Source organism: Actinoplanes sp. G11-F43, assembly GCF_050589265.1.
Classification (GTDB): Bacteria; Actinomycetota; Actinomycetes; order Mycobacteriales; family Micromonosporaceae; genus Actinoplanes.
Genome location: NZ_JBNZCE010000006.1, coordinates 57,672 through 113,873 on the forward strand (window position 1 = coordinate 57,672; position 56,202 = coordinate 113,873).

At 69.9% G+C, this 56,202-nt stretch carries 55 protein-coding genes, 2 tRNA genes and 1 pseudogene (1 of these 58 cut by a window edge); 35 read left to right on the top strand and 23 right to left on the bottom strand.

All coding sequences use genetic code 11. The annotated features are described in order from the left end of the window. Positions 1 to 394, top strand: the 3' portion of a protein-coding gene (locus ACQ0O7_RS07585) for an oxidoreductase (protein WP_430781050.1). 338 nt of this gene lie to the left of the window's left edge; 394 of the gene's 732 nt are visible here — the last part of the coding sequence; its start codon lies beyond the left edge, outside the window; it ends in the stop codon at positions 392 to 394. 20 nt (positions 395 to 414) lie between these two features. Further along, positions 415 to 891 carry a PH domain-containing protein gene (locus ACQ0O7_RS07590; RefSeq protein WP_430781051.1) on the top strand — a complete coding sequence of 159 codons (477 nt, stop codon included), beginning with the start codon at positions 415 to 417 and terminating at the stop codon, positions 889 to 891. 385 nt (positions 892 to 1,276) lie between these two features. Here the strand turns inward: ACQ0O7_RS07590 and ACQ0O7_RS07595 are convergent, their stop codons facing one another. Continuing rightward, a complete protein-coding gene (locus ACQ0O7_RS07595) occupies positions 1,277 to 2,077 on the bottom strand; it encodes an HAD family hydrolase (protein WP_430781052.1) in 801 nt (266 codons plus the stop codon). A 309-nt stretch (positions 2,078 to 2,386) separates the two neighbouring features. Continuing rightward, complete coding sequence (locus tag ACQ0O7_RS07600; protein ID WP_430781054.1) at positions 2,387 to 2,749, bottom strand: STAS domain-containing protein; 363 nt, start codon at positions 2,747 to 2,749, stop codon at positions 2,387 to 2,389. Positions 2,750 to 2,973: 224 nt separating this feature from the next. On the opposite strand from ACQ0O7_RS07600, the gene ssd reads away from it, so the two are divergent. The 8 genes and pseudogenes from ssd to ACQ0O7_RS07640 all read left to right on the top strand — a co-directional run bounded on the left by ssd (position 2,974) and on the right by ACQ0O7_RS07640 (position 8,595). Beyond that, a complete protein-coding gene (ssd, locus tag ACQ0O7_RS07605; protein ID WP_430781218.1) occupies positions 2,974 to 4,023 on the top strand; it encodes a septum site-determining protein Ssd in 1,050 nt (349 codons plus the stop codon). Continuing rightward, positions 4,020 to 5,189 (top strand): annotated as a pseudogene (locus ACQ0O7_RS07610) (TadA family conjugal transfer-associated ATPase); the annotation flags it as partial. The gene ssd and the pseudogene ACQ0O7_RS07610, both read left to right, overlap by 4 nt. Before the next feature lie 137 nt (positions 5,190 to 5,326). Further along, positions 5,327 to 6,256, top strand: coding sequence for a hypothetical protein (locus ACQ0O7_RS07615; protein WP_430781055.1), 930 nt, complete (start codon positions 5,327 to 5,329; stop codon positions 6,254 to 6,256). After that, the gene (locus ACQ0O7_RS07620) at positions 6,253 to 6,492 is read left to right on the top strand and encodes a hypothetical protein (protein ID WP_430781056.1); all 240 of its coding nucleotides are present in this window, start codon (positions 6,253 to 6,255) and stop codon (positions 6,490 to 6,492) included. Before ACQ0O7_RS07615 ends, ACQ0O7_RS07620 begins: the two co-directional genes overlap by 4 nt. Then, positions 6,489 to 7,250, top strand: a complete 762-nt coding sequence (locus ACQ0O7_RS07625) for a type II secretion system F family protein (protein ID WP_430781057.1) — start codon at positions 6,489 to 6,491, stop codon at positions 7,248 to 7,250. Before ACQ0O7_RS07620 ends, ACQ0O7_RS07625 begins: the two co-directional genes overlap by 4 nt. 195 nt (positions 7,251 to 7,445) lie before the next feature. Continuing rightward, entirely contained in the window at positions 7,446 to 7,616 is a 171-nt protein-coding gene (locus ACQ0O7_RS07630) for a DUF4244 domain-containing protein (RefSeq protein ID WP_430781219.1), read from the top strand. Positions 7,617 to 7,654: 38 nt separating this feature from the next. Continuing rightward, positions 7,655 to 8,113, top strand: coding sequence for a TadE family type IV pilus minor pilin (locus ACQ0O7_RS07635; RefSeq protein ID WP_430781058.1), 459 nt, complete (start codon positions 7,655 to 7,657; stop codon positions 8,111 to 8,113). An 86-nt stretch (positions 8,114 to 8,199) separates the two neighbouring features. Continuing rightward, a complete protein-coding gene (locus ACQ0O7_RS07640; RefSeq protein ID WP_430781059.1) occupies positions 8,200 to 8,595 on the top strand; it encodes an Rv3654c family TadE-like protein in 396 nt (131 codons plus the stop codon). On the opposite strand, the gene ACQ0O7_RS07645 is transcribed toward ACQ0O7_RS07640, so the two are convergent. Both ACQ0O7_RS07645 and ACQ0O7_RS07650 read right to left on the bottom strand, forming a co-directional pair. Beyond that, positions 8,557 to 9,861: an acyltransferase family protein gene (locus ACQ0O7_RS07645; RefSeq protein WP_430781061.1), complete on the bottom strand. Its 1,305-nt coding sequence runs from the start codon at positions 9,859 to 9,861 to the stop codon at positions 8,557 to 8,559. The genes ACQ0O7_RS07640 and ACQ0O7_RS07645 overlap by 39 nt on opposite strands. Positions 9,862 to 9,966: 105 nt before the next feature. Further along, positions 9,967 to 12,300 (bottom strand): DEAD/DEAH box helicase, encoded by a 2,334-nt coding sequence (locus ACQ0O7_RS07650; protein WP_430781062.1) that lies wholly within the window; start codon positions 12,298 to 12,300, stop codon positions 9,967 to 9,969. 113 nt (positions 12,301 to 12,413) lie between these two features. On the opposite strand from ACQ0O7_RS07650, the gene ACQ0O7_RS07655 reads away from it, so the two are divergent. The 6 genes from ACQ0O7_RS07655 (at position 12,414) to topA (ending at position 20,350) form a co-directional block, all read left to right on the top strand. Further along, positions 12,414 to 12,770 (top strand): STAS domain-containing protein, encoded by a 357-nt coding sequence (locus tag ACQ0O7_RS07655; RefSeq protein WP_430781063.1) that lies wholly within the window; start codon positions 12,414 to 12,416, stop codon positions 12,768 to 12,770. Continuing rightward, complete coding sequence (locus ACQ0O7_RS07660; RefSeq protein WP_430781064.1) at positions 12,767 to 13,207, top strand: ATP-binding protein; 441 nt, start codon at positions 12,767 to 12,769, stop codon at positions 13,205 to 13,207. Before ACQ0O7_RS07655 ends, ACQ0O7_RS07660 begins: the two co-directional genes overlap by 4 nt. A gap of 354 nt (positions 13,208 to 13,561) precedes the next feature. After that, positions 13,562 to 15,973 (top strand): sodium-translocating pyrophosphatase, encoded by a 2,412-nt coding sequence (locus tag ACQ0O7_RS07665; protein WP_430781065.1) that lies wholly within the window; start codon positions 13,562 to 13,564, stop codon positions 15,971 to 15,973. 96 nt (positions 15,974 to 16,069) lie between these two features. After that, positions 16,070 to 16,600, top strand: a complete 531-nt coding sequence (locus ACQ0O7_RS07670; protein ID WP_430781067.1) for a hypothetical protein — start codon at positions 16,070 to 16,072, stop codon at positions 16,598 to 16,600. After that, complete coding sequence (locus ACQ0O7_RS07675; protein WP_430781068.1) at positions 16,597 to 17,316, top strand: hypothetical protein; 720 nt, start codon at positions 16,597 to 16,599, stop codon at positions 17,314 to 17,316. Before ACQ0O7_RS07670 ends, ACQ0O7_RS07675 begins: the two co-directional genes overlap by 4 nt. A 208-nt stretch (positions 17,317 to 17,524) precedes the next feature. Continuing rightward, complete coding sequence (topA, locus tag ACQ0O7_RS07680) at positions 17,525 to 20,350, top strand: type I DNA topoisomerase (protein WP_430781069.1); 2,826 nt, start codon at positions 17,525 to 17,527, stop codon at positions 20,348 to 20,350. On the opposite strand, the gene ACQ0O7_RS07685 is transcribed toward topA, so the two are convergent. After that, positions 20,351 to 21,649, bottom strand: a complete 1,299-nt coding sequence (locus ACQ0O7_RS07685) for a D-arabinono-1,4-lactone oxidase (RefSeq protein ID WP_430781070.1) — start codon at positions 21,647 to 21,649, stop codon at positions 20,351 to 20,353. Between the two features lie 166 nt (positions 21,650 to 21,815). On the opposite strand from ACQ0O7_RS07685, the gene ACQ0O7_RS07690 reads away from it, so the two are divergent. Next, positions 21,816 to 22,445 (top strand): TetR family transcriptional regulator, encoded by a 630-nt coding sequence (locus tag ACQ0O7_RS07690; RefSeq protein WP_430781072.1) that lies wholly within the window; start codon positions 21,816 to 21,818, stop codon positions 22,443 to 22,445. Positions 22,446 to 22,452: 7 nt separating this feature from the next. Here the strand turns inward: ACQ0O7_RS07690 and ACQ0O7_RS07695 are convergent, their stop codons facing one another. Then, a complete protein-coding gene (locus ACQ0O7_RS07695; protein ID WP_430781073.1) occupies positions 22,453 to 23,658 on the bottom strand; it encodes an amino acid deaminase/aldolase in 1,206 nt (401 codons plus the stop codon). 110 nt (positions 23,659 to 23,768) lie between these two features. Here ACQ0O7_RS07695 and tmk point away from each other — a divergent pair, with 110 nt between their 5' ends. Then, positions 23,769 to 25,862 carry a dTMP kinase gene (gene tmk, locus ACQ0O7_RS07700; RefSeq protein ID WP_430781074.1) on the top strand — a complete coding sequence of 698 codons (2,094 nt, stop codon included), beginning with the start codon at positions 23,769 to 23,771 and terminating at the stop codon, positions 25,860 to 25,862. Here tmk and ACQ0O7_RS07705 read toward each other — a convergent pair. Beyond that, positions 25,849 to 27,123 (bottom strand): SGNH/GDSL hydrolase family protein, encoded by a 1,275-nt coding sequence (locus tag ACQ0O7_RS07705; protein WP_430781075.1) that lies wholly within the window; start codon positions 27,121 to 27,123, stop codon positions 25,849 to 25,851. The genes tmk and ACQ0O7_RS07705 overlap by 14 nt on opposite strands. Positions 27,124 to 27,174: 51 nt before the next feature. Next, on the bottom strand, positions 27,175 to 28,374 hold the full coding sequence (locus ACQ0O7_RS07710; RefSeq protein ID WP_430781076.1) for a DNA polymerase III subunit delta': 1,200 nt from the start codon (positions 28,372 to 28,374) through the stop codon (positions 27,175 to 27,177). 187 nt (positions 28,375 to 28,561) lie between these two features. Between ACQ0O7_RS07710 and ACQ0O7_RS07715 the strand changes: the two genes are divergently transcribed. The 3 genes from ACQ0O7_RS07715 to ACQ0O7_RS07725 all read left to right on the top strand — a co-directional run bounded on the left by ACQ0O7_RS07715 (position 28,562) and on the right by ACQ0O7_RS07725 (position 30,324). Then, a complete protein-coding gene (locus ACQ0O7_RS07715) occupies positions 28,562 to 28,888 on the top strand; it encodes a YbaB/EbfC family DNA-binding protein (protein ID WP_430781078.1) in 327 nt (108 codons plus the stop codon). 1 nt (position 28,889) lies between these two features. After that, complete coding sequence (locus ACQ0O7_RS07720; protein ID WP_430781079.1) at positions 28,890 to 29,186, top strand: hypothetical protein; 297 nt, start codon at positions 28,890 to 28,892, stop codon at positions 29,184 to 29,186. A 427-nt stretch (positions 29,187 to 29,613) separates the two neighbouring features. Beyond that, positions 29,614 to 30,324, top strand: coding sequence for a hypothetical protein (locus ACQ0O7_RS07725; protein ID WP_430781080.1), 711 nt, complete (start codon positions 29,614 to 29,616; stop codon positions 30,322 to 30,324). 56 nt (positions 30,325 to 30,380) lie between these two features. Here ACQ0O7_RS07725 and ACQ0O7_RS07730 read toward each other — a convergent pair whose 3' ends face one another. Further along, positions 30,381 to 31,454, bottom strand: coding sequence for a hypothetical protein (locus ACQ0O7_RS07730; RefSeq protein WP_430781081.1), 1,074 nt, complete (start codon positions 31,452 to 31,454; stop codon positions 30,381 to 30,383). A 748-nt stretch (positions 31,455 to 32,202) separates the two neighbouring features. Here ACQ0O7_RS07730 and ACQ0O7_RS07735 point away from each other — a divergent pair. Then, complete coding sequence (locus tag ACQ0O7_RS07735; protein ID WP_430781082.1) at positions 32,203 to 33,042, top strand: PSP1 domain-containing protein; 840 nt, start codon at positions 32,203 to 32,205, stop codon at positions 33,040 to 33,042. Between the two features lie 142 nt (positions 33,043 to 33,184). Here the strand turns inward: ACQ0O7_RS07735 and ACQ0O7_RS07740 are convergent, their stop codons facing one another. Continuing rightward, positions 33,185 to 34,924, bottom strand: a complete 1,740-nt coding sequence (locus tag ACQ0O7_RS07740) for a metallophosphoesterase family protein (RefSeq protein ID WP_430781083.1) — start codon at positions 34,922 to 34,924, stop codon at positions 33,185 to 33,187. 101 nt (positions 34,925 to 35,025) lie between these two features. Here ACQ0O7_RS07740 and ACQ0O7_RS07745 point away from each other — a divergent pair. Both ACQ0O7_RS07745 and ACQ0O7_RS07750 read left to right on the top strand, forming a co-directional pair. After that, positions 35,026 to 35,099: transfer RNA gene (locus ACQ0O7_RS07745), tRNA-Thr, on the top strand. Positions 35,100 to 35,698: 599 nt separating this feature from the next. Further along, positions 35,699 to 36,091, top strand: a complete 393-nt coding sequence (locus ACQ0O7_RS07750; RefSeq protein ID WP_430781084.1) for a hypothetical protein — start codon at positions 35,699 to 35,701, stop codon at positions 36,089 to 36,091. 503 nt (positions 36,092 to 36,594) lie between these two features. Here ACQ0O7_RS07750 and ACQ0O7_RS07755 read toward each other — a convergent pair. The 3 genes from ACQ0O7_RS07755 to ACQ0O7_RS07765 all read right to left on the bottom strand — a co-directional run bounded on the left by ACQ0O7_RS07755 (position 36,595) and on the right by ACQ0O7_RS07765 (position 38,530). Next, entirely contained in the window at positions 36,595 to 37,356 is a 762-nt protein-coding gene (locus ACQ0O7_RS07755; protein ID WP_430781085.1) for a hypothetical protein, read from the bottom strand. A gap of 140 nt (positions 37,357 to 37,496) precedes the next feature. Next, positions 37,497 to 38,033: a type 1 glutamine amidotransferase domain-containing protein gene (locus tag ACQ0O7_RS07760; protein WP_430781086.1), complete on the bottom strand. Its 537-nt coding sequence runs from the start codon at positions 38,031 to 38,033 to the stop codon at positions 37,497 to 37,499. Between the two features lie 38 nt (positions 38,034 to 38,071). Next, the gene (locus ACQ0O7_RS07765) at positions 38,072 to 38,530 is read right to left on the bottom strand and encodes a DUF2231 domain-containing protein (RefSeq protein WP_430781087.1); all 459 of its coding nucleotides are present in this window, start codon (positions 38,528 to 38,530) and stop codon (positions 38,072 to 38,074) included. Positions 38,531 to 38,908: 378 nt separating this feature from the next. Between ACQ0O7_RS07765 and ACQ0O7_RS07770 the strand changes: the two genes are divergently transcribed. The 6 genes from ACQ0O7_RS07770 (at position 38,909) to ACQ0O7_RS07795 (ending at position 42,956) form a co-directional block, all read left to right on the top strand. Next, on the top strand, positions 38,909 to 39,346 hold the full coding sequence (locus tag ACQ0O7_RS07770; protein ID WP_430781088.1) for a DUF6232 family protein: 438 nt from the start codon (positions 38,909 to 38,911) through the stop codon (positions 39,344 to 39,346). A gap of 221 nt (positions 39,347 to 39,567) precedes the next feature. Next, complete coding sequence (locus tag ACQ0O7_RS07775) at positions 39,568 to 40,428, top strand: helix-turn-helix domain-containing protein (RefSeq protein ID WP_430781089.1); 861 nt, start codon at positions 39,568 to 39,570, stop codon at positions 40,426 to 40,428. A 33-nt stretch (positions 40,429 to 40,461) separates the two neighbouring features. After that, the gene (locus tag ACQ0O7_RS07780) at positions 40,462 to 40,656 is read left to right on the top strand and encodes a DUF397 domain-containing protein (RefSeq protein ID WP_430781090.1); all 195 of its coding nucleotides are present in this window, start codon (positions 40,462 to 40,464) and stop codon (positions 40,654 to 40,656) included. Between the two features lie 212 nt (positions 40,657 to 40,868). Continuing rightward, positions 40,869 to 41,069 (top strand): DUF397 domain-containing protein, encoded by a 201-nt coding sequence (locus tag ACQ0O7_RS07785; RefSeq protein ID WP_430781091.1) that lies wholly within the window; start codon positions 40,869 to 40,871, stop codon positions 41,067 to 41,069. Between the two features lie 56 nt (positions 41,070 to 41,125). Continuing rightward, positions 41,126 to 41,647 (top strand): DUF6226 family protein, encoded by a 522-nt coding sequence (locus ACQ0O7_RS07790; protein WP_430781092.1) that lies wholly within the window; start codon positions 41,126 to 41,128, stop codon positions 41,645 to 41,647. 124 nt (positions 41,648 to 41,771) lie between these two features. Next, entirely contained in the window at positions 41,772 to 42,956 is a 1,185-nt protein-coding gene (locus tag ACQ0O7_RS07795; RefSeq protein WP_430781093.1) for an MFS transporter, read from the top strand. Here the strand turns inward: ACQ0O7_RS07795 and ACQ0O7_RS07800 are convergent. Genes ACQ0O7_RS07800 through ACQ0O7_RS07810 form a run of 3 tightly spaced genes read right to left on the bottom strand, consistent with a single transcriptional unit; the run spans position 42,949 to position 45,690 of the window. Beyond that, entirely contained in the window at positions 42,949 to 44,238 is a 1,290-nt protein-coding gene (locus ACQ0O7_RS07800; protein WP_430781094.1) for an MFS transporter, read from the bottom strand. The genes ACQ0O7_RS07795 and ACQ0O7_RS07800 overlap by 8 nt on opposite strands. A 54-nt stretch (positions 44,239 to 44,292) precedes the next feature. After that, a complete protein-coding gene (locus tag ACQ0O7_RS07805) occupies positions 44,293 to 44,778 on the bottom strand; it encodes an NUDIX domain-containing protein (protein WP_430781095.1) in 486 nt (161 codons plus the stop codon). Between the two features lie 39 nt (positions 44,779 to 44,817). Continuing rightward, positions 44,818 to 45,690 (bottom strand): Ku protein, encoded by an 873-nt coding sequence (locus ACQ0O7_RS07810; RefSeq protein WP_430781096.1) that lies wholly within the window; start codon positions 45,688 to 45,690, stop codon positions 44,818 to 44,820. A gap of 75 nt (positions 45,691 to 45,765) precedes the next feature. Here ACQ0O7_RS07810 and ligD (ACQ0O7_RS07815) point away from each other — a divergent pair, with 75 nt between their 5' ends. Together ligD (ACQ0O7_RS07815) and ligD (ACQ0O7_RS07820) are read left to right on the top strand one after the other, a co-directional pair. Beyond that, entirely contained in the window at positions 45,766 to 46,683 is a 918-nt protein-coding gene (gene ligD, locus ACQ0O7_RS07815) for a non-homologous end-joining DNA ligase (protein ID WP_430781220.1), read from the top strand. After that, positions 46,673 to 47,611 (top strand): non-homologous end-joining DNA ligase, encoded by a 939-nt coding sequence (ligD, locus tag ACQ0O7_RS07820; RefSeq protein ID WP_430781097.1) that lies wholly within the window; start codon positions 46,673 to 46,675, stop codon positions 47,609 to 47,611. The genes ligD (ACQ0O7_RS07815) and ligD (ACQ0O7_RS07820) overlap by 11 nt, the downstream gene beginning before the upstream one ends. Positions 47,612 to 47,641: 30 nt before the next feature. On the opposite strand, the gene ACQ0O7_RS07825 is transcribed toward ligD (ACQ0O7_RS07820), so the two are convergent. From ACQ0O7_RS07825 to ACQ0O7_RS07845, 5 genes are all read right to left on the bottom strand, one after another. Beyond that, a complete protein-coding gene (locus ACQ0O7_RS07825; RefSeq protein ID WP_430781098.1) occupies positions 47,642 to 48,094 on the bottom strand; it encodes a hypothetical protein in 453 nt (150 codons plus the stop codon). A 102-nt stretch (positions 48,095 to 48,196) separates the two neighbouring features. Further along, positions 48,197 to 48,556 carry a hypothetical protein gene (locus tag ACQ0O7_RS07830; RefSeq protein WP_430781099.1) on the bottom strand — a complete coding sequence of 120 codons (360 nt, stop codon included), beginning with the start codon at positions 48,554 to 48,556 and terminating at the stop codon, positions 48,197 to 48,199. Positions 48,557 to 49,320: 764 nt separating this feature from the next. Continuing rightward, positions 49,321 to 49,405: transfer RNA gene (locus tag ACQ0O7_RS07835), tRNA-Thr, on the bottom strand. Further along, positions 49,388 to 50,413, bottom strand: a complete 1,026-nt coding sequence (locus ACQ0O7_RS07840) for a serine hydrolase domain-containing protein (protein WP_430781100.1) — start codon at positions 50,411 to 50,413, stop codon at positions 49,388 to 49,390. The genes ACQ0O7_RS07835 and ACQ0O7_RS07840 overlap by 18 nt, the downstream gene beginning before the upstream one ends. Positions 50,414 to 50,423: 10 nt before the next feature. Beyond that, complete coding sequence (locus tag ACQ0O7_RS07845) at positions 50,424 to 51,095, bottom strand: DUF4097 family beta strand repeat-containing protein (RefSeq protein WP_430781101.1); 672 nt, start codon at positions 51,093 to 51,095, stop codon at positions 50,424 to 50,426. A 228-nt stretch (positions 51,096 to 51,323) separates the two neighbouring features. Here ACQ0O7_RS07845 and trpB point away from each other — a divergent pair, with 228 nt between their 5' ends. Genes trpB through ACQ0O7_RS07860 form a run of 3 tightly spaced genes read left to right on the top strand, consistent with a single transcriptional unit; the run spans position 51,324 to position 53,984 of the window. Continuing rightward, positions 51,324 to 52,478 (top strand): tryptophan synthase subunit beta, encoded by a 1,155-nt coding sequence (gene trpB, locus ACQ0O7_RS07850; protein WP_430781102.1) that lies wholly within the window; start codon positions 51,324 to 51,326, stop codon positions 52,476 to 52,478. Beyond that, entirely contained in the window at positions 52,475 to 53,281 is an 807-nt protein-coding gene (trpA, locus tag ACQ0O7_RS07855) for a tryptophan synthase subunit alpha (RefSeq protein WP_430781103.1), read from the top strand. Before trpB ends, trpA begins: the two co-directional genes overlap by 4 nt. Next, entirely contained in the window at positions 53,244 to 53,984 is a 741-nt protein-coding gene (locus ACQ0O7_RS07860; RefSeq protein ID WP_430781104.1) for a GntR family transcriptional regulator, read from the top strand. Before trpA ends, ACQ0O7_RS07860 begins: the two co-directional genes overlap by 38 nt. Here ACQ0O7_RS07860 and ACQ0O7_RS07865 read toward each other — a convergent pair. Then, entirely contained in the window at positions 53,974 to 54,438 is a 465-nt protein-coding gene (locus ACQ0O7_RS07865; RefSeq protein WP_430781105.1) for a YcxB family protein, read from the bottom strand. The genes ACQ0O7_RS07860 and ACQ0O7_RS07865 overlap by 11 nt on opposite strands. A 17-nt stretch (positions 54,439 to 54,455) precedes the next feature. Beyond that, complete coding sequence (locus tag ACQ0O7_RS07870; RefSeq protein WP_430781106.1) at positions 54,456 to 56,117, bottom strand: DNA repair helicase XPB; 1,662 nt, start codon at positions 56,115 to 56,117, stop codon at positions 54,456 to 54,458. Positions 56,118 to 56,202 lie beyond the last annotated feature (85 nt).

Consider the following 56,202-nt stretch of genomic DNA (forward strand, 5'->3'; position numbering starts at 1 on the left):
CGATCACGATCTGGGCCGGCTCACCTCCGGAGCCGACCGGATCGACGCCCTCGCCGGACTGGTCGCCGGCAACGACAGCACCCCGCCGATGCTGCTCGCCGCGATCGTGCACGCCGAGCTGATCACGCTGCGGCCGTTCGCCGGCCCGGCCGGGGTGGTCGCCCGCGCCGCCGCCCGGATCACCCTGATCGGCCGCGGCTTCGACCCCCGTGGCCTGGTCGGCGTCGAGGCCGGGCATCTCGCCCGGGAACCGGAGTACGTCGGGTCGGCCGGCGCCTATGCCACCGGCACTCCCGACGGGGTGCGATCCTGGCTGCGCCACTACGCCGCCGCGATCACCGCGGGCGCCGAGGAAATCACCGTCATCGGGGACGGGGTGCTGGCCGCCGTGTGACCGGCGGCATACTTCATCTCGTGGCTTCGCACTGGATCCGCCCCTACCCGCCCGGAACCGGCCGCTGGCTCGTGATCGCCTGGGAGGCGGCCGCGCTCGGCTTCCTCACCTGGGCCTCGATCCGCCAGTTCGACCTGATCGGGCACGGCGTACGGGCGATCACCGTGCTGCTCGCGGCGGTCTGGGCGATCGGCGCCTGGCGGATCCTCCAGCACGGCGTCTACGTCAGCAACCACGGTGTGCTGATCCGCGGCCTGATGCGCTCCCGGACCATGCGCTGGCACGACATCGCCGGGGTCCACCTGCACCACTCCACCCACAAGCTGGGCCCCTGGGAGCTGCAGAACGACATGACGGTGGTGATCGAGCGGCACGACGGCGCCACGGTCAACACCGAACTCTGGGCGCAGGGCGTCGACTTCCACGCCCGCCCGAAATTGTTCCGTGCCGTCTACCAGGAGATCCGCGGCCGGCATCAGACCGCTGTCGGCTCCTGACCCGAGAGAAAGAGCCGGCGTCCCTCGCGGGGGCGCCGGCTTTGCGCGTCCGGACCGGGTTATCAGGCGTGCACCTGGGTCGTTGTCGACGGTCCTGGGCCTGCGAGAGGCGGAGGTCCCGTCGCAACGTGCCTGCCGTGGCTGATCGCGCGTGGGTTCCCGGTGGCCGTGCACGGTTCCCGAATCAACGGGCCCCGCGACTTCTTTTCTACGCCGCCCGCCGCATGATCACCAGATTTCCGGCGGAAACGGGGCCGATCGGCGAATACTCAGACCGGAATCGGTGACCGACGCATTCGCCCGGACGCCCGCCGGACGGTCCGCGGAATCGCCCACCCCGCGCGGATGCCACGGGACCGTTGTGCTGCTCGTACCGGCGGATGTTCTAAACGACGGTGGCCCGGGACCGGCGGTGACGTCCGTAGAGAGCGAAACCGATCGCCACGCCCACACCCACGCTCAACGCCGCCGCGACCGGAACCGCCGGTCGCTCCCGCAACCGCCGCCCCAACGGCACCGGATGACGGAACTCCAGCACCGGCCAGCCGCGCTGACCGGCCACCTTGCGCAGCGTGCGATCCGGGTTCACCGCACTGGGATGGCCCACCGCCTCCAGCAGGGGAAGATCACTGCTGGAATCCGAGTACGCGTAACACTCGGCCAGGTCGTAACCGCGCTCCTCGGTCAGCGCCCGCACCCCGACCACCTTCGCCGGGCCGGCCGCGTAGAACTCCACCGCCCCGCTGTACCGCCCGTCGGCGATCGACATCCGGGTCGCGATGACATCGGTGATGCCGAGCAGCGCGCCGATCGGGCGCACCATCTCGTCACCGGACGCCGACACCAGCACCACATCCCGGCCGGCCGCCTGATGCTCGGCGATCAGCGCGGCGGCCTCGGCGTAGACATAGGGGTTGATGAGATCGTTGAGCGTCTCGGCGACGATCTGCTGCACCTGCTCGACCCGCCAGCCCTTGCACAGAGCCGCCATGTAGTCACGGGTGCGGGCCATCGACTGCTCGTCGGTGCCGCCACCCAGCCGGAACATCAACTGTGCATAGGCGGTCTTCACCACGTCACGTCGGCTGATCAGGCCATCACGGTAGAAAGGCCGTCCGAAGGCCAATGCGCTGGACTTGGCGATGACGGTCTTGTCGAGGTCGAAAAACGCGGCGCTCAGGCCCACGGGCCGAAAGTGTAGCCGCAACACGCCTGTCACGAACGCCCCCGCACGCATGACGTGTTCTCCAGTGACGCGCAGTGAAAACGGTCAGACCGGAAGGGAGTGCCCGGGTGGGCGATTTTCGGTACTCGACGAGGAGCCCGATACTGAGGCAGACTTGTGTTTACTACCGACTTCGTGCTGTCTTAACTGCGTTGAGTCATATGGGTTTCCGGTGATTGCGCCCCCCGTGATCACCGGGCGATTCGGCTCGACCCCCCCGGAGCCGAATCCAAGGACGACCCCCGTCTCCCCCGACGGGGGTCGTTCTCTTTAGGAGCCGGTGGCCTGCGTGGGCGCCCGCTCCATGTCGGTCGCGCCCTCGATCAGGCCGAAGAAGTCGGAGAGCCCGGTCACCGTCAGCACCCGGCGGAACGTGTCACTCGGATTGACCACCTGGAAGCCGGTGCCGCGCGCCAACGCCGTGCGATAGCCCTCGATCAGGGCGCCGAGCCCCGTCGAGTCGATGAACGTGGCATCGGCCAGATCGACGACCAGCAGCGGCGGCGACCACTCCACGACCGCGTCGTGCAGTCCCTGGGTCACCTCGTCGGAGTTCGAGAAGTCGACCTCGCCGCTCACGGTGACAGTGACCACGCCGTCGTCGGCGAGGGTCGTCCGGATCGAAGTCTCCACGTCCACTCCAACACTGCGTCTGGGCTACCCAACATACCCAACCAGCACCCCGGCACACCCGCGGTGTAGCAGATCACCGGCTCCGGAGGCGGGCCGTCCACAGCCGCGGGTTGTCCACACCGGGCGGTTGCCGGGCCGATCCGGGCTCGGCGAAGGTGGGCGCCCATCCCGCTCCGCCCCCCGCTGGAGGTCAGCGAATGCCCGCTCCCCGCCGCCCTCTGATCGTGACCGCCGACCCCGGCCTGCTCGACGAACTGCTCCGGCTCGCCGCCGTCGGCAGCGCCGAGACCACGGTGGCGCCCGACCCGGCCGCCGCCCGCGGCCACTGGACTCGGGCCCCGTTCGTGCTGGTCGGCATCGACCAGGCCGCCGCCTGCCTGCGCGCCCAACTGCCCCGCCGCAACCGGATCATCCTGATCGGCTGGGCCGGCACCATCGACCCGGCGTGGAACATCGCCGAGCTGCTCGCCGCCGACAGCGTGGCCGTCCTGCCCGAGGCCGCGCCCTGGATCGTCGACCAGTTCCACCAGCGGTCCGGCCGGCCGATCACCGCCCGGACACTCGCGGTCATCGGTGGCCGGGGCGGCGCCGGCGCCAGCACCCTCGCCGCCGGGCTCGCCACCACCGCCGTCCGGCACGGGTTCCGCACCCTGCTGATCGACGCCGACCCGCTCGGCGGCGGCCTCGACCTGGTCCTCGGCTGGGAGGACGTCGGCGGCCTGCGCTGGCCCTCCCTCACCGAGGCGGACGGGCGGGTCGACCCGCCGGCCCTGCTGCGCGCGCTACCGCACCGGGGCGACCTGGTGCTGCTCTCCTTCGACCGGGCCGAACTACCCGGCGTCCCCGCCGAGGCGATGGCCGCGACACTCGACGCCGCCCGCCGCGGCCGGGACGTCATCGTCGCCGACCTGCCCCGGCAACTCGACGACGCGGCCCTGCTCGCCCTGCGGGCCGCCGACCGGACCCTGCTGGTCGTGCCCGCCGAACTACGCGCCACCGCCTCCGCCCGCCGCACCGCCGACACCATCCGCGAACACTGCGACGACCTGGCCGTCGTGGTGCGCGGCCCGGCACCCGGCCGGCTACGGCCCCGGGACATCTCCACCGCCCTGCACCTGCCCCTGGCCGGCACCATCCGGCCGGAGAAGACGGTGTGCGAGGGCGTCGAGGAAGGCCTGCCGCCCACCGCCACCGGGCGCGGTTCGCTGGCCGCCCTCTGCCTGCGCCTGATCGGCGACCTCACCGGCACCGAGTTGAAAGCGGACGCGGCATGACCATCGCCGACGAGGTGCGGCGGCGATTCGCCTACGACGGGACCGAAGCCACCCCGGCCGCCGTGGTCGACGCCGTCCACCGGGACAACGCCGTGCTCGGCGACACCGCCGTCCTGCGGATCGCCGGCCAGGTCCGGGACGAACTCGTCGGCGCCGGCCCGCTGGCCCCACTCCTCGGCGACCCGGACGTGACCGACGTGCTGGTCAACGGCCACGAGGTCTGGATCGACAGGGGCGCCGGGCTGGAACGCTCCGACGTCACCCTCGGCGACGTGCGCCGCCTCGCCCAGCGCCTGGTCGCCGCATGCGGGCGCCGGCTCGACGACGGGCAGCCCTACGCCGACGCCCGCCTCCCTGACGGGACCCGACTGCACGCCGTCCTGCCACCGATCGCCACCGGCGGGCCCTACCTGTCGCTGCGAACCTTCCGGCAGCGCCCCTTCCACCTAGCCGACCTGGTCCGGTACGACACGGTCGCCCCCGAAGCGGCGGCCGTGCTCGCGGCGGTGGTCGAGGGCCGGTTGGCGTACCTGGTGACCGGCGGTACCGGCAGCGGTAAGACCACCCTGCTGGCCACCCTGCTCGGCCTGGTGCCCCCGACCGAACGGATCGTGCTCGTCGAGGACGCCGCCGAACTCCGGCCCGTCCACCCGCACGTGGTCACCCTCCAGGCCCGCACCGCCAACGTGGAGGGCGCGGGCGCCATCGGCCTCACCGACCTGGTGCGGCAGGCACTACGGATGCGCCCCGACCGCGTCGTCATCGGGGAGTGCCGAGGCCCGGAGATCGTCGACCTGCTGGGCGCGCTCAACACCGGCCACGAGGGCGGCGCCGGAACCCTGCACGCCAACGCGCCCGGGGACGTGCCGGCCCGGCTGGAGGCGCTGGGTCTGCTCGGTGGCCTGCCCCGGGCCGCCCTGCACGCCCAGGTGGTGGCGGCGCTCCAGGTGGTGCTGCACGTCCGGCGTACCGGGGCGGGCCGCCGGCTGGACTCCATCGGCGTCTTCCAGGCGTCCGGGGCGGACCGGCTGGCGACCGTGATCCCGGCCTGGCGGTGGGGGCGAGGTGCCGGGCCCGGGGCCGAGATCCTGGCCCGCCTCCTCCGGGACCGCGACGTCCCGGTCCCGGCCGTGCTCTCCGGGTTCGCGGCCGTCCCTGGTACCGCGGCTGCCCCAGACGCCGGTGCTCCTCCCGGCACAGGGGCTCTTCCTGACACCGGTGCCCCTCCTGGCGCCGGGGCTCTTCCTGACAGCGGTGCTTCTCCCGGCACCGGGGCCTTTTCTGACTTCGAGGGCTGGTCCGCATGAACTGGGTTCTCGCGTTTCTGTTGATCGCCGCGGCGGTCGTCGTCGCCCGGCCCGGATCGACCGCCCGGGAGCGGCTTCTCGGGCCCCGGCCCTGGATCGACGTGCCCCGGATCCGCCGGGCCGTCGTGCGTGGCGGTCCCCGCCTGATCGCGGCCGCGGTGGTCGCCGCGACGGTGGCAGCCGGAGTCGCCGGTGGGCCGGTCGGCGCGATCATCGCGGCCGCCTATGCCGGACTCGGCGCGCACGAGTGGGACCGCCGGCTGAAACGCCGCCGGATCGCCGCCCGTCGCGCGGCCGACCTGGACGACATCTCCCACCTGGTGGCCGAGCTACGTGCCGGAGTCCCGCCGGTCATCGTCGCCGCGTCCCGGCCCGCAGCCGGCGACCACATCAGGCCCGGTGCTCTCACCGGCTCCTCTGCCGGGCACGGCGCACCCACCGGCTCCTCTGCCGGGCACGGCGCACCCACCGGATCCTCCGTGGGGCTGGACGCCCGCGGTGGATCGCCCGCTGAGCCCGGCACTTCCGGCGGTTTCACCGCTTCTGCCGGTTTCATCGGAAGTCCGGATCTCGCGAGTGCTGAACCCGGTGCCCGGCTCCGGCGGCTCACCGACGCTGTCTGGCACCTCGCCGAGCGGACCGGGGCACCCGCCGCTGACCTGCTCGAACGGATCGAACGGGACGCGCGGGCCGCGGACCGCTCGGCCAAGGCGGCCGCCGCGCAGTCGGCCGGTGCCCAGATGACGGCACTGCTGCTCGCGGGGTTACCGCTGGCCGGACTCGCGATGGGCTACACGATCGGCGGCGACCCGGTCGACGTGCTGCTCCACACGCCGTGGGGTGCCGCCTGCGCGATCGGAGCGCTGCTGCTGCAGATCGCCGGGCTGAAATGGTCCCAGCGGCTCACCGCGAAGGTGACGGCATGACCTGCGGGGTGGCGGCGCTGCTGCGTCCCGGCGGTCCGGTCCGGGTCCCGCTGCGGGAGTGCTGCGTGGCGGCCCTGGTCGGCGCGGACGGCGTGACCACGACATCCACCTGCCTCGCGGCACCGCCCGACCCGGCGATGGCGGCCGGCGGCGGCGCGGACCGTGCCGACTCGGTGGCCGACGTGCTGGCCGCTGTCGTGGGCGTGGCCGCCCGGCACGGCGAGGACCCGTGGTGAGCGGTCCCGGCCCGGGCGATCTCAGTGTGAGCGGGCTCAGTGTGAGCGGGCTCAGTGTGGCCGGGTGCACGGTGCTGGCCGCGGTGCTCCTGATCTGGCCCCCGCGGAGGTCACCGGCGCCGTCCCCGAAAGGGCCGGCACGGTCCGCGGGGAAGGCCGAGCGGCCGGAGCGGACCAGGCTGCTGCTCGCCCTGATGGTGGGGCTCGCGGTGGCCGGCCTGATCGGGACCCTCTGGGGGGTGCCGGCCGGGATGGCGGCGGGCATCGGGACGGACCGCTTCCTGCGGACCCGGGAACCGGCCGCGGCCCGCCGGGAACGTGACGAGGCCGCCGCCGACCTGCCCCTCGGTGCGGATCTGCTGGCCGCCGCGCTCAAGGGCGGTACCTCGGTGGACACCTCGATCGCCGCGGTCGCCGAGGCCATCGGCGGGGCGCTCGGTGCCCGGCTGCAGCGGACCGCCCGGTCGCTGCGGCTCGGTGCGGCGCCGGGGGAGGCCTGGGCGCACCTGGCCGGGGTGCCCCAGGCGGACCGGCTGATCGCGGCGGCGGTCCGGTCCAGCGCGAGCGGCGGAGCCCTGTCCGGCGCTCTCGAACGGATCGCCGGCGACCTCCGCTCCGACCGCACGGTGGCGGTCGAAGCGGCCGCCCAGCGGGCCGGTGTGCTGGTCGTGCTGCCGCTCGGGCTGTGTTTCCTGCCGGCGTTCCTGCTGGCCGGTCTCACCCCGGTCCTGGTCGCGATCTTCCGCGAGGTGATGTGAGCCCCGCCCCGGGCAGCCCCGCCCCGGGCAGCCCCGCTCCGGGCAGGCCCGCCCCGGGCAGCCCCGCCCCGGGCTGAGCCTGCCCGGGGCGTCAAGACACGCGGCGCCGGAACGGTGCCGTGGCTGTGGAAACACCCGGTGCGGCGTGATGGGCGCCGCACCACGTTACGAGGAGGTCCTGTGCACAAGTTCGTCATCCGGTACCGGCGGCTTCAGGCGGATGCCGCGGATGCCGGGATGGTCACCATCGAGTACGCCGTCGCCATGCTGGCGGCGGTGGCCCTGGCCGGCGTCATGCTCAAGGTGGTGACGAGCGCACCCGTGCAGTCGGCCCTCACCGCGCTGGTCGGGCGGGCGCTGAAGTGAGACGGCGCCGGCGGCCCGGCCGCGAACACAGACGTGCGGTGACGACCCGTCCCGGCCGTCCAGGCGGTGACCGGCGGGGTGTGACGGCCCCGGAGACGGTGGCATCGTCCGGCCGTCCCCGGCTGTCCGGGCCGCGCCTGTTCGCCGGCTGGGGCGACGACCGGGATCGGGGCGCCTTCACCGCCGAGTTCGCGGCCGGGTTGCCGGCGCTCATGGCCCTGCTCGGCATCGGGCTCACCGCGGTGCTGGCGATCCTGACCAAACTGCAGTGTGTGGACGCGGCACGGGAGGTGGCCCTGGCCGAGTCCCGTGGCGAGTCGCTGGAGGTGGCGTCCCGGCTGGTTCCGGACGGCGCGTCGATCCGGGTGGGCGGGGACGGCGACAGCGTCACGGTCCGGATCGAGGCCCCGATCCGGATGTTCGGCATCGACCTTCCGGGCGCTGTCATCCAGGGCGGGGCGGTCGCGGCCCGCGAACCGGAGCAGGTGACCTTCTGAAACGGGCTGGGAGCGAACGAGATCGGGCTGGGAGCGAACGAGATCGGGCCGAGGGCGACCAGAAATGGGCTGAAAGCATCCAGAAAATGCCTGAGGACGACCTGGAAAGGGCCGAGGGCGATCGTGGGGCGGCGTCGGTGCTCGTACTGGCGATCGGGTTGGTTCTGGTTCTTCTCGGGGTTGCCGGTGCGACTGTCGGGTCCGCCCGGGTGGCCCGGCATCAGGCCCGGAACGCGGCGGACTTCGGGGCGCTCGCCGGGGCCGCGCACGCCATCGAGGGGCAGATGGCGGCGTGTGCGGTGGCCGGCCGCTATGTCCGGGCCAACGACGCCCGGATGACCGGCTGCGTGGTCACCGGGCTGGAGATCGTGGTTCGGGCCTCGGTCGGATTCCCGGGATTCCCGGCCGGCGCGGAGGAGGCGGCGCGGGCCGGACCGGTCGGCTCAGTGGCTGGAGGCGTCCTGGAAGAGGTCGTCCGGTGACGACCGTCGCCCGGCCTCGCCGCCGCCGGCACCCGGCGACGTGCCCGGCGACGCGGCCGAGCCCGCGGTGGGTGGCGGGCTCGCGGTGGGTGGCGGGGCCGCGGTGGGTGGCGGGGCCGCGGTGGGTGGCGGGGCCGCGGCCTCGGTAGCGGAGATCTGACGGACCTCGGCGATGGCCTGGCGCATGGTTCGGCGCAGCCAGCGGGTCAGCGGCTGTTCGGCGTAGCGGTGGACCAGCCAGGCCAGGCCGAGGACGAGCAGGATCGCGCCGGCGATCAGGGTCCAGGCGGGCAGGCCGGTGTGCTCGTGGGTGTAGCGGACGAAGCTGTACCCGATGCGCTGGTGGAGCAGATAGAACGGGTAGGTCAGCACCCCGGCGGTGGTCAGCCAGCCCCACCGGATCCGGTCGGTCCAGCCCAGGGCGATCACCAGAACCACCGCGAAGGACAGGGTGACGATCACGACACCGGGCCAGGTGGGCACCTCGAAGCCGGGGTTGACGTCGGCGACCCGGTCCTCCACCCGTTTGACACTGACCAGCCAGGCGAAGCCGATGATCGCGAAGAGCAGGGGGGAGCGGCCGAACTTGTAGATCAGGAAGGCGGCGATGCCGGCGATGAAATAGGGCGCGTATTCCGGGATGCCGACGATGTCGACGATCCGGCTGTCCAGGGTCGGCCCGATCACCGAGACGACCATCCAGACGGCGCAGAAGATCACCGTCCGGCGATAGGTGAGACCGAATGCGACGAGTGCGGCGAACAACAGATAAAAGCGAAGTTCGACGAAGAGTGTCCAGTAAACGGTGTCGACCATGGCGACCCCGAGCGGCTCCTGGAGCATGGTCAGGTTGACCGCGATCTCGCGCAGATCGGGGGTGCCCGACACCGGGACCCCGCCGACCACCGGAAACAGCGTGACCACCAGCGCGGTGATCAGGATGCAGACCCAGTAGGCCGGGTAGAGCCGGCTGACCCGGGAGACGAAGAAGTCGCCGAGGCCGCGCCGCCAGCTGCTCATGCAGATGACGAAGCCGCTGATCAGGAAGAACAGCTCCACCCCGAGGAAGCCGTAGATGGCCAGATGGGCGAAGTTCGGCAGGAAGTGCTGCGGTGGGTTCTGGCCGTCGATGCGCCACGAGACGCTGAGGTGGTACACCGCGACCGCCAGGGCGGCGATCAGGCGCAGGCCGTCGAGGGCGGCGAGGCGTGGCCCCGCGGCCTTCGGCCGGCTGGTGGTGTCGGCGTGTGCCGCGTCTCGTTTCATCGGGGAGGCAGGCTACCTGTTCCGGTCAAATAAATCGGTGGAGCGGGAGCAAGATGTGATTCTTCCCGGTCGGCTCCGTGGATAAACCGGAGTGAATGCCTGTGATCACATCAATGCTGTCAGCACGGTGTCGAGTACCTTAACCGCGTCCGGCTTGTTGAGCGGGTTGTTGCCGTTCCCGCACTTGGGTGACTGCACGCATGAGGGGCATCCGGAGTCGCAGGCGCACGAGGCGATCGCTTCCCGGGTGGCCCGCAGCCATTCCCGTGCGGTGTCGTAGGCCCGTTCGGCGAATCCGGCGCCGCCGGGATGCCCGTCGTAGACGAACACGGTCGGCGCCTCGGTGTCGGCGTGGTTGGCGGTGGACAGTCCGCCGATGTCCCACCGGTCGCAGGTGGCGATCAGTGGCAGCAGGCCGATTCCGGCGTGTTCGGCCGCGTGCAGCGCGCCGGGGAACTCGCTGGGTTCGATCCCGGCCGCGACCAGGGCCGGTGGGGAGACGGTGAACCAGACCGCGACGGTTCGCAGTTCCCGGACCGGGAGGTCCAGCGGCCGGGTGTCGATCACCTCGCCGCCGCGCAGCCGTCGCCGCTGGTAGGAGACGACCTGGTTGGTCACGTCGACCTCGCCGAGGAAGAGCCCGACCGGGCCGGCGTCCACGTACGACCGGACGTTCACCACGGACAGGTTGGTGACGTCGCGGGCGTGGGTGGTCCAGTCCGGTTCCTCCTGGTGGACGAGGGCGATGGCGTCCTCCAGATCGAGGTCGTCGACCACGTACGACACGCCCTGGTGCAGGTGCACCGCCCCGGGGTGCAGCATCGCGTGGGACGACCCGTGGTCGACGGTGCCGAGGAGCCGCCCGGTGGCCGCTTCGACGACGGCGACGGGCGCCCCGCCGGTGCCGCGCAGGTCGACTTCGGGCCGGCCGCGGTGGGTCCAGTACCAGCCGGACGGCCGTTTCCGCAGCACTCCCTCGGCGACGAGCTGGGCGGCGATCGCGGCGGCGGGTTCGCCGAACAGGGCGAGGTCGGCCTCGGTGAGGGGCGCCTCGGAGGCGGCACAGCACAGCTGCGGGCCGAGTACGTACGGGTTCCCCGGGTCGAGCACGGTGGCCTCGACCGGACTGCCGAAGACCGCTTCGGGGTGGTGCACGAGATAGGTGTCGAGCGGGTCGTCCCGGGCGACGAGGACGGCGAGCGCCTCGCGGCCTGATCGTCCGGCCCGGCCGGCCTGCTGCCAGAGGGACGCCCGGGTGCCGGGGTATCCGCAGATCAGCACGGCGTCGAGCCCGGACAGGTCGACGCCGAGTTCGAGCGCGTTGGTGGAGGCGAGCCCGAGGAGTTCGCCGGAGAGCAGGGCGCGTTCGATGGCCCGCCGGTCTTCGCGCAGGTAGCCGCCCCGGTAGGCGGCGACCCGGTCTCCGAGTCCGGGCACCGCCTCGTTCAGTGACTGGCGGGCGAGGGAGGCGACCACTTCGGCGCCGCGCCGGGAGCGGATGAAGGCGAGGGTGCGGGTGCCGGCCACCACGGAATCGGTGAGCAGGTCGGCGGTTTCGCGCAGGGCTGACCGCCGGATCGGCGGAGCTTCCGAGGTGTCGGAGGAATCGGAGACGTCGGGAGGGGGCAGCAGCGGCGGCTCCCACAGGGCGAACGTCACCGCCCCGCTCGGCGACGAATCCTCAGTGACAGCTGTCACAGGAAGCCCGGTCAGGCGGGAGGCGGATCCGGCCGGATCGCCCGACGTGGCCGAGGCGAGGACGAAGGTGGGCGAGGATCCGTACCGTGCGGTCGCTCGCCGGAGCCGCCGGAGGACGTGGGCGACATGTGACCCGAAAACGCCCCGGTAGGTGTGGCACTCGTCGATCACCACATAGCGCAGACGCCGCAGGAACACCCCCCAGCGACCGTGTCCGGGCAGCAGGCTGTGGTGCAGCATGTCCGGGTTGGTGAGCACGAACCGGGAGTGCTGCCGGATCCACTCGCGTTCCTCGCGAGGGGTGTCCCCGTCGAAGGTGGCCGGCCGGATCCCGTCCAGCCCGAGCCGCCGCAGGGCACGTAACTGGTCGGCGGCGAGCGCCTTGGTGGGTGACAGATACAGCACGGTCGCCTTAGGGTCCTCGGCGAGCGCATTGAGTGCGGGCAGCTGGTAGGCGAGGGATTTCCCGGAAGCCGTCCCGGTGGCCAGCACGACGTGTGTGCCCTCCCGGGCGAGGGTGGCCGCGGCCGCCTGATGCTCCCACGGGGTGGTGACCCCCTGTGCCGTGAAGGCGTCGCGAACCGCCGGATCGGTCCAGTCGGGCCACGGCGCCGTGCGGCCCTCGCGGGCGGGCACTCGCTCGATGTGTGTGACCGGCGACACTGCCGAAACGGTCGTCCGGGCCCGCAGCCGATGCAGCAGTTCGGCGGGACCGAAGGCGGTGGAGGTCACGCATTGCACTGTGGCATCCGTATGGCCCGAACCCCAAACGGGTAGGACGGTGGGTGCCACGCGTCGCCCGCGAACGGTCGGTGGTTAGATTTCGCGGGGGGAGAGATCAGGGAGGAGGACCGATGGAGCTGTCACTCACGACCCGGACCGTCGCCGAGCACACCGTGCTCGAGGTCGGCGGAGAGGTGGATGTCTACACCGCCCCCCGTCTGCGCGAGCGTCTCATCGAGCTGGTGGACGCGGGTGCGCGTGACGTGGTGGTGGATCTGGAACGAGTCGACTTCCTCGACTCGACCGGGCTCGGCGTGCTGGTCGGCGCCCTGAAACGGCTGCGGACGGCGCACGGGACCTTCGGTCTGGTGTGTGCCAAGGAGCCGCTGCTCAAGATTTTCCGGATCACCGCGCTGGATCAGGTCTTCCCGATCTTCCCGACGGTCGAGGCGGCTACCGAACGCGACGGCAGCGGTCCCGCTTCGTGATGGCCACCGTTCGGCTCTCCTTCTCGCCGGCCCCGGTGCATGTGCGCACCGCCCGTCTCGTCGGTGTCGCCGTCGCGCGCCGTGCCGGGGTCGCTGAGGAGTTGCTCGACGAGGTGCGGCTGGCCATCGGCGAGGCCTGCACCCGAGCGGTCGCCCTGCACCGGCAGTATGGTCTCGCCGAGCTCGTCACGGTCGAGATGTCCGACTCGGACTCGTACATGGTGCGGGTCATCGACCACGCCCCGATCGAGGCGAGTGTGGGTCTGACGAAGCTGCCGCCGGACGAGCTGGCCGCGGAGTCGCTGACCGACGAGGCGCTGACCACCGGCGTCGGTTTCGCGCTGCTCGCCGGCTTTGTCGACGATCTGCAGGTGCGCCCGGTGGACGACGGCCCGGGCACCGAGGTCCGGATGGTCTGGCCGGTCACCCGCCGCTGAGCGGGCGAAAGACCAGGAGCAGAAACCAATTGGGGGGTACGCCATTAGGCGGCCCCCTTTTTGAGTGATCTTTCCGGAAATATCCGTTCAATTCGGACTAGTCCCGTCAGGCTGAGCCGGGCCTCCGAAGTGTCCTGAGATCCAAAAACCGTCTAACACAACGGTGATCATCGTCGCGACACGGCTGGTGCCACATGTGACGACCGACACGTAAGCCCTATACAGTACGCGAGTTGTCAGCTACTCACCGGCCTCGCGTCCGCAGGTCTGGTCGGTTGTTCCCCGCTCCCCGGGGAATGCGCCCGGTGGTCTCGTCCGCCGTCCGGGCGCCATCGGTGTACTAGGAGGACATTGATGTCCGATAGCTCGATATACCTCGCCGCCGAGGGCGGCGGAGCGTCCCTGAGCGGTTCAAACATCACTTTCGTCGTCGTCGCGCTGGTGTTCGCCCTGGTCGCGCTGGGCTTCGCCGCCGCGTTCGTCCAATCGGTGCTGCGGACCGCCCGCGGCACACCGAAGATGCAGGAGATCGCGGGCGCCGTGCAGGAGGGCGCCTCGGCGTACCTGTTCCGGCAGTTCAAGACCCTCGGCATCTTCGTCGTCATCGCCGTCGTACTGCTCTTCCTCCTACCGGTACACGAGACCGACAACGAGACCTGGGTCAAGATCGGCCGCTCGTTGTTCTTCATCGTCGGCGCGGTCTTCAGCTCGTTCATCGGCGGCGCCGGCATGGCGCTGGCGACCCGTGCCAACCTGCGGGTCGCCGCGGCCGCCGGGGAGCAGGGCGGCCGGGAGAAGGCGATGGGCATCGCCTTCCGCACCGGTGGTGTGGTCGGCTTCCTCACCGTGGGCCTGGGCCTGTTCGGCGGCGCGCTGGTCGTGCTGATCTTCCGGGGTGACGCGCCCACCGTGCTGGAGGGCTTCGGCTTCGGCGCCGCGCTGCTGGCCATGTTCATGCGGGTCGGCGGTGGCATCTTCACCAAGGCCGCGGACGTCGGCGCGGACCTGGTCGGCAAGGTCGAGCAGGGCATTCCGGAGGACGACCCGCGTAACGCGGCGACCATCGCCGACAACGTGGGCGACAACGTCGGCGACTGTGCCGGGATGGCCGCCGACCTGTTCGAGTCGTACGCGGTCACCCTGGTCGCGGCCCTGATCCTGGGTTCGGCGGCGTTCGGCCAGGACGGCCTGATCTTCCCGCTGATCGTCTCCACGATCGGTGTGCTGATCGCGATCGTCGGTGTCTTCATCACCCGGCTGCGGGCCAGTGACCGCAACGGCCTGACCGCGATCAACCGGGCCTTCTACATCTCCGCGGCGCTGTCCGCGATCGCGGTGGCGGCGGTCAGCTTCACCTACCTGCCGAGCAGCTTCGCCGGGTTCGGGGACGCGGGCATCGCCGAGGACATCCTGAACAGCGGCCAGAACCCGCAGCTGGTGGCGGTCGGCGCGGTCGTGATCGGCATCGTGCTGGCCGCCGCGATCCAGGCGCTGACCGGCTACTTCACCGAGACCAACCGGCGCCCGGTGCAGGACATCGGCAAGTCGTCGCAGACCGGTGCGGCCACCGTGGTGCTGGCCGGCATCAGTGTCGGCCTGGAGTCGGCGGTCTACTCGGCGCTGCTGCTCGGCGCCGGTGTCTTCGGTGCCTTCCTGCTCGGCGGTTCGTCGCTGACCCTGTCGCTGTTCGCGGTGGCGCTGGCCGGCACCGGTCTGCTCACCACGGTCGGTGTCATCGTCGCGATGGACACGTTCGGCCCGATCTCGGACAACGCGCAGGGCATCGCCGAGATGTCCGGTGACGTCGACGAGCGGGGCGCGCAGATCCTGACCGAGCTGGACGCGGTCGGCAACACCACCAAGGCGATCACCAAGGGCATCGCGATCGCGACCGCGGTGCTGGCCGCCACGGCGCTGTTCGGGTCGTACACCAACAGCCTGGCCAGCTCGCTGGCCACCGCCGGGGTGACCGACGTGGGCGCGGAGATCCTGGCCCAGCTGAACATCTCCAACCCGCGTGCCCTGGTCGGCCTGCTGATCGGCTCGGCGGTGGTGTTCCTCTTCTCCGGCCTGGCGATCAACGCGGTGTCCCGGTCGGCCGGCGCGGTGGTGATGGAGGTCCGGCGTCAGTTCCGCGAGTTCCCCGGGATCATGGACTACACCCAGCGCCCGGAGTACGGCCGGGTCGTCGACATCTGCACCCGGGACGCGCAGCGTGAGCTGCTCACCCCCGGACTGCTGGCGATCATGGCCCCGATCGCGGTGGGCTTCGGCCTGGGACCGGGCGCGCTGGCCGCGTACCTGGCCGGCGCGATCGGCACCGGCACCCTGATGGCGGTCTTCCTGTCCAACTCCGGCGGCGCGTGGGACAACGCGAAGAAGCTGGTCGAGGACGGGGCGTTCGGTGGCAAGGGGTCCGAGGCGCACGCCGCCACGGTCATCGGCGACACCGTCGGCGACCCGTTCAAGGACACCGCCGGCCCGGCGATCAACCCGCTGCTCAAGGTGATGAACCTGGTCTCGCTGCTGATCGCCCCGGCCGTGGTGACCTGGAGCTACGGCGCCGACGCCAACCCGGCCCTGCGGATCGGGGTGGCGGTGCTCGCGGTGGCGATCGTGACCGCCGCGGTGGTGTGGAGCAAGCGCAAGCCGATCGCGATCGGTGACGACAGCTCGGCGGCGGCCGCCGCGGGCGCCGTCGACACGGCTCGGGCGGTGCAGGACGCCCGGACCACCGAATCGGCCCGGATCAAGGACAACGCCTGACAAAGAGGCGCGAAGGGCACCCGGTACGCCCGGGTGCCCTTCGTTATCCGCCATCGAGACGTGTGAAGAGTCCGACCATAGTCGTACCCTGCTTGCATGCGTGCGGCCCGACCGATCTCTCTCGCCCTCGTTCTCGCGCTCGCCGCACCCCTGGCGGCCTGTGCCGGTCAGCCCGGCGCGCAGGCATGGGCCGCTCTGGTGTGCACCACATTGAGTCCCTGGCGGGCCGAGATCGACTCGCTGACCACCCGGACCCAGCAGCAGATGACCGCGGGGACCACTCCCGGTCAGGCGAAGGAGAACCTGGCGCGGCTCTTCGCCGGCGCCGCCACCGCGAGCGAGAAGGCGCGGGCCGGCGTGGAGAAGGCGGGGGTGCCGGACGTGACCAACGGTGAGGCCATCGCCGACGGGTTCCTCACCTCGCTGGCCGGCATCCGGGACGCCTACGGCCACGCGCGCTCCGGCATCGAGGCGCTGGCCACCAGCCCGGCCGACGGCTTCTACGGCGAGGTCGGCAAGGTCGTCCAGCAGCTCACCGCGGACTACCAGCAGAGCAGCCTGGACACGACGAGCCTGGAGTCGGTCGAGCTGAGACAGGCCTTCGACTCGCTGCCCGAGTGCCGATGACCGAGCCCGGCCGTCCACTGATCCCGCGGGAGGTGCTGCCTCCGCCGGTCGCGGCGACGAAGCGTGCCGGGCGGCGGGCCGCCGGGCGGGGTGACACGCGGCCCGGCCGGCAGCTGACGATGTTCGGCGCGGAGACGATCGAGCCGTCGCCGGCCGACGTCGCCGGGCTGCTCGCCGGTTCGGGGCGGCTGGACCGGATGGGTGGCACGGCCCGGGTCTCGATCCGGGTGGACGCCGCCTGGCGGGTGCACGTGCTGGTCGGCGAGCTGGCCGCGCGGGGCCTGACGGCCGGCTGGGAGCCGGTCCCGGTGGAGAGTGAGGCGAATGACACGCCCGCCGATCCCGAGGACGAACCCGAGGAGATCCGGACCGTTTTCGAGGTCCGTACGGCGTACTCCCGAAGGTTGAATGGTCTTGCTCTCGCCTGGCCGGGGGCGTCCGGGCGGCTCTTCCTGTCCGGTCCCCGGATGCGTCTGTGGGTGGCCGCGACCGGTGAGCCGCGACCGGGTGGTTACCGGCTCGGCCTGGACCCGGGCGACGACCGTGCCGGAGTGGTGGCCGCGCTGGTCCGGGCGGGTCTGGCCGGCAGGGTGTCGGATGACGGACGGCACTATGTGATCTCCGGCCGGCGGCGGTTGCGCCGGCTCGCCGAACTGGTCGGGGAACGCCCCTCAGCGGCGCCGGAGGAGTTCTGGCCCGGCGGCGTGATCGCGTGATCTTCCGCGATTGTGTCCGACATAACAGTGTCTTCCCGGTGTACGGTGTCGCGGTCAGACGCACGCGGTGGCCGGACCGTTACCATCCGACTGCGAGGTTCCCCGGGAATGGGGGCTTGTCCGGCGCGTTACGTTGAACGTCTGTGCCCCCACCGGACGCCAAGCCCGGACGGAAGCGGGGAGCGCTGAGGGTGAAATAAGGAGTGCCGTGCCGAGTGACACCAGGACGACCCGTCTGGTCATCGTCGAGTCCCCGTCGAAGGCCAAGACGATCGCCGGTTACCTGGGCCCCGACTATCTGGTCGAGGCCTCCGTCGGCCATATCCGCGACCTGCCGCGTAACGCCGACGAGGTTCCGGAGGAGTTCAAGGGCCAACCCTGGGCCCGGCTCGGCGTCGACGTCGACAACGGCTTCCACGCCCTCTATGTGATCTCCGAGAGCCGCAAGCAGCAGGTGGCCAAGCTGAAGCGGCTGGCCCGGGAGGTCGACGAGATCTTCCTCGCCACCGATGAGGACCGCGAGGGCGAGGCCATCGCCTGGCACCTGATCGAGACGATCAAGCCGAAGGTCCCGTTCAAGCGGATGGTCTTCCACGAGATCACCAAGCCGGCCATCCAGGCGGCCGTGGCCAACCCGCGTGACATCGACCGGTCGCTGGTCGACGCGCAGGAGGCCCGCCGCATCCTGGACCGGCTGTACGGCTACGAGGTCAGCCCGGTCCTGTGGAAGAAGGTGATGCGCGGCCTCTCGGCGGGCCGTGTGCAGTCCGTCGCCACCCGCATCGTGGTCGAGCGTGAGCGGCAGCGGATGGCGTTCCGCTCCGCGGAGTACTGGGACATCCTCGCCCACCTGGTCGTCCAGGGGCAGGTGGAGGGCCCGCGCGCGTTCAACGCCACGCTGATCGCGCTGGACGGCGACCGGGTCGCCACCGGCAAGGACTTCGAGCCCACCACCGGGCGGCTCAAGGCCGGTTCCACGGCGGTGCAGCTGGACGGGGACGGCGCCCGCGGGCTGGCCGCCCGTCTGGAGGGCCGCCCGTTCACGGTCACCCGGGTCGAGGAGAAGCCGTACCGCCGCCGGCCGTACGCGCCGTTCATCACCTCCACGCTCCAGCAGGAGGCGGCCCGCAAGATGCGGTACTCCTCGCAGCAGACGATGCGCACCGCGCAGAGCCTGTACGAGAAGGGCTACATCACCTACATGCGTACGGACTCGGTGAACCTGTCCGAGACCGCGGTGGCCGCCGCCCGCCGGCAGATCGCCGAACTGTACGGGGCGAACAACGTGCCGCCGCAGCCCCGGAAGTACACCACCAAGGCCAAGGGCGCGCAGGAGGCGCACGAGGCGATCCGCCCGGCCGGGGACAACTTCCGCACCCCCGGCGAGGTGGCCAACGAGCTGAGCAGCGACGAGTTCCGGCTCTACGAGCTGATCTGGCGCCGCACCATCGCCTCGCAGATGACCGACGCGGTCGGCAACTCGGTCAGTGTCCGGATCCGGGCCACCACCGCCGCCGGTGAGGAGGCCGACTTCGCCGCCTCCGGCAAGACGATCACCGACCCGGGCTTCCTGCGGGCCTACGTGGAGTCCTCGGACGACGAGAACGCCGAGTCCGACGACGCCGAGCGCCGCCTGCCGAACCTGGTGAAGGACCAGCCGCTGGGCGCCGACGCGCTGAACGCGACCGGCCACCACACCACCCCGCCGGCCCGCTACACCGAGGCCTCGCTGGTCAAGGCGCTGGAGGAGCTGGGTATCGGCCGCCCCTCGACGTACTCCTCGATCATGCAGACCATCCAGGACCGCGGGTACGTGGAGAAGCGCGGTCAGGCGATGATCCCGTCGTTCCTGGCGTTCGCGGTGATCGGCCTGCTGGAGGGGCACTACCCCCGGCTGGTCGACTACAACTTCACCGCCGCCATGGAGGGGCAGCTCGACGACATCGCGGCCGGTGACGGCACCCAGCTGAACTTCCTGTCGTCGTTCTACTTCGGCAGCCAGGAGTCCGGGGCGGACGACGACATCGCCAAGGCCGGCGGCCTGAAGAAGATGGTCACCGAGAACCTCAGCGCGATCGACGCCCGCGAGGTCAACTCGATTCCGCTCTTCGTCGACGAGGAGAACCGCCGGGTCGTCGTCCGGGTCGGCAAGTTCGGGCCGTACCTGCAGCGCAAGGCGGTCGACGGCGGCGAGGACGCGCCCGAGGACAAGGCCTCGCTGCCGGAGGGCCTGGCCCCCGACGAGCTGACCCCGGAGAAGGTCGAGGAGCTCTTCCTGGCCGGCAACGGCGACCGGGTGCTCGGCGCGGATCCGGCGACCGGCGACGAGGTCACCGTGAAGTCGGGGCGGTTCGGGCCGTACGTGTCGGCCGGTGAGCGCAAGTCGTCGCTGTTCAAGTCCCAGTCGCCGCAGACGCTGACCCTGGAGCAGGCGCTCGACCTGCTCAAGCTGCCCCGGGTGGTCGGCAAGGACGCCGACGGCAACGAGATCGTGGCCCGTAACGGCAAGTTCGGGCCGTACATCTCCCGGGAGAAGGACTCGCGCTCGCTGGGCAGCGAGGACCAGCTGCTCACCATCACCCTGGACGAGGCGCTGGCGCTGCTGGCACAGCCGAAGACCCGCCAGGCGCGGACCGCCAAGCCGCCGCTGCGGGAGCTGGGCCCGGACCCGGTCAGCGAGAAGCCGTTGGTGATCAAGGAGGGCCGATTCGGCGCCTACGTGACCGACGGGGAGTTCAACGCGACGCTGCGGCGGGACCAGACGCCCGAGGAGATCACGCTGGAGCAGGCCTCCCAGATGATCGCCGAGAAGCGGGCGAAGGGCCCGGCGCCGAAGAAGCGGGCCCCGGCGAAGAAGGCCGCCGCGGCCAAGGCCACCGAGACGGCGGAGAAGAAGACCCCGGCCAAGAAGGCCGCGGTGAAGAAGACGGCCGCCGCCAAGAAGACGACGGCCGCCAAGACCACCACGGTGGCGGCCAAGAAGGCACCGGCCAAGAAGGCCGCACCGCGCAAGGCGGCCACCGCGGCCGAGTGATCAGCTGCCCAGGACCCTCGTCAGGTATTCGTTGGTGAACACCCGGCGGGGGTCCAGCTCGTTCCGCACGGCCAGGAAGTCGTCGAAGCGGGGGTAGGCGGGCCGCAGCGACTCCGCGTCCCGGTAGTGCAGCTTCCCCCAGTGCGGACGGCCGCCGAGCGGGGTGCAGACCGCCTCCAGCGCCCGGAAGTACGGCTCGTACGGCGCACCGAGGTACTGGTGTGCCGCGATGTAGGCGGACTCCCGACCGTGCCCGTGGGACAGCCACACGTCGTCCGGGCCGGTGAACCGCACTTCCACCGGGAACTGCACCCGGAACGGCAGCTCCTCGAATATCCTGGTGATCGCGGCGAGGACTTCCGGCAGGGCGGCCCGCGGTACCTCGTACTCCATCTCGGTGAATTTGACCCTGCGGGACGTGCAGAAGACCTCGTGTGATCGGCCGGTGTAGGACCGCGCGCTGAGCGCCCGCGCCGCGATCCCGTTGAGCGCCGGGACGGTCCCGGGCACCCGCCGGCCCAGCGAGCAGACGCCCTGCCAGACGGTGTTGGACAGGAATTCGTCGTCGAGCCATCCACGGAATCTCGACAGCGGCCGGTCGTCCAGCTCCACCCGCCGGTTGCGTTTGAGCTGACCCCGATCGGTGTACGGGTACCAGAAGAACTCGACGTGATCGTCCTGCGGAATCCACTCGTCCAGCCCGGCCAGCATGTCCGGCAGTGTCATCGGCCGCTCCTCGGCGAGCAGCGTGAACGCGGGCACACAGCGCAACGTCACCTCGACGATCACGCCGAGCGCCCCGAGCCCGAGCCGGACCGCGGGGAACTCCGGTGAGGCGGCCGTGTAGCGCCGGATCGTCCCGTCCGCGGTCACCATGGTCAGCGACTCGACACAGGAGGCCAGGGTGGCGTGGCCGATGCCGGTGCCGTGGGTGCCGGTGGAGACGGCCCCGGCCACGGTCTGCGCGTCGATGTCGCCGAGGTTGGGCATGGCCAGGTCGTTCTCGGCGAGCACCCGGTTGAGGGCGGACAGCGTCATTCCGGCCTGGACGGTCACCAGCGGCCCGTCGACGCTGATCAGGTGGTTGAGGCGGTGGACGTACATCCGCTGGTCGTCGGCGACCGCGATGGAGGTGAAGGAGTGGCCGCTACCGACCACTTTGACCCGGCGGCCGCTGTCCCCGGCCTGCTTCACTTGGGTCGCGACCTCGTCGACGGATCCGGGGGTCAGGACGTCGGCGACGGACTCCTGATTGAGGCCCCAGTTGGTCCAGCGACGGGAGTTAACGGGTGTAGTCATTCCGGCCTTTGTCCTCCGTCCGAGCGGACACCGTCACCCGGCGTCCCGTCGATGCGCCTGAATCGTTGATCCGAGTAACGTTCTTTTTAATGATGAGATCTATTCACGACGATCACGATGATGATGGTGGTGAACAGGTCTCACTGCTGAGAGGGAGTGGCGACGCGTGTCGACACCAACCGTCAGCACCGGCCCGCTGAGGCGGGTTCCGGTGCAGGGCAGAAGCGTTGCCCGGGTGCAGCGAATGCTCGACGCATGCGCTGAGCTGGTCGACGAGGTCGGGTACGAAGGGCTGACCACGACGCTGCTCGCCGAGCGCGCCGAGGTCGCTATCGGCTCGGTCTACCAGTTCTTCCCGGACAAGCGGGCCATCGTCCAGGCGCTCGCACTGCGCAACATGGACGCGTACCTGCAGAGTCTCTCCGACCGGTTCGCCAACGAGACGTTCACCCATTGGTGGGACGCCGTCGACGCGGCCATCGACGCCTACATCAACATGCACCGCAGCGTGCCGGGCTTCCGGACGTTGCACTTCGGTGACGTGGTGGACCTGCACCTGCTCGACTCGGACCGGGACAACAACGCGGTCATCGCCGAGCGTCTGGCCGAGCTGCTGATCGAGCAGTTCAAACTGGCCGACCGGGGCCGGCTGCGGTTCGCGCTGCAGATCTCGGTCGAGGCGGCGGACGCGCTGATCAAGCTGGCGTTCCGGCGCGACCCGACCGGGGACGAGTCGGTCCTCACCGAGGCGAAAGCCCTGATAAGGGAATACCTGCACCGCCACGTGTCGGCCTGAGGTCACCTTACCCCAGAAAGGCACGGCCTTCTCCGCGGTACGTGGGGGCCGGCGCGGCTGACTCGCCGTCGACCAACTGCAACTCGTTGACGTGCTCACACAGCTCGCCGGCCTTGGCATGCCGGAACCACACCCGGTCGCCCGGGCGCAGCTGCTCGGCGGCCGTGCCCACCAGCGGCGTCTGCACCTCGCCGGCGCCCTCGTCCCCCTTGAACCGCAGGCCCTCGGGCAGCCACGGCGCCGGCAGCCGGGACTCCTCGGCGGTGCCCGACGCGATCCAGCCGCCACCCAGCACGGTGGCGATCCGCGGGGCCGGCCGGCGCACCACCGACAGCGCGAAGAACGCCGCCGGGGTGGGCCGCCAACGTCGATACGAGTCGAACAGTGTCGGGCCGTACAGTCCGGAGCCCGCGGTGACCTCGGTGACCGCCGGGTCGGCGCTGGTCGCGGCCACACTGCCGGTCCCGCCGCCGTTGACGAATTCCAGGTCGGCGTGCTCCCGGACGGCGCGAACCGCGGCGGCCCGGCGTGCCAGCAGCTCGGGCAGGGCCCGGCTCTGCATCAGCCGGATCGCCCGGGCCCGCAGCGCCTGACCGGGCGGCGCGTCCCCGACCCCGGCGATGTGCGCCTCGTAACACATCACGCCGACCAGGCGGAACCCGTCGCGGGCGGCGATCGTCCGGGCCAGCGCGCCGGCCTGGGCGGCCGAGTGCACCGGGGAGCGGCGGACGCCGATGTGCAGCGGGCCGGCCGGACGCCAGGAGGCGTCGAGGTCGATGCACAGCCGTACGGCCGGGCGGGACGACGGATCCGTCACCCGGTCGATCAGGTCGAGTTGCGACGGATGGTCCACCATCACGGTGATCGCGGCGGCCAGCGTGTCGTCGGCGGTCAGTTCACGGAGCCCGGCCCGGTCCACCGTCGGGTACGCCACCAGCACGTCATCGGTCACACCGGTGCGCACCAGCCAGATCGCCTCGGGCAGCGTGTAGGCCATCACCCCGTGCCAGCCCGGCCGGCTCAGCACCCGCTCCAGCAGCGTCCGGCAGCGCACCGACTTGGTCGCCACCCGGATCGGCTTGCCGTTGGCGCGCCCGGTCAGGCGCTCCGCGTTGTCGTCGAAAGCGGCCAGGTCGACCACCGCGACGGGGGTCTCCAGATGGCCGGTGGCCTGGTCGAGTCGCCGACGCAGGGAGGTGCGGTCAGTGAGCACGCGAGCACGGTATCCCGTGATCTGGGTAACGCGAAAGACATTCATCTCTGCGCCACCCGATCGTGGCTACCCCGCACCTCCGTGGGCGGCCGGTTACAGTGCTCCGAGCAGTGACCACGGGAGGTAGGGCCATCAGTACGGACAAGCAGCAGGATCAGGGGCCCGTCGACCTCAACGGTGTGGCGGCGCTCCGATCGGTTCTGCGCCTTCGCGGCTTCCGCCGGCTCTGGCTGGTGCTGGCCGCCGCCTCCTTCGGTGACTGGATCGGCATCCTGGCCACCGCGCTCTTCGCGTCCGCCCAGTTCGACAACACCGCGGCACAGGGCGCGGCGTTCGGCGGCACCATCGCCGTCCGGCTGCTGCCCGCCCTGGTCCTCGGGCCGATCGCCGGAGTCCTCGCCGACCGATTCGACCGCCGCTACACCATGGTGATCGTCGACCTGCTGCGGTTCGTCATCTACGGCTCGATCCCGCTCGCCCCGGTCTTCGGCGCGACCCCGGGCCAGACCGTCGCCTGGGCCACCATCGCCACCCTGATCGGCGAGGCGATCACGCTGATCTGGATCCCGGCCAAGGAGGCCGCGGTCCCCAACCTGATCCCCAAGTCGCAGATCGAGATCTCCAACCAGCTCACCCTGGTCACCACGTACGGGATCACGCCGATCCTGGCCGCCCTGCTGCTCTCCGGCATGACCGCCGGCCTCCAGCAGTCCGGTGTCGCGCTGCCCGACTGGGCGCAGCCGGTGCAGATCGCCCTCTACATCAACGCGCTGTCCCGGCTGGCCACCGCACTCGTCGTCTTCTTCGGCATCAAGGAGATCGGCGGCAAGAGCGCGGAGCGGGAGAAGGCCGCCGCCGAGCAGAGCATGACCCGCCAGTTCCTCGACGGCTGGAAATACCTGGGCAGCACCCCGCTGGTCCGCGGCCTGGTGCTGGGCATCTTCGGCGCGTTCGCGGCCGGCGGTGTGGTGATCGGCGCGGCCCGCACCTTCGCCTACTCACTCGGTGCCGGTGAGGCCGCGTTCTCGCTGCTGTTCGGCTTCATCTTCATGGGCCTGGCCCTCGGCATCGGCCTCGGCCCGATGATCGTCAAGGAGCTGTCCCGGCGGCGCTGGTTCGGCATGAGCATCGTGCTGGCCAGCGGCTCGGTGATGTTCCTCGGCTTCGCCTTCCACCTGTCGATGGCCCTGGTCGGCGCGCTGCTGGTGGGCGCGGGCGCGGGCATGGCGTTCCTGGCCGGCACCACCCTGCTGTACGGCGAGATCGAGGACGCCGTCCGCGGCCGGGTCTTCGCCGTCGTGCAGATCGGCGTCCGGACCGTGCTGCTGCTGGCCATCACCCTGGCCGGGGTGCTTGTCGGCCTGGGCAGCTCGCGCCGGGTCCAGCTCGGCCCGATCGGCTTCGACGTCTCCTCCACCCGGGTGCTGCTGCTGGTCGCCGGTGCGATCGGCATCTGGGTCGGCATCGGCGCCTTCCGCCAGATGGACGACAAGAAGGGCGTGCCGGTCCTCGCCGACCTGCTCGGCTCACTGCGCGGGCGCCCGCTCTCGCCACCCGAGGAGTTCGTCCGCTCCGGCGTCTTCGTGGTCTTCGAAGGCGGTGAGGGAGCCGGCAAGTCCACCCAGGTCACCCGGCTCGCCGAAGCGCTCAAAGCGGAGGGCCGCGACGTGGTGGTCACCCGGGAACCGGGAGCCACCGACGTCGGCGCCAAGATCCGCGCGCTGGTGCTGGACAAGTCCGAGACCCCGTCGGCCCGCGCCGAGGCACTGCTCTACGCCGCCGACCGGGCCCACCACGTCGCCACCGTGGTCCGGCCCGCACTGAGCCGGGGAGCGGTCGTCATCAGCGACCGGTATGTCGACTCCTCCCTCGCCTACCAGGGCGCCGGGCGGACCCTGCCGGTGCAGGAGATCTCCTGGCTGTCCGCCTGGGCGACCGGCGGCCTCAAACCCGACCTGGTCGTGCTGCTCGACGTCGACCCCGGCGTCGGCCTGACCCGGGTGGACTCCCGGGGTGAAGGCGCCGACCGGCTGGAGAGCGAGTCCCGGGCATTCCACGAACGGGTCCGCTACGCCTTCCTCGACCTGGCCGCCGCCGAACCCAAGCGCTACCTGGTGCTTGACGCGTCCCGGCCGGTGGAGGAGATCGAGGAGGCGGTCAGCGGCCGGCTGTCCGCCCTGCTCGACCCGGTCACGGTGTCCTGAAGACCCGCAGCGGTACGGCGGCGGCCATCGCGGCCATCCCGGCATCGTTCGGGTGCAGATGGTCACCGCTGTCATAGGCGGTGGCCAGCCGTTCCGGATCAGCCGGATCACGCACCGCCCGATCGAAGTCGAACACCGCGTCGTACTCCCCGGACGTCCGGATCCAGTGGTTCAGCGCGGCCCGCTTCGCCGCGTTCTCCGGGGTGTGGAAGCCCAGCGTGTCGCCCTTGAACGGGAGCACGGTGGCCCCGTACACCCGAATCCGGTGTTGTCGTGCCCTGGCGATCAGCTGACGGTGACCCCCGATCAGATCCTCGGCCGAGACCACCTCGCCGGGCGGCGCGACAGTGCCCGGATGACCGAGATCGTTCACTCCGAGCAGCACCGCCAGGTGAGCGGCGCCGGGCTGGGCCAGCACGTCCCGGTCGAAACGGCGCAGGGCACTCTGCCCGAACCACGCCGCGAAGGACTCCGCCGCACTGCCGGCCGGAGGATCGGGGTCATGCAGCAGCCGGTTGCCGGAGATGCCGACGTTGGCCACCCCCACGCTGATCCGGGCGGCCCGGAACCGGGCGGCCAGCAGATCCGGCCAGCGGTGATTGGCGTTCGTCTCGGTGTCGGCACCGTTGGTGATCGAGTCGCCGAGCGTGACCACCGTGCCGCCACCGCCGGTGCGGACGCTGATCCCGCTCAGGAACAGGTACTGCGTGATCGTCGACGTCGGCGTGACCCGCCGGGCCGCCGTCACGTCACCTGCCGCGATCACGTTCTCCTGGAAGGCGAAGCCGGCCACCGTGGTCACCGGCGTGCGACCCGGCAGATGAATGCTGACCACCAGGTCGGTCCCGCCGGGCACCGGCAGTGCGATCGGGTCACTGACAAAAGCCGACCCGGCCGGTACGCGCACCGACCCCCGCCCGCCGAAGGTGACCCGCCGATCGGTGCCCGCACGGGTGTCGGTACTCGCGCCGGCGCCCTCCCGGATCGCCACCCGAACCGCGCCCAGCCGCAGGGGAGTCGTGCCGAACTCGTTGGTCAGCCGGAGCCGCAGCTGATCACCACCCAGGCTCAGGTGCGCCACCTGGCGGACGGTCTGGTCGGTGAGCGTGAGTGGTGGGGTGACGGACGGGATCGTGGTCGGGGCGGCGGCCCACGTACCGAACCAGCCTGGTCTGCCGGTCCTTCCCGCCGCGGCTGCGGGGGTGGCGCCGGCGACGGCCGCGCCGGATGCCAGGGCCAGGATCTCGCGTCGAGTCGACATGCGTCCTCCGACGTAGCGTCAGGTATCGACGCTCATCATTCGCCTCGACGGTCAGCCGCGCCAGAGGGTGACCATCATCGCCTCCAGGGCCACCTGTGGCTTCACGTTCCGGTCGATCGAGTCGCGGCAGGCCAGCACCGCCTCCAGCCGGCGCAACGTGCTCTCCGGCGCCCACTTCTCGGCCGCCGCCGAGGTCACCGCAGCCAGATCGCCGTGCACCATCGCGACCGGCGCCCGCATCGTGGTGACCAGCACGTCCCGGTAGAACCCGACCAGATCCTGCAACGCCCGGTCGATCGCGTCCCGCTGCGCCCGGGTGGCCCGCGCCTTCTGGCTGCGCTCCAGCTCCTTCAGCTGGCCGGCCGCACCGCGCATCGCCGACGTCGCGCCCTTGCCGGTCCCGCCCGCGCCCAGCGCCCGCTCCAGCGCCGCCCGCTCGGCCTGGTCCAGCTCGGCCACCGCGGCCGCCGCCTCCTGCTTGGTGGCCGCCTCCAGTTTCGTCGCGGCCTCGAAACACGCGCCGATGTTGGTCAGCCGGCGTGGCACGCCGAGCACCTCGTCCCGGCGGCTCCGCGACTCCGGATCCGCGGTCAGCCGCTGAGCCCGCTCCACGTCGCCCTGTGCCGCGGCCGCCGCCCAGCTCGCCTGCTCCGGCGCCATGCCGTGCCGGCGCACCAGGAACTCGCCCAGCGCCGCCGCCGACGGCTGGATCAGCGACACCAGGCGGCAGCGGGACCGGATCGTCACCATGATGTCGTCCGGGTGCACCGACGGCGTGCAGAGCAGGAACACCGTCCGCGGTGACGGCTCCTCGATCGCCTTGAGCAGTGCGTTGCTGGCCCGCTCGCCGAGGCGGTCGGCGTCCTCCACGATGACCACCTGCCAGCGACTGCCGGACGGCGCGCTGGCCGCCCGCAGCACCAGCATCCGGGTCTCCTTGACCCCGATGCTCAGCCCCTCGGTCGCCACCACGTGCACGTCGGCGTGTGTGCCGACCAGCGCGGTGTGGCAGCCGTGACACTCGCCGCAGCCGGTGCCGTCCCGCTCGCACTGCAGCGCGGCCGCGAACGCGCGGGCCGCCACTGTGCGCCGGGCCCCCGGCGGGCCGGTGAAGATCCACGCGTGGGTCATCCCGCCGCCCGGATCCGGATCGCCGGCCATCACACGGGCGGCCGCCGCGGCGGCCCGGCGCAGGATCCGCACCGGCTCGTCCTGGCCCACCAGATCCGAGAAGACGTCTTGGGGACTCACCCGATGATGGTAGCGGTCGGCCGATTATGTTACGGGCAGTTATCTTCTGATGTCGTCTATGTGACGCTGGGTTCGTAGTTTTCAAGTTATCCACAGGGGACTCGGGGCCGTAGCGGGAGGGTCGCCGAAGCGGGTACGGTCTCAACCCGGAACGCGACGGCGGCATGACGCGCGGTGAGGAGCCTGGATGGCCCGCGAGATCGACGAGACGTGGATCGACGAGGCGATCGACAGGTACCGGCGCGTTGAAGAGCTGCACGCCGACTTCGGCAAGGCGGTGGCCGCCCAGACCGTGTCGGTGCACTCACCGGACCAGTCGATCGAGGTGGTGGTGACCGCCGCGGGAGACATCGTGGACGTCAAGTTGCACGGCGGCCTGCGCCATCGCGAGCCGGCCGAGTTCGCACGCGAGATGCGTGCCGTGGTGACCAGCGCGGCCGAGGCCGCCCGCTGGGCCAGGGAGAAATTGCACGGTGAGGTGTTCGGATCATTCCGCACCCTGGAGGGGCACTGACGTGGATCGACTCGCCGACCGGATAGACCATGCCGCCCAGGCACTGGCCATGGTGGACCGTCGCGTCCCAGAGCTGATCCCGCTCGCCGCCGACTTCGGCGCCGACGACGCCGGCCGCCCCGGGCGGATCGGCCGGGCGCTCTACGCCGGCTGGTCCGCGGTGCTGGCGGCCCGGGCGCGGGAGGCCGCCGACGCCTCGGCCCACCTGACCGAGATGGCCCACGCGGTCCGGGCCAGCGCGGCCGCCTACACCGAGACCGACGACCTGGTCCGGCAGCGCTTCCACCGGACCCTCTGATGCCCACACCCGCGCCGGGCCCCGGCGCGGCGCCTCACTCCCGCCCGATCCGCCGCCCCGCACCCGGCGGTGTGGCGTCTCATTCGCGCGGGGTCCGCTGTGTCGGCCCCGGTGGGGCGTCTCATTCGCGCGGGGTCCGCTGTGTCGGCCCCGGTGGGGCGTCTCATTCGCGCGGGGTCCGCCGTGCCGGCCCCGGTGGGGCGTCTCATTCGCGCGGGGTCCGCCGTGCCGGCCCCGGTGGGGCGTCTCACTCGTGCCGGGTCCGCCGTGCCGGCCTCGGTGCGGTCCGTGGCCCGGGGTCCTTCGCCGGCGGTGTGTGGATTCCCGTGGCTGCCGACGGTCCGGATCTTGGCGGCGTGTGGTTTCCTGCGAGGCGGCCGGCCGCCGAGTCCGCGCGTGGCCGGGGCTGTCGTCTGCGAGGGTTGTGATGGATCGGCTCGATCAACTGCTGGCTGTGGCGGATCCGCTGCTCGGCCGGGTCGACGAGGTGCTCTCCACCGCGGGGGCGCCCGGTGGTCACGAGGTCTGGACCGAGCTGCGGCGGGTGCGCCTGCTGCCCGGTGACGCCGCACGGGCGGTCGCCGCGTTGCGCCCGGCGGCCATTCAGGAGTCGGTCGCCGAGCTGCGGGCCGATGCTCGCCTCTATGCGGATCTGGCCGACGCCCTGCCCTCGCCGGGCGAGTGGTCCGGTCCGGCCGCCGACGCCTACGAGCAGGCCCGTCGCGACACGGCGGTCCGGCTGAACGGCGGTCCCGGCAGCCTCGGCGGCCGGATGGAGGCGACCGCCGATCTGGCCGGCGCTCTCTCCGACTGGATGCTCCGCACCCGCGCCGACCTGGCCGAAGCCTTGGCCGAGGTCTGCATGACCGCCGAGGCGGTGGCCCTCACCGGCCGCGCCGAGACCACCGGCCCTCACGAAACCACGGGCCCTCACCAGACCACCGGCCACCACGCGAGTCCCGGAGGCCCCGGGCCGCATCCGGCCGAGGCCGCCCCGCTGCCCTGTCCGGAGGTGGCCGGAGCGGCGGCGGCCATCGGCGCGGTCCTGCTGCGCACGGTGGCCGACAGTTACGACCGGGCGGACAGTCTGCTGGACGAGTACACCAGCCTGCAGAACCCGCTGACCGTTAAGTCCTAATTGAACAATTGTGCAATCACGGCGAGGTCCCGGACGGGTGAATCCGGGAGCGATCGTCAGGGTTCGTTGCGACGGCGGCGTGAGGTCATCACCACCGCGCCGGCGCCGCCGAGGACGAGTGCCGCGCCGGCGAACAGCAGCGAGACCACCCGCGGCCCGGTGATCGGCAGGCCGGGGCTCGCGGTGCCGCCGGTTCCGGGCTGTGTGCCCAGAGTGGACCGGTTGCCGCCGGGGGCGACGGCGGCCGCCTCCAGCATCCCGATCGCCAGGTCGGCGACCACACCGGACGGTTTGCCCGCCGTCCGTGCGTCGTTGCGCACCACCGTCACCCGGATCGCGGTGGCCGCGGCGGCGATCGCCGCACCGTCGGTGGCCTGCCGGACGTCACCCAGCGAGATCCGCAGGGTGGACCCGGGGGTGTCGGCCGGTGCTGGGCTGCTCTCCGGCGTACCGGGGGAGGGCAGCCCGGGAACCGTCGGCAACGGCAGCTTCCCGGCCGGTTCCAGCCGGGCCGGCGTCGACTCCAACGGCCGGAGATCCTCACTCAGGGTGATCTCGACGTGCTTACCCGCCGTGTCGAGACGGGCCCTTTTGCCGCCCTTGCTGGTGACCTCGACGACCGCCGGCTGGTAGTCGACAGCACCCGCCCCACCGGCGGTCATGCTCACCCGCAGTTGCGGGGCGCGCAGCACCCGAATCCGTACCTCGTTGTCGACCAGGCTGATCCGCCCCGCGGTGACGGTCGCCGACGCCACGGTCTGCGGGACCCCGGCACGCTGACGCAGGGCGGTCCCGCTGCGGCTGGAGATCTTCTCTGGTACGCGCACCAGCGCCCCACTCCCACCCCCGGTGACGGTGATCCGGCTGATCTCGGCCGACGCCGACGACGCCTCACCGGAGGTGGCCCCGCATCCCATGCCGTCCGCCCACACCGCGCGGGCGTTCAGGACCCCCGCCCCGACCTGGACCGGCCCGTACTTCCGGGCTCCGGTCCGCCGCGCCTCGGCCTTCGGCTTCACCGGGGGCGCCTGCTGCACGACCATCTCGGTGCGGTTGGCTGACCCGGCGACCTTGCCGTCCAGGATGCGCGCGGCGCCGGCCGAGTTGACCGGCGCTTCGGCGAGCAGCACGCTGCGCGAGTCCCCGAGCCCGACGTCACCGATGGCCCGGGGCGCACCCTCACCGCGGATCGCGCCCGCTCCGGCCTCACCGCGGATCGCGCCGGGCTGGCCCGCACCACGAATCGCCCGCGATCCACCCGATCCGCCGCCCTGCCCGCCGTCGCCGGCACCGTCGTCCCCGGAGACGGCACCTCCCGAACCCGACCCGCCATCATCGGAACCCGGCGCACCATCGCCCGAACCCCGAGCGCCACCGCCTGAACCCCGTGCGCCATCGCTCGGAACCGGCGCGGGCAGGGTCCGCGCCCGGTGCGCCCCGTCGTCCCCGGCCGAGTCCCCCGACGCGGAGCTTCCCGGCGAACGGGACCGGTCGGAGTGGGTCGGGGCAGCGCCTTCGTCACCCGTACCCGAATCGGCTCCGCGGTTGGCGATTCGTGCCATCGGGCCGAGGTCGAGTCGGTCGATGCGCAGGAGTTCCGCCCCGGACTGCGCGGCGTAGTGCTCGGGCCGCACGCATCCGGGTGCGGCGTGGGCGGGCGGCGGCGCGGTCAGTGAGCCCGCGAATCCGAGCGCTACGACACTGGCGGCCATGGACCGGGCGGGAGTCATGGCGAGTCCTCTCGAAGCCGGGGGGTGCTTTCGGGACTGGCCAACGAGGGTCGATGAGGAGGGTTTCGCGGCATCTATGCGACAACCCGCGCGGGTAGGTCAAATCCGGCATTTGGTGCGGCTTGCCTGCCGTCGTAGTGTTGGTCGCATGGGTATGTTGTGCGCGGTCAGTTTCAACCGGTACGGCCGCCTCTACTACCTCGATCCGGCCGGTTTCACCCCGGCCGTCGGTGACCGGGTGCTGGTGCCGACCGACGACGGTCCCGAGGTCGCGGAGTGCGTGTGGGCGCCGCAGTGGGTCGACGAGGACACCTCCGGTTTCCCGAAGGTGGTCGGGCTCGCCGACGACACCGACCTGCGCCGGGACGAGACGCTGCGCAAGCGCAAGGCCGAGGCCAAGGTCGCCGCGAAGAAACTGATCAAGGCGCATGAGCTGCCGATGAAGGTCGTCGCGGTCGATCACGTGCTCGATCCGACCGGCGGCAGCGGCGCGCGCACCACGATCTACTTCACCGCCCCGCACCGGGTCGACTTCCGCTCGCTGGTCCGCGACCTGGGCGCCACCCTGCACTGCCGGGTCGAGCTGCGCCAGCTCTCGGCCCGCGACTCGGCCCGCGTCCAGGGCGGCATCGGCTCGTGTGGGCGGGACCTGTGCTGCGCCACCTTCCTGACCGATTTCGAGCCGGTCACCATCCGGATGGCGAAGGACCAGGACCTACCGCTGAACCCGCTGCGCATCTCCGGTGCGTGCGGCCGCCTGATGTGCTGCCTGAAGTATGAGCACCCGCTCTACCAGGCGTTCCAGGCGTCGGCTCCGGCCATCGGCTCCCGCGTGACGACCCCGGAGGGTGACGGTCGCGTGGTCGGGCACAGCGTTCCGAAGGACTCGGTGGTGGTCCGGATGGACGCCGACGGCTCCCGGTGTTCCTGCAGCCGGGCCTCGGTCTGCGCACCGCGCCAGGCCCACGACAACCACTACAACCCCTGATTTTGTACGTTCCACCCAACGGTCCCGCCTCGTCCCCGCAAGCGATGCGCGACTCCGGACCGTAACGCGGCCGCCGGGCCGAATGCGGTGGTCACTGGGACACCCGCGCGGTCTGCTCGTCGACCCCGACCCGGCGATCCCCTCAGACGATCTCGACGGGCGGCTCCACCCGGTGCGGGGTCAGCGCGGTGACCGGGCGCAGCCACGATGAGTGCGGATCGCCGTCCGGGTCGGGCGCCCACTCGTGACACACCCGATCCACTCCGATCGGGTGAACGGTGAGCGTGCCGTCCGCGGCGATGTGCATCCGGAGGAAACTCTTCGCCTCCTCGATGCCCTGGCCGGCGAACAGCTCGTTCAGGTTCACGTCGAACCGGGCGGCGATCAGCAGATACACCGCGAGCAGCTGGGTGGCCACCAGGGCGACCAGCGGACCGTAGAGGACGGCAGCCACCGCGAGTGGCCCCGGCCACGGCCAGTCCCGAAAGGGCAGTTGCAGCCACACCCAGGTGCCCGCGGCGGCCAGCGCGATCTGCGCCGCGCCGTGGGCGAACCCGAAGACCAGATGTCGTACGTTCCCCTCCGGCTTGGCGAACAGGACCGTACCCGCCATGATCAGCACCAACATCAGCACCAGCGGGATACTGAACAGCCGCTGGATGTTGCCGCCCTGACTGGCCGCGCCGGCCATCGCCAGCATGGTCAGCGTATGGATGATGCCGAGCAGTGTGGCGAACCCCTTGTTCCGCCGCGGCACCCGGTGGAAGACCCCCCACCCCATCCGGTTCGACTCGGCCGCGTCCGGATAGGTGGCCTTCTGCTCGTACCGCCGGCTCCGGCTGGAACTACGGCTCAACGTCTTCGGCGGCGGCACCATCAGGTGGTCCGGCATGTTCTGGGTGCCCAGCGTGTACGCCCCACCACCCCCGCAGGTGATCAACTCCCGATCGTCGCCGGAGAACCGCGCGTAGTGGTGCAGGTCCCCGGACACCAGCACCCGCACCCGAGCCTGGGTGGGCCCGAGAATCGTCCGGATGAAGTAGTCCACCGCGTCGTACGCGTTCGGATCCTCCCGGGCCTTCACCCACGTCGGTGACGGCGTCATCAGGATCACCCGGTCATCCGGCCCGACCTGCTCGGCCGCCTGCTCGAAATACAGCAGCTGCGGGTCGTCGATATACGCCCCGAACTGCTCGTCCACCGCGAACACCCACCAGTTCTGCGGCAACTTGATCGCGAAATACGACCGCCGCTGCCCGGTCCGCCACCCGCCGATGTGGCCGTCCTTCCGCCTGGCGAACAGCCGCAGAAACGCGGTCAGCCCGTCATACCAGTCATGGTTGCCCGGAAGCGCGTAGAGCGTCGGCCGCGGCACCCCCGCCGGAGCCTCCGGCAGGGCGGCCCGGTACGGCCCTTTCATCCGGTTCTCGTAGTCGTCGCCGCTGGCCACCGGATAGACCTGGTCACCGCCCATCAACAGCAGCCGCCCCCGGGGCAGCACCTCCCCGTCGATCTCCAACTGGTCCTGCGACAACAGATAGGCCACCGAGTAGGTGGCGTCGAACCCGTCCCCCAGATCCGCCACATAGTCGATCCAGATGTCCCCGGTGGCAGTGGTCGAGTGATCGAAGACGTCCCCGTCCAGAGCGTTCTGCAGCTCCCGTTTGTCCAGGTAGGCCCCGAACAGGATGTGCAACAGAGTCCGCAGTCCGGTACTGAGCAGCAGCAGCGGCGCCAGCCATCCGATCGGCCCTTTCCGCTCGAACCCCAGCTCCTGCGGATCAAGACTCCGTGGCCGGCTTCGCCCACTCCGCCCCGACTCGGCAGGCTTGGGCGGGGCAGTCTCCGGGGGCGCAGATCGCTGCGGCGGAACGATGGCCATCAACCCATCCTCCGCCACACCCGGCACAGTGGCCACGGGGTACGACATCAGACATACCCCAATGCCACCCGCCCACCCGATGTCGTAGACTGGGCGACGTTGCCGCCTTAGCTCAGTCGGCTAGAGCGACGCACTCGTAATGCGTAGGTCGACGGTTCGATTCCGTCAGGCGGCTCAGCGAGAAACCCCAGGTCATCGACCTGGGGTTCTTCTTTTGAAGAGGTCGACGACGTTGCTCGGGGCGGCCTCAGTCCGCAAGTAGTCCGCATGGCCCGTGGCTGCCCGGTCGAGCCGGTCCGCAGCCTGATCAAGGCACCGCGCAAGCGCGGCGCCGGCCGGCCGCACTCGACCTGCTGGCGGGTTCCGCCCGGCATCGGTCGGCGCGCCGGCCCGGCATCGATGCAGCCATCGCGACAGTTCGGCCGAGCGACGTCACCCCCAGCCAGGTAACTGTCGGGATCGGGCCGCAGCGTCTGGTACGGAAAGCCTTCGTCATCATCCGGGATGTCGTCGGGACTGGATGGCTCGACACCAGGCTGGGCCTCGTGATCGCCCTCTGCAGGGTTGGCTTCGATGCCGCACAGCCAGCGGCCGGAGCCGATCCTGATCAAGCCGCCTGACCTCGTACGACGCTTGATCAAACCGCGTTGCGAGCTATCCATGGGTCCAGGCGTCAATGGCGACTCCGTGGTCGATTTCGGTACGAGGTGACACGCTATGTGTGTGGCAGAGCGAAGGGGCACCTTGGGGCCGACGGACAGCACCGGCCGAAGGTTGCTGATCGTTCCTGGCGGGGTCGTGAAGGCGGTGTCGGCGGATGCCACTGATGACGAGATCAAGGCGGAGTTCGCCCTCGATCACTTGGTGCACAGCCCTCGCGTCGTGCACAGCCCCACCGGGGGTGTGTGCCTTGACGGTCCGGCCGCTGGCACGAAGCTCGACTACGTGACCAACGAGCTGGATGCTGTGGCGGTCGATTTCGATGGCTCAATCCGCTACCGAGTTACTGCGTTGGGCGATGAGTACCGGCCTGCTGAACTGCGACACATTCCGTACGGTGAGGAGCCCGCGGGGCGAGTCGCCATGCACGTCCGGTTCACGCGAGTCTCGACCACCGATGACGAGTCCAGTGCCGTCCCGCCTCAGGGGCCGGCCGCGGCTTCGTGAACGCCGAACCGGCGAGGCCGAGGATCGTCGCGTAAGGGGCGCTGCACCTTCTTGCAAGATCAAGTAGTCCGCACGAAGTCCGCAGAGGTAGCGAAACGCTGTCAGCTCTTGGCAAGCTTTCTCGCAGCTCACGGTCCATCCCTCGCCGGGCGAGCGTCCGCCTCCCGCCCTCGGACCTGACAGACCTTGGAGGATTCACCCACCGTTTCGAGCCGTGTTTCTCGGCCGCCTGATCATTCGCGGTCAGTCCCTCGCGCGGACGGCCAGCCCAGCTGAGATGTTGGCGGATTTACCACCGGAAACGGTGGTAAATCCGCCAATATCGGGCCAAGACAGGGCGGAAATCGGACACCCGCACGGGGAATGGACCGCAAGCGGGCCGGCCTCCGCGAGCAGGACACTTTCCGGCGGTGGATCCGTCAAGATCGGCAACGGGGACATCCGCGGGTGGGGCCCTCAAAAGCCCCGTGGTTCCGGCGGCACGCTGATCGACCGGGTGGCCGCTACTTCACCTTGACGGCGTCGTACTTCGTCTGGGGCTGGCGGGTGCCGCTGCCCGCGTAGACGACCTTCCACATGCCGGACTTGGTGGCCTTGATCTTCTTGCTGTACTTGCCGCCCGTACCGGTGGTGGTCTGGCCTTTGTAGACGTACGTCTTGGTGCCGTTGGCCTTGAAGTAGAACTTCAGGACGGCGCCTTTCAGGCCCTTCTTCGGGCCGTACGACACCGGGTCGGCCTTGAGTACGCCGGTGTGGGTGAGGGCGCTGTTCCGCTTCACCGGCTCGGGGGTGGCGTTGTAGGTCAGCGACGTGGGCCGCTTCACCCAGAAACTGTTGGTCCGCTCGACGACGTAGACGTTGACGTCCTCGTCCCACCACTTGAGTTCGGTGTTCACCCGGTAGGCGCCGGGGTCGCCGTAGTAGCCGCAGAGGGAGATCCAGTCGGTGTAGTAGACGTAGCTTCCGCTGCGCGACGACTGGGACGGGTAGACGAATTCGACGTTGTCGCCGTTGGGCCCGACGACGTCGGCGGAGAGGGAGAACAACTCGTCGGTGTCGCCCGCCGGGTCGTACACCTTGTAGGTGACCTTCACCCGGTTGGCGCAGCCGGCGTCGCCGTCGAGCACCACGGTGCTGGTCGACAGCGTGACGCCGGACAGCCGGACGTCGGCCCGCGCGGGCTCGGCGCTCAGGGCGAGGGTGGTGAGACCGGTGACGATGGCCAGAGCCGCCGCGGCACCACGGCGAACGAGCGACGTGCGCATGAGATCCCTTCCCGAGGAGCGAACGGGTACGTCCCGTCGCTCCGCGCGGAAGAGTGTCTCCTACCGTGAACGCCGCCTTCCAGCCTCAGTGTGAAGTTTCGGCCACCTGTCCCACAGCCCTCGCCCGATCGGCTATCCGATCAGCCCAACTCGTCCAGGAGGGCCTTGCAGAAGGCCGGGAGGTCGTCCGGCTTTCGGCTGGTGATCAGGTGGTCGTCGACGTAGACCTCCTCGTCGACCCAGGTGGCGCCGGCGTTCACCAGATCGGTGCGCAGGCTGGGCCAGGAGGTCACCGTCCGGCCGTCGACGACACCCGCCTCGACCAGAGTCCACGGTGCGTGGCAGATGGCGGCCACCGGTTTGCCGGCGGTCACGAAGTCGCGGATGAAGCGGACCGCGTCGGCGTCGGCTCGCAGAAAGTCCGGGTTGGCCACGCCTCCGGGCAGGACCAGTGCGTCGTACTCGGTGGGGTCGGCGTCCTGCACGGTCTTGTCGACCTGATAGGTGCCGGCCTTGTCCATGTGATTGACGGCCTGGATCTCGCCGTCCGCCAGGGACACCAACTCGGCGGTGCCGCCCGCGGACTCGATCGCCTTACGCGGTTCGGTGTATTCGACTTCCTCAACACCGTCGGTGGCCAGGAACGCCACGCGTTTTCCCTGGAGCAGTGCGGCCATGGTGATCTACCCCTTCCGGGCTACCGAGGAATTCTCCGTCAGTAGTTCCGGTTCCCGGCTGCGGCGCGGGCAAACGCCGGGGCCCGCCCGTTGGCGACCTCGCCGCTGAACCAGGCGCCGAATCCGGCGACGGCCAGGGCCAGCAGTTCGATGAGGAACACCCCGCCGCCGATCACCCGATCGGGTGCCTGGACGCGGAGCATCGCGATGACCGCGAAGATGACCAGCACGCCCACGTTGAGGAGGCTGCGGAGCACGCCGAGGCGGCGGTCCCGGGAGCGGCGCGCGAACATCACGTCGACGGCGACGGCCACGGTGACCAGCACTCCGCCGACCAGGCCGGCGACGATGTTCCAGTAGGCCAGGGCGCCCAGGATGTCAGGCCCGCCGAGCAGGTCGGCCATGTCGAACATGACGGCCATCGCGAAGAGCCCGAGGGGGAACATCACCAGGATGGGCTGCACCGCCTGACCGGCGACGTTCAATCGGCTTTCCATCAGGTTTCGCCTTCCCACCTGCGTAAACGCAGATTGTCTGCGACATCGGAAGTTGGGCTACCCGGTCGTTTCCGGGGACAAACACGTCGGCGGACACCGATGCGCCACCCATGAAACGTCGCACAGCTTCTACGCAATCTGCAACATGGCAGGTTGAGTGGTGGCGGTCTGCTGGGTCGCGTGCTGTACTGCTTGTAGGGCAACAATGGGCGGAGTCGGAGGGAGAGACAAACAACGGCACCCGGCGGCAAACGGGTGCCGTTGTCCGCCTCTGCGGCTTCATGCGTTGCGGCTCTCGCGAGGCGGGTATGGGTCTCTCGCGCCAATGGTGGCCCCATTCCATCCCTCCTCGCAAGAAACAGCGAAGAGGAGTTCGCCATGCGCACACGGATCTACTATCGCGGGCCTGACGCCTTGGTGTCCGACGATCAGTTCGTCTGGCACCCCCGCACCGCACCGTTGGTCTTCGCCATTTCGGATCTGCACAACGTCGGTCTCGTGCAGGCCCCGGCCCGAATCCGTCCCTACGCTCCCGCATTCGCGGCGGTCGCTCTGGCAGCCTCGGCGGCCGGCTGGGCGCTGCTTCCCGATCCGGCGATCTATGTTCTGGTCTTCCTCGGTCTGGCGATACCCGCCGTAGCCATGATGTGGCGCGAGCCGGGTCGCTGGGAGCTGCACGCGCAGTACCGCGGGGCGGCTGTCGTGCTCTATTCGTCGCCCGATCCCCGGGTCTTCAACCAGGTGAGCCGGGCCTTACGCAGAGCTATGGAAGACACTCGCCGCACGCCCTGGGGCTATGGCTTGGCGGCGGCCTGAGCTGAGACTCTCTCGGGTGGCGTCGCGTCTTGCGGCAAAACTGCACCTCGGGCTCGTCGTTCTGATAGGACAGTACTAAGATGTCCGCGACCTCGCTGGTTGCCAGCTGGCAGTCAGCGAGGTGGCAGACTGGCACGGATTAGTCACCGACCGTCACCATCCGCTTCGACGATGAAGGACTCATGACCGAGGGCGACTCGCCGACGATCGCACGCCGACGCGTGCGTCTCGCGCTTCAGCAGGCGCGGAAGCGGGCCGGTCTGACCCAAAATCAGGTCGCCGAGGAAATGGAGTGGTCGACCAGCAAGGTGATCCGGATCGAGAACGGGGACGTCACGATCTCCGCGAATGATCTGCGGAGCCTGCTGGGCTTTCTCGGTGTCCGGGACCGCGCCACCGTCACCGATCTGCTCGCCGCCACCCGCATTGCCCGCACCCGCCAGCGGCAGGCGTGGTATCAGGCTGAGGAATTCCGGGACACACTCACCGACGATCTGCGTAAACTCATCGAGTACGAGAGCGAAGCCACCGAAATCCGCTCCTACTCCATTTATTACATTCCGGGCCCCCTGCAGACGCGCGATTACGCGACCGCGCTGATGTCCCGGTACGAGGACGAGCTGACCGAGGACCAGCGCACCAGGCGGGTCGAGGCACGGATGCGCCGCCGTGAGGCGCTGCTGGGCCGGCCCGACGGTGTGCGGATCCTGCTCATGGTCGACGAGTCGGTGCTCCGCCGGACCATCGGCGGCCCGGCGGTGTTCGCCGACCAGCTGCGTGACCTGAAGAAACACGTCCGGGACGGCACCGTCCGGATCCGGATGGTGCCGTTCTCGCTGGACGCCTCGGTGACCAACAACGCCAGCTTCGATCTGCTGCGCATGAGCGTCGGCGAGGCGTTGTACCGGGAGACCGGGCTCGGCGACGAGATGATCGAAGACCACGACACGGCCGCGAAACACCACGCCCGATACGACCGGGTGTGGAACGAGGCCGCCGATGAGGAGGACACGATCCAATTCATCGAGGCGCAGATCAAGGAACTGGAGCGTGCGGTCGCTGACCGGGCGCGCCAGAAATAGCATTCCACACACATTCATTTCGAGAGGTCCCTGATGGAACAGATGAACGTGCCCGCATGGCGTAAGAGCAGCCGGTGTGGAACGTCGACTTGTGTCGAGGTCGCGAAGGTCGAGGACCAGTACCTGATCCGCGACTCGAAGAACCCGGAGGTCGCCGCCCTCTCCTTCACCAAGGATGAGTGGGACGCCTTCGTGGAGGGCGTGGCCGCGGGAGAGTTCCGCTTCTAAGTCGTCGGCCCGCCCGCTCTGAGATCGAATCTGCTGCAGAGCGGGCAGGTCAAAAATACTCGCATAACAGTTATATAGTGATAAGGCGTCGCCGCATAACTCGCAATGAGTGAGTTAAGCGGCATTTTCTCTTTTTCATTCATGTGTGCAACCGGTTGACATTGGCGGATTCGCTTACCGTGGAATTCGAACCGTCACGGAGGTGCACACAAATGATCAAACCGACGGAAGAGCCGCGTTGGCGCAGAAGTAGCCGATGTTCTACCGGGACCTGCGTCGAAGTGGCCCGGGTCGCGGAGCAGGTTCTGATCCGTGACTCCAAGGTGCCGGGCAGCGCGATCCTCTCCTTCAGCCGAGAGGAGTGGGACGCGTTCGTGGCCGGAGTCAAGGCCGGGGATTTCGGTTTCGAATGACTCACCTTCCTCCGGAGCATCCGGATGCCGCGGGCCGAGCGCGGCATACTGCAAGGGTGGACGGCATACCCGATACCACCGACACCGACCGCTTCGCTGTCCTGACCGAGGCGGCTGACACCCTGCTGGACGATCTCTCCGAGCGCTACCTGGTGGAGCGCCGGGAGACCAAGGAATCGCTCGGGCTCGACGAAGCGCTCGTGCGGACCGTCCGGCTCATCCCTCGCATGCCGACCGCCGCACCGATGGCGGTCCACTTCACCGACTCCGGCTTGCGGCTGCGACTGGGCCGCTGGTGGGAGGAGTCGCTGCCGGCCTGCCCCTGCGACACCTGCGACGAGGACCCGAAGATCCTGGCCGAGAGGCTGCGAGTTCACACCGACGCCCTGATCGAGGGCGGGCTGTGGGAACGCGTACGCCGCGGGTTGAGTGGGTCCTGGTTCGAGACCAGGTTGATCGGGGCCGGCGTCAAGACCGATCAGGAGGGGCCACTCTCCGCGGCCGGGGCCAGGGACGCCCGGCGGGAGGGCTTCGCGGCCCCGGTGCAATGGGCGCCCTGGCAGGTGCGTTCCAGCTGATCCGAACCGGTCGTCGCGATCGGTCCGACAAAACCACCCCGGGCCGCGGTCCGGGGTGGTGTCCGGCGGGCCCTTGGGTACGGTGCACTGAGAAAACGCTCTCACGTCTACCCGGGGTCACCCTTTGAGCACAGTCGAGAAGACCAGTCTGCGGGCCTCCACCCGATCCGTCTACGTCACCTTCATCTTCCTCGGCGTGGCCATGGCCAGCTTCGCGGCACGCATCCCGCAGATCCGCGACCAGCTCGGGCTCACCCCGTCCCAGCTCGGCCTGATGCTGCTCGCCATCGCGGCCGGCTCGGTGACGTCACTGCCACTCGCCGGGCATCTGGTCGGCCGGTTCGGCTCCCGCGCGGTGGTCGGCACCTTCGCTGTGGTGCTCGGATCGGCGCTGGCCGCGGTGGCGATCGGTTACACGTACGGCGTGATTCCGGTGGTTGTCGCCCTCTACCTCTACGGCTTCGCCACCGGTGCCTGGGACGTCGCCATGAACGTGCAGGCCGCGGTCGTGGAGCGTCGTCTCGGCCGGTCGATCATGTCGCGCTTCCACGCCGGCTACAGCGTCGGCACGGTGGCCGGCGCGCTGATCGGCGCGGGCGCGGTGAAGATCGGGATCTCGGTCACCGTGCACGTGGTGATCGCCTGCGTCCTGGTGGTGGCCGCGGTGGTCCCGGCGGTGCGGTGGTACGTGACCGACGACGTCGACGACACCTCGACCCCGGCGGACAAGCCCAGCGCACTGACCGCCTGGACCGAACCCCGTACGCTGCTGATCGGTGTTTTCGTCCTTGCCTTCGCGCTCACCGAAGGGGCCGGCATCGACTGGATCAGCATCGCGCTGATCGACGACCACGGCACCGCGGCTTCCACCGGCACGCTCGGGTTCGCCCTGTTCCTGGCGGCCATGACGGTCGGCCGGTGGTATGGGCCCAACCTGCTGGACAGGTACGGGCGCGTACCGGTGCTCCGGATTCTGGCCGTCACCGGTCTGGCCGGGCTGCTGGTCTTCGTCTTCGGGCCGACCGTGCCGATCGTGTTCGCCGGGGCGCTGCTCTGGGGGCTCGGCGCCTCGCTCGGTTTCCCGGTCGGGATGAGCGCGGCCGCCGACGACCCGGTGAAGGCGCCGGCCCGGGTCGGGGTGGTGGCGTCCATCGGGTACTGCGCCTTCCTCGGCGGGCCGCCGCTGATCGGTTTCCTCGGCGACCACGTCACCGTGTCGAAGGGCCTGCTCGCGGTGGCGATGCTGCTGGTCCTGTCGCTGGCCCTGACCCCGGCGCTGCGCGAGCCCAGCGGGTCCGGATCTAGGTAGTGCGGGAGGCCGCTGAGGCGTTCCACTCGTCGTCGGCGGCCCTCTTCAGGGCCATGCCGTCCTTGCCGTTGTATTTGACCAGCTTGGGCAGGGCGGCGGCGAGCGCCACACTGCCGGCCACGCAGAGCACCCCGCCGACCCAGATCGCGCCGCCGATGCCGAGCCCGGTGCGCGCCATCGCACCCGACCGGAGCTGCCCCAGCAGCGGCCCGGTGGTGTAGGAGAGCATCTCGATGCCGGCCAGCCGCCCGCGAAGATGGTCGGGGATCGTCTGATTCCACATGATCATGCGGAACAGGCCGGAGACCATGTCCGCGGCGCCCGCGAAGGCCAGGCAGAACAGGGTGAGCCAGAGGGTGCCGGACAGGCCGACGCCGATGATGCCGACACCCCACAGCGCGGAGGCGATCAGCACCATCAGACCGTGCCGGTGCACCCGTGCGGTCCAGCCGGAGCCGATCGTGGCGATCAGCGAGCCGACCGCCGGCGCGGCGTAGAGCAGGCCCAGCACCTTGGGGCCGCCCAGGTCGTCGGCCAGGAACGGGTAGAGCGCGGCCGGCATGCCGAAGAACATCGCGTTGATGTCGACCAGGTAGGTGCCGAGCAGTTCGGGGCGGGACTTGGCGTACTTCAGGCCGGTGACCACGCTGTTCAGCGACGGGCGGTCGGCCGCGGCCGGTGGCGGGACCGCTTTGACCAGGGTCAGGCAGAGCAGGGAGACCGCGAAGGTGCACAGGTCGAACGCGTACACCCAGGCCAGGTCGAAGCTGGCGAGCAGCACACCGGCCAGCGGCATGCCGAGGAGCTGGGCGAACTGCATGCCGAGCGACTGGACCGACATGGTGGCCGGAAGCTGTTCCGGTTTGACCAGCCGGGGGATCATCGCCTCCAGCGCCGGGCGCTGCAGGCCGGCGACCGCGGCCGTGAGGAACGCCGCCACATAGAGCAGCCACAGGTGCGGCTCGTCGGAGAGCGAGTTGATCAGCAGGATGCCGCAGATCGCGGCGAGCGCGAGCTCACTGCCGCGCACCAGCAGGCGGCGGTCGATGTAGTCGGCGAGCGCGCCACCGACGAACGCCATGATCAGCAGCGGGAGCAGCTCGCAGACGCCGATCAGGCCCACCATCAGCGGGTCGTCGGTCAGTTTCGCCACCTGGTACGGGATGGTGACGTAGCTGATGAACGAGCCGAACGCGGTGGCCACCCCGCCGATGAAGACGAGCCGGAAGTCCCGCGAGTCGCGCAACGGGGACAGGTCCAGCAGACGGCGTTTCGTGGTCACGAAAGGCCATCCTGCACCAGACGGCGCGGGCGCGCACCGAGATTTAGTGCACCCTTACTTCATGACCAGGATGCCGGTTTCGCGAAACCTCGCCAGGTCGGCCAGAGCCTCGTCGACGATGAACGACTCGTTCGGCAGCGCGTCCAGCGGGAAGAACCCGGCGTCCACACTCTCGTCGGTCTGCCGGACCAGCTCACCCTCCCAGGAGTGCACCACGAAGGACATCAGAACCTGCTGGTACGTGTGCCGATACTCGTTCGTGTAGGTGTAGGCGGTGTAGAACGCGTACGGCGTCAGGGACGTGGCCCGCAGGCCGGTCTCCTCCCACAGCTCGCGGACCGCGCACTGCTCCATGCTCTCGCCCAGCTCCATCGCCCCGGCCGGGATCGCCCAGCGCAGGTTGTCGGACCGCTGGATCAGCAACAGCCGGTTCTGCTCGTCGAGCACCACCGTGCGGGCCCCGACGAAGAAGATCGTGTCGACGTCACCGACGCTTGCGCGCACCCGGCCCAGGTACGACTCCGCCCACGTCAGTGCCATCGCGCCACCCCATGTCCCACTCCCATGGGTGAAGAGTAGTCACGCGGATTTCCGGGCGCGCGTGGCCTTGGCCGCCTTTTTCGCCGGGGCGGCGGCAGCCTTGCGCGGAGCCTTCTTGGCGGGCGCAGGCTCCTCCCGGGCCTTCTTGGCCCGCTCCACCGAGGCCTTCAACGCCGCCATCAGATCGACGGCCGCCGGTGCGGCCTCCTCCGGCTCGTCCGCCTGGACCACCTCGCGGCCCTCCACCTTGGCGTCGATGACCTCCTGCAACGCGGTCCGGTAGTTGTCGGTGAAGTCCTCCGGCTGGAAACTGCCGGCCATCGAGTCGATCAGCGAGGCGGCCATCGCCAGCTCGGCCGGGCGGGTCTCGACGTCGTCGTCGAGGAATCCGAACTCGGGTGTGCGCACCTCGTCCGGCCAGAGCATGGTGTTGAGGACCAGCACGTCGTCGCGGACCCGCAGAGTGGCGAGCTGCTCCCGCTGCCGGATCGCGATCTTGACGATGGCCACCCGCTCGGCGTCGCGCAGGGCGTCACGCAGCAGCACGTACGGCTTGGCGGCCTGCCCCTCGGGCTCCAGATAATACGACTTGGCGAACAGGATCGGGTCGATTTGCTCAGATGGCACAAATTCGAGCACGTCAATAGCTCTTGACGTGCTGAGGGGGAGTTCGGCGAAATCCTCGTCGGTGAGTATCACCATTTCACCGCCACCGATGTCGTACCCCTTGGCGATGTCGTCGTAGCTCACCACCTCGCCATCGACCGAGCAGGTGCGCTGGTACTTGATCCGGCCCCCGTCGGTGCGATGCACCTGGTGGAAGCGGATGTCCTTCTCCTCGGTCGCCGAATAGAGCTTGACGGCGATCGACACCAAGCCGAATGAGACAGCGCCCTTCCAGATCGCTCGCATGACCTCAGAATGGCATCACTGAGACACCTGCGTCAGGTGAACGATTTTGCCTATGGTGATCGTGTGCTGTCTCCGATGCTCGCCACCGCGGGAGGGTTGCCGGCCGGCCCGGACTGGAGCTTCGAGTTCAAGTGGGATGGGGTCCGGGTGCTCGCCCGATTCGACGGTGGGCCGCCCGATCTGTTCGCCCGCTCCGGCGCGGTGGTGACCGCCGCCTACCCGGAGATCGCCGCCATGCACCTGCCCGAGGGGACCATGCTCGACGGCGAGATGGTGGTGCTGGACGCCACCGGCCGGCCGTCGTTCAGCGCGCTGGCCGAGCGGATGCACGTCCGGGACAAGCAGCGCGCCGCAAAACTGGCCGGCACCCTCCCGGTCACGTACCTGATCTTCGATCTGCTGTTCCTCGACGGGATGGACTACACCGGTCTGCCGTACCTGGCCCGGCGCGAACGTCTGGAAGAACTCGACCTGGCCGGCACGCACTGGATGGTGCCGCCGTCCTTCGGTGACGGGCCGGCCACCGAGGCCGCCGCCCGGGAGAACCACTTGGAGGGCGTGATGGCCAAGCGCTCCGACTCGGTCTACCTGCCCGGACGCCGCTCACCGGACTGGCTGAAGATCAAATTCGACCGGACCGGCGACTACGTGATCGGCGGCTGGCGGCCCGGCGCGCGCAAACTCGGCGGCCTGCTGGTCGGCGTGCCGACACCAGGCGGCCTGGCCTTCCGGGGACGGGTCGGCGGTGGGATCGGCGCGGCCGCCGAACGGGACCTGCTCACCCGGCTCGGGTCGCTCGCCTGCCCCGATTCGCCGTTCGCTCCCGGCGCGGTGCCCCGAGAGGATGCCAAAGGCGCCCATTGGGTACGCCCGGAGCTGGTCGCCGAGATCCGCTACGGCAACCAGACGCCCGACCTCCGGCTGCGTTTCCCCCGCTTCCTGCGTCTCCGCGACGACAAGCCGGCCGCGGAGTGTGCCGACGATGCCTCGTGACCGGCTCCTGGTGACGATCGGGGACCGCGAGGTCGAGATCTCCAACCTGGACAAGGTGATGTACCCGTCGACCGGCTTCACCAAGGGCGAGGTGATCGACTACTACACCCGGATCGCCCCGGTGATGCTGCCGCACCTCGCGGGCCGCCCGGTGACCCGGATCCGCTACCCCGACGGGGTCGACGCCCCGCACTTCTTCGAGAAGAACAAACCCGGGGGAACACCCGCCTGGGTACGCCTGGAGAACCTGCCCGTCCCCGGCTCCACCAAGAGCCGGGAGACCATCGACTTCGTGGTCGTCGACGAGCTGGCCACGATGGTCTGGCTGGCCAACCTGGCCGCCCTCGAACTGCACACCCCGCAGTGGCGGATCGGCGCCGACCCGGACCTGCTGGTCGTCGACCTGGACCCGGGCGCGCCGGCCGGACTGCGGGAGTGCTGCGCGGTGGCGGTCCTGATGCGCGACCGGCTGGCCGCCGACGGCATCGCGGCGTACCCGAAGACCTCCGGCCGCAAGGGCATGCAGTTGTGCTGCCCGATCTCCGGCACCCAGCCGTCGACGGTGGTCGCGGACTACGCCCACCGGGTGGCCGAGGAGTTGGCCACGATGGTCCCCGCCTCGATCACCGCGAAGATGGCCAAACAGATCCGCCCCGGCAAAGTCTTCATCGACTGGAGTCAGAACGCCGCGGCGAAGACGACGGTCACCCCGTACTCCCTGCGGGCCGGCTCCGCCCCGACCGCATCGGCCCCGCTGACCTGGGACGAGGTGACAGCAATGGCCACCGGTGACCATCCCGCCGAACAGCTGACCTCCGACACCGTCCTGACCCGGGTCGACACCCACGGCGACCTGCTCGCCGCCCTGCTCCAGCCGGGCCCAGCGGTCCCCGGTCCCGTCGACCTCATCCCGCGGGCGGCCCGGTAGGCGCTTGCCCGGAGGCTGCCGGATCGAGTGCTAGGGCGCTCCGTCGATGACCGCCAGCTTCCACTGCGCCTCATCCTTCACGGTGAGCGACCCGGTTTCATGGGGATCATCCGCGATGACGATGTGCCGATTGGGGACACCGTCACAGGTCCACGATTTCGCCGCTCGATCATTCATTCGCAAAGACACCGATCCACCACCCAGGCACGTGAGATAGATCGTGTATTCCGGTTCGGCATGTTTGAATCGAGGGATTTTCACGTCGCCGGAACCGGATACGGGGGCGACCAAGATTTTGCTTCCAGTTGGAAGCTGGATTTCTGGACCGGAAGGCTCTTTCGGTGGGGTGGCGGGTTGAGAGCTTACTGCCGGGGCCGTCGGTTGAACCGGTGCGGATGATTGGTTCGTACCATTCGTGCAGGAAGCTAGGGTTATGGAGGTGATGGCGAGCGCGATCGACACGCCGGTCCGATGAATACCCACTTGGCGGCTCCTTTCGATTTGAAAGAATCGATGTCGAAGAAATGACCAGGCTGCGGCAGAGTGGGCTGATCACTCTGCCGCAGCCTTGATCACCTCAGAGAATCAGTAGAAAAGACGCCACCTGATCTGGTAGGGAGCCCAGGCCGTACCATGCTGCTCCTTGGTGATGGAGCAATTCTTGCGCATGTAGTAGCTCTTCCAAGCGACATTCTCACGCCAGATGCCGTACTGCACGGTAAGAGTCTTGCGTGGCTCGACCTCTGTCTCGACCTGAGAGCCATAGGACGTAGTCATGCTCTTCTGGACGGAGCCGTTGATCGATCCTTTGATATTGGTGAAGATTCCCGCTTTCAGTTCGGCCTCGACGCCGACCGACACCCCGTAGGTGGTGGTCCCTGACTGATCAGCCTTCACGGTGTACTTGACAGCTTTGCTCGTGTTGTTCTCCACCGACTGCTTCACCAGTGCCCGGGCTGCCTGCGGGAGCCTGAACATCGGACTCGGAGGCCCAGATCGGCGAACCGTCTCCCGCGGTTCCTACAGTGCGGGGATCATTTGCGAGGGCGGGTGAAGACGCGATGCTCAATCCCGATCCGAAAATGACGGCCACCGCGATGAGGCGTTGCATACTCCTGATGATCAACTGCATTTTTCCCCGAATCGTTTTCCGTCTCGGGTGCGGCAGGAATGTGGTACCCGATGAAAAGACCGAAATCCAGCCGGGGTCGATCGGGCACTCAGGAATATACATCGGCACATAAAAGTCGAGTGACCGACATCAGTCACCCTCGATGTGACGAATTCCACATACGATCGGTTGATCCTTGGTGATGAATGCGTTAAGGGTCGAAGATGTGCGTTGGTGTGCCCCACGCCGACCTCTGGCGGTCATGCGGACTACTGCGGACCGGGACTGCTGCGGATTTCGTGCGGTGCTCTTCGATCTCGATCCCATGGGTTCAAGCATCGACCCGCCGACAGTTCACGCCGACGAATTGACGGTCCGGTAAAGCACTCGGCTTGAGGTCGGACACCAGCGACCAGGCTCCTGTGCGGTAGGCCGCACAGCGGTGCGGCGATCACCGGGAGCGGAACGGTTATCAGTCCGCCGCGGCGATCGCCGCGGCCCGAACCGGCTACGGGCAGCGGTTCGAGACCGCACCCAGCACGTTGTAGATCATGCTCAAATGAAGAAGCCCAGGTCCATGACCTGGGCTTTCTCATCGAGCCATCTGACGGAATCGAACCGTCTGCCTACGCATTACGAGTGCGTCGCTCTGGCGGGAGGGTGTTTCAGTCGACGAAGACTGCCTTGATCAGGGCGTCCAACGCGGCCGGGAAGAATTCGGATGGATCTTTGGGGGTGTGGCCCATGGTGATTCCGGCGGTCATGGTCTTGCGGCCGTCGGGGGTGCTGTACATCAGGGCGCCGTAACCGCCGGGGGCGCCGCCGTTGTGGTGGTAGACCGTGGTTCCGTTGGCCAGTTGCTGGGCGAAGATGCCCAGGCCGTACCCGATCGGTCCGTGGGGTTCGCGCATCTCGGCCAGCAGGGGTGCCGGCAGGAGCTCGCCGGAGTTCAGCGCGGCGAAGAAGACGTGCAGGTCGCGGGTGGTGGAGATGGCGCTGCCGGCGCCGGGCATCATGGCCAGGCTCTGCCGGGAGACGTCGGCCACCACCCATTCCTCGCCGTCCTGGTAGCGGTAGAAGCCGCAGGCGTACGGCTCGGGCAGATCGGTGACGTCGCCGGCCAGCATGGTGTCGCGCAGGCCGAGCGGGTCCAGGATCCGCTGTTGTACCTGCTCGCCGAAGGTGCGGCCGGTGACCTGTTCGATCAGCAGCGTGGCGACGGTGTAGTTGGTGTTGGAGTAGCTCCAGTCGGTGCCGGGCTCGAACCGGGCCGGCTTGGACAGGGCGAGTTCGACCAGCTCCGCCGCCCGGTAACCGCGCAGCCGATGCTCCACCCATTCCTTGCCGAAGGCCGGGATGCCGGTGACGATCGTGCCGTCCGGGAAGTACTCGCCGGTGTAGTTGAACAGCCCGCTGGTGTGCCGCAGCAGCATCCGCGGGGTGATCCGCTCGTCCAGGCCCAGCCCGGTGACCGGGGCGTCCAGGTCGATCAGCCCGTCGGCCACCAGCTGGAGGACCGCGGTGGCGGTGAAGGTCTTGGCGACGCTGCCCGCCCAGAACCGGCCGTCGACCGGGGGCGGTGGCGCACCGGCGGCGCCCACCCACTCATTGTTCGCGTCGTTCACTCGCATCTGCAGGCCGGCGAATCCGGCGTCCACGAACGCCTCGATGGCTTTGTTCAGGTCGGTCATCTCGATCTCCTCAGAGGCTGCGGGCGCTGATGTCGCCGAAGCTGGTGGTCGCGTGGAGGGTCAGGTCGCTGTCGCCGGTGTTGCGGAGGGCGTTGTCGATCCGGCCGTACGTGGTGCCGGCGTCCAGCGATCCGGACACCGCGCCGACCGTGATGTCACCCTTGTCGGTGCGCAGCGTGACGGCGCCGGTGACCGCCTCGGTGACGGTGAGGTCGCCGTGCTGGGTGCGGATCTCCGCGGGCCCGCCGAGCCGGCCGACGGTGATGTCACCGGCCTGGAGGGTCAGCCGCGCGCTGATGGTCTCGTCCAGCTTGATCGTGCCCTGGGCGCTTTCGACGGTGACGTCGCCGAGGCGGCCGACGCCCCGGATGTCGGCGCTCGCGGTCTTCGCGTCGACCCGTGAGCCGGCCGGCAGCTGGACCGTCACCTCGACCGAGCCGGACGAGCCGAGCAGGCGGTTGCCGGCCGGGGCGGCTTCGATCCGCAGCACGCCGTCCTGGTGGGCGACCTGGACCCGTTCGGCGGCGGCCACGTCCTGGTTGCTGGAGCTGCTGGCGGGCCGGACCTCGACGGTGCTGTCGGCCCGGTCGGCGGCGATGAACTGGATGCGCCCGGCCGGGATGTCGAGCCGAACGTTGATCGGAGCGGACGTCGGGAAGATTTTCGATGCGTTGTTTCTCATGGCAGAAACGCTACGTTGCCTTCACGAATCAAACAACAAAACATTTTCGCTGCGTACGAGTAACAGCAGCTAGATGGCTTGAAATCATTGCAATGGCTGGAAATTCAACGCAATGACTTCGTTGCAATCGTTGCAATGGATGGAGAATGAACGCTACCCCTCTGGCGGTTGCCCACAGGGTGTGTGTATAACTGTTCTAGAACTCAGTTCTAGAACAGTGGAGGTGTCATGAGGGAGCCCGACGGCGGCCGGTTCGGGGCGTACGGCGGCCGCTACGTGCCCGAGTCGCTGATCCCGGCCTGCGCCGCGGTGGAGAGCGAGTTCCGGGCCGCCTGGTCCGACCCGGGGTTCCGTCGCGACCTGGACCGGCTGCTCGCCGTGCACGCCGGACGGCCCACCGCGCTCACCCCGGCCCTGCGCCTCTCCGCCGAACTCGGTGTCACCGTCCTGCTCAAACGGGAGGACCTGGCGCACACCGGCTCCCACAAGATCAATAACGTGCTGGGGCAGGCGCTGCTCGCCCGGCGGATGGGCAAGACCCGGCTGCTCGCCGAGACCGGTGCCGGCCAGCACGGCGTCGCCACCGCCACCGCCGCGGCCCTGCTCGGACTGGACGCCACCGTCTTCATGGGCGAGGTGGACATCGAACGGCAGGCCCTCAACGTGTTCCGGATGCGGATGCTCGGCGCCGAGGTCGTCCCGGTCACCGGCGGCACCCGCACCCTCAAGGACGCCACCAGCGAGGCGATGCGACAGTGGGTGACCTGCGTCGACGAGGCCCACTACTGCCTGGGCTCGGTGATGGGCCCGCACCCGTACCCATGGATGGTCCGGGAATTCCAGCGGGTCATCGGGGACGAGGCGCGGCGACAGTGTGCCGCCGAACTGCCCACCGCGGTCCCGGACTACGTGATCGCCTGCGTCGGCGGCGGCTCCAACGCGGCCGGCACCTTCGCCGGATTCGCCGGCACCGGCGCCCAGCTGATCGGGGTCGAGGCGGAAGGCGGAGCGGCCGTCGCGTTCGGGCGGGCCGGAGTGCTGCACGGCTTCCGGTCCTACCTGCTCCAGGACGAGAACGGGCAGGTCACCGAGGCGCACTCGATCGCGCCCGGCCTCGACTACCCCGGCATCGGGCCGGAACACGCACACCTCAACGACAGCGGGCGAGCCCGGTACGTGGTGGTCGGCGACGCCGAGGTGATCCCGGCGGTGCGGCGGCTCGCCCGTACCGAAGGCATCCTGCCCGCCCTGGAATCCGCCCACGCGATCGCCTGGCTGATCCGGGCCGCCGAGTCCGGGGAACTGCCACCCGGCTCGACCGTGCTGGTGACCCTTTCCGGACGTGGTGACAAGGACATGGCAACCCTGATGGAGGCGTCGTGATCGTCGAGGAACATCTCCGCAAACGCCGGGACCAGGGGCGACCGCTGCTGGTGCCCTACCTGACCGGCGGCATCCGGGAGGATTGGGCCGACTACCTGACCGGGTACGCGCAGGCCGGCGCCGACGCGATCGAGATCGGACTGCCGTTCTCCGACCCGATCCTGGACGGGCCGGTCGTCCAGGAGGCCTCGGACCGGGCCCTGCGACGCGGCGTCACCATCCCCGGCCTGCTCGCCGAAATCGCCGCGCTCGACACCGGCGTCCCACTGATCGCGATGACCTACTACAACCTGGTGCTGCAGGATCCGGGGTTCTGCCGGGACCTGGCCGCCGCCGGCATCCACGGGCTGATCGTGCCGGACCTGCCGGTCGACGAATCATCCGCGCTGTCCGCCGCGGCCGAGGCCGCCGGAGTCGACCTGACCCTGCTGGCCGCCCCGACCACGCCCGCCGGCCGGCTCGCCGAGATCGCCCGGAGATCCCGCGGATTCGTGTACGCGGTCGCGGTCATGGGCACCACCGGCTCCCGATTCGACGCCTCCGGCGGACGGGTCGCCGCCCGGATCCGGGAACTCACCGACCGGCCGGTGCTGTCCGCCTTCGGCATCGCCACCCCCGAACAGGCAGTCCTCGCGGCCGGGTACGCGGACGGGGTGGTGATCGGGGCCGCGCTGATGCGGCGGATCCTCGACGGCGGCACACCGGAACAGCTCGGGGACGTCCTGGCGTCGGTCCGGCGCGCGCTGGACGATAGCGTGGTCACCCGTGAGCAGGGTTCCGGCGTACCGGCGCATCGCCCTTGATCTGACCGACAAGATCAGGACAGGGCTGTACCGGCCCGGCGAGGCGCTGCCCCCGCAACGCGAACTCAGCGCCCAGTACGGCGTGACCCTGATGACCCTGCGGCAGGCCCTGGCCTCGTTGCGCGACGACGGGCTGATCGTGCAGCAGGCCGGCCGGGGCACGTTCGTCGCGCCGGTGCAGGCTGCCTACCGGGTCGACACGCTGCGCAGCTTCGTCGAGGACCTGCGCGAACAGGGCCACGACGTGATCACCGACGTGGTGTCGCTGGCGGTACGGCAGGCTCCCGCCGAGGTCCGGGCCACCCTGTCCACCGAGGAACGCGCCCTGCGCCTGGAACGGGTGCGGCTCCTCGGCGGCCGCCCGATGATCCACCAGACGTCGTGGATCCGGCAGCCGTACGCGACCGACGTGCGCGGCGAGGACTTCCGGCGGATCTCGCTCTACACCGCGCTGGCCGAGACCGGCGTGACGATCGTGCGCGCCTCCGAGCGCATCGTCCCCGGCCTGCTCACCGAACCGGTCGCGACCCAGCTGGGCCGGGCGGCCGGCGAGGCGGTCTTCGTCAGCGAGCGCACCACCTACGCCATGGACGACCAGCCGATCGTCGCCGACCGCGCGGTCATCCTCGGCGACCTGCTGGAGATCCGCGCCGAACGCGCCGCCACCCGGCTGTCCCTCCAATGGCGATCGGTCAGGACTTGACCTGCACCGGGGCCGCGGCCAGGAACGCGTCGATGGTGGCCTGATCGGCCGGGGTGAACGCGTCCCGCGGCAGGATCGCCTGCATCGCACCGGTCTTCAGCAGCCAGCCGTGCTTGGTGCGCTTCACCCAGGTCAGCCCGGCCCAGTCGAGCCGGGACTCGCTCTGGGCCGCACGGACGTGCAACGCCGTCTCGGTGATCTCGTACTCGACCGGCACGGTGATCAGCTTCTTCTGCTGACGCCAGCTGAGGTAGGCCACCAGCTCCGGGACCGCGATCATGAACGGGGCGAATCCATACATCCACGGCTGGTCGCGGCCCAGGTCGGTGGTCACCACCACCAGCGTCAGCAGGGCGCCGCCGGCCCACATCCCGAAACGGGACTTGCCGAGCGACGCCAGGCTGAGCCGGCGAAACGACTGGTAGGTGTGCTGGAAGCGCCCCGTGATGACCATGGCGGAGAGTATGGCACTCAGTCGATCTTGGGGAGTGGTGGGCCGAGGACGTCGTCGGCGTCGACGATCTTGTAGGCGTAGCCCTGTTCGGCCAGGAAACGCTGACGGTGCGCGGCATAATCGGTGTCGATCGTGTCCCGGGACACCACCGTGTAGAAGTGCGCCTGCCGGCCGTCCCCCTTCGGGCGCAACACCCGGCCCAGACGCTGCGCCTCCTCCTGCCGCGACCCGAACGTGCCGGACACCTGGATCGCCACCGCCGCCTCCGGCAGATCGATCGAGAAATTGCCCACCTTCGACAACACCAGCGTGCGCAACGAACCGTCCCGGAACGCGTCGAACAGCCGCTCCCGCTCCTTGTTCGTCGTCGACCCCTGCACGATCGGGGCGTCCAGGAACTCACCCAGCTCGTGCAACTGGTCCAGGAACCCGCCGATCACCAGCACCTGCTCGTCCGGGTGCTTGTCCACCAGCGCCTTCACCACCGGCAGTTTCGTCCGGGCGGTGGCCGCCGCCCGGTACCGCTCCTCGGCCTCGGTCACCGCGTACGACATCCGCTCGGCCTCGGTCAGGGTGACCCGGACCTCGACGCACTCGGCCGGGGCGATCCAGCCCTGCGCCTCGATGTCCTTCCACGGGGCGTCGTAGCGTTTCGGGCCGATCAGCGAGAACACGTCCCCCTCCCGGCCGTCCTCCCGCACCAGCGTCGCGGTCAGCCCCAGCCGCCGCCGCGCCTGCAGATCGGCGGTGAACCGGAAGATCGGCGCCGGCAGCAGGTGCACCTCGTCGTAGACGACCAGGCCCCAGTCCCGCGCCCCGAACAGATCCAGATGGGTGAACGCGCCACCCCGCCGCGAGGTGAGCACCTGGTACGTCGCGATGGTGACCGGGCGGATCTCCTTGCGCTCCCCGCTGTACTCCCCGATCTCCTCCTCGGTCAGCGTCGTCCGCGCCAGCAACTCCCGCTTCCACTGCCGGCCGGCCACCGTGTTCGTCACCAGGATCAGCGTCGTCGCCTTCGCCGTCGCCATGGCCGCCGCCCCGACCAGGGTCTTCCCCGCGCCACAGGGCAGCACCACCACGCCGGACCCGCCGGCCCAGAAACCATCGACGGCCTCCTGCTGGTACGACCGGAGAGTCCAGCCGTCCTCCCGCAGATCGATGGCGTGGGCCTCGCCGTCGACATATCCGGCCAGGTCCTCGGCCGGCCAGCCCAGCTTCAGCAGCGCCTGCTTGAGACGGCCCCGCTCGGAACCGTGCACCACGATCGTCTCGTCGTCCAGCCGGGCGCCGAGCATGCCCGCCAGCTTCTTCGACTTCGCCACCTCGATCAGCACGATCCTGTCCAGACCGCGCAGGACCAGGCCGTGCACCGGGTCGTTGACCAGCTGAAGCCGGCCGTACCGGTCCATCGTCTCGGCGATGTCGACGAGCAGGGCGTGCGGAACCGGGTACCGCGAGAACTTGATCAGCGCGTCGACCACGCTCTCCGCGTCATGCCCCGCCGCCCGGCTGTTCCACAACCCGAGCGGCGTCAGCCGATAGGTGTGCACATGCTCCGGCGAACGCTCCAGCTCCGCGAACGGCGCGATCGCCATCCGGCAGGCCTGCGCATCCGGGTGATCAACCTCCAGCAGCAGAGTCTTGTCCGACTGCACGATCAGTGGTCCGCCGCTCACGCGTACACCCTCCGAAGAGCCAAAAGTCGACCCTCAAGTGTGCCACGGATTCTGATTACAACCGTCCCGCCCACATCCGCGTCGG

What these genes read in the sequence shown, in the direction of transcription:
- trpB (WP_430781102.1), top strand. Translation starts at nt 51,324, where the DNA reads ATGAGGGAGCCCGACGGCGGCCGGTTCGGGGCGTACGGCGGCCGCTAC.
- ACQ0O7_RS07725 (WP_430781080.1), top strand. Translation starts at nt 29,614, where the DNA reads ATGGATCGGCTCGATCAACTGCTGGCTGTGGCGGATCCGCTGCTCGGC.
- ligD (WP_430781220.1), top strand. Translation starts at nt 45,766, where the DNA reads ATGCTCGCCACCGCGGGAGGGTTGCCGGCCGGCCCGGACTGGAGCTTC.
- ACQ0O7_RS07735 (WP_430781082.1), top strand. Translation starts at nt 32,203, where the DNA reads ATGGGTATGTTGTGCGCGGTCAGTTTCAACCGGTACGGCCGCCTCTAC.
- ACQ0O7_RS07755 (WP_430781085.1), bottom strand. Translation starts at nt 37,356, where the DNA reads ATGCGCACGTCGCTCGTTCGCCGTGGTGCCGCGGCGGCTCTGGCCATC.
- ACQ0O7_RS07740 (WP_430781083.1), bottom strand. Translation starts at nt 34,924, where the DNA reads ATGGCCATCGTTCCGCCGCAGCGATCTGCGCCCCCGGAGACTGCCCCG.
- ligD (WP_430781097.1), top strand. Translation starts at nt 46,673, where the DNA reads ATGCCTCGTGACCGGCTCCTGGTGACGATCGGGGACCGCGAGGTCGAG.
- ACQ0O7_RS07665 (WP_430781065.1), top strand. Translation starts at nt 13,562, where the DNA reads ATGTCCGATAGCTCGATATACCTCGCCGCCGAGGGCGGCGGAGCGTCC.
- ACQ0O7_RS07670 (WP_430781067.1), top strand. Translation starts at nt 16,070, where the DNA reads ATGCGTGCGGCCCGACCGATCTCTCTCGCCCTCGTTCTCGCGCTCGCC.
- ACQ0O7_RS07785 (WP_430781091.1), top strand. Translation starts at nt 40,869, where the DNA reads ATGATCAAACCGACGGAAGAGCCGCGTTGGCGCAGAAGTAGCCGATGT.
- ACQ0O7_RS07765 (WP_430781087.1), bottom strand. Translation starts at nt 38,530, where the DNA reads ATGGAAAGCCGATTGAACGTCGCCGGTCAGGCGGTGCAGCCCATCCTG.
- ACQ0O7_RS07620 (WP_430781056.1), top strand. Translation starts at nt 6,253, where the DNA reads ATGACCTGCGGGGTGGCGGCGCTGCTGCGTCCCGGCGGTCCGGTCCGG.
- ACQ0O7_RS07640 (WP_430781059.1), top strand. Translation starts at nt 8,200, where the DNA reads ATGCCTGAGGACGACCTGGAAAGGGCCGAGGGCGATCGTGGGGCGGCG.
- ACQ0O7_RS07645 (WP_430781061.1), bottom strand. Translation starts at nt 9,861, where the DNA reads ATGAAACGAGACGCGGCACACGCCGACACCACCAGCCGGCCGAAGGCC.
- ACQ0O7_RS07715 (WP_430781078.1), top strand. Translation starts at nt 28,562, where the DNA reads ATGGCCCGCGAGATCGACGAGACGTGGATCGACGAGGCGATCGACAGG.
- ACQ0O7_RS07760 (WP_430781086.1), bottom strand. Translation starts at nt 38,033, where the DNA reads ATGGCCGCACTGCTCCAGGGAAAACGCGTGGCGTTCCTGGCCACCGAC.
- ACQ0O7_RS07655 (WP_430781063.1), top strand. Translation starts at nt 12,414, where the DNA reads ATGGAGCTGTCACTCACGACCCGGACCGTCGCCGAGCACACCGTGCTC.
- ACQ0O7_RS07810 (WP_430781096.1), bottom strand. Translation starts at nt 45,690, where the DNA reads ATGCGAGCGATCTGGAAGGGCGCTGTCTCATTCGGCTTGGTGTCGATC.
- ACQ0O7_RS07685 (WP_430781070.1), bottom strand. Translation starts at nt 21,649, where the DNA reads ATGACTACACCCGTTAACTCCCGTCGCTGGACCAACTGGGGCCTCAAT.
- ACQ0O7_RS07865 (WP_430781105.1), bottom strand. Translation starts at nt 54,438, where the DNA reads ATGGTCATCACGGGGCGCTTCCAGCACACCTACCAGTCGTTTCGCCGG.
- ACQ0O7_RS07840 (WP_430781100.1), bottom strand. Translation starts at nt 50,413, where the DNA reads ATGACCGACCTGAACAAAGCCATCGAGGCGTTCGTGGACGCCGGATTC.
- ACQ0O7_RS07770 (WP_430781088.1), top strand. Translation starts at nt 38,909, where the DNA reads ATGCGCACACGGATCTACTATCGCGGGCCTGACGCCTTGGTGTCCGAC.
- ACQ0O7_RS07845 (WP_430781101.1), bottom strand. Translation starts at nt 51,095, where the DNA reads ATGAGAAACAACGCATCGAAAATCTTCCCGACGTCCGCTCCGATCAAC.
- ACQ0O7_RS07705 (WP_430781075.1), bottom strand. Translation starts at nt 27,123, where the DNA reads ATGTCGACTCGACGCGAGATCCTGGCCCTGGCATCCGGCGCGGCCGTC.
- ACQ0O7_RS07780 (WP_430781090.1), top strand. Translation starts at nt 40,462, where the DNA reads ATGGAACAGATGAACGTGCCCGCATGGCGTAAGAGCAGCCGGTGTGGA.
- ACQ0O7_RS07805 (WP_430781095.1), bottom strand. Translation starts at nt 44,778, where the DNA reads ATGGCACTGACGTGGGCGGAGTCGTACCTGGGCCGGGTGCGCGCAAGC.
- ACQ0O7_RS07615 (WP_430781055.1), top strand. Translation starts at nt 5,327, where the DNA reads ATGAACTGGGTTCTCGCGTTTCTGTTGATCGCCGCGGCGGTCGTCGTC.
- ACQ0O7_RS07675 (WP_430781068.1), top strand. Translation starts at nt 16,597, where the DNA reads ATGACCGAGCCCGGCCGTCCACTGATCCCGCGGGAGGTGCTGCCTCCG.